Source organism: Saccharopolyspora sp. NPDC002578 (genome assembly GCF_053592695.1).
The window spans coordinates 1-56,117 of sequence record NZ_JBSFWJ010000042.1; the positions used below are offsets into that span (position 1 = coordinate 1).

Below are 56,117 nucleotides of genomic sequence, written 5' to 3' on the forward strand. Positions count from 1 at the left end.
GGTGGCGGAACCTCAGTGGCTTCCTCGCTGCGGGATCTTTTTCCCAAGTGGCTCCGCCACGAGGGAAAAAGCTGTCCTCGCGAGGAAGCCACTGAGAACCCGCGGGTTGTCACCTTTGTGACGTGGGCTATGCGCTGACGCGCATACAAGCACGGCCTTCGGCCGCAAGGCAGGCTTGCTTCGACCGCCCAAGGCACGGCTTCGCCGCTGGGCGCGGTTTTCGGCTGCGGGCGAGCGTGGTTCGTCTGGTCTTGGCGGGGCTCCGCCGAAGGGTCTGGCCTGCTCGGGATCGGCAGGGAGCTTTGGTGCGCAGGCCGTTGGGGGCCTTCGGTGGAGCTTGGGTGGTGGGTTTGGCCGGTGGGGCTGTTCGGGGTAATAGGCTGCGGCTTATGGAGGTGTTCCATCTGCGGTACTTCGCCGCCGTCGCCGAGAACCTGAGCTTCTCCAAGGCTGCGCGCCAGCTGCACATGGCGGTGTCGCCGCTGAGCAGGCGGGTGCGCGACCTGGAACGCGAGCTCGGAGTGCGGTTGTTCGACCGCGACTCGCACAGCGTGAACCTCACCCCGGCCGGCTCCGCGCTGCTGCCGCTGGCCACCGACGTGCTGAACCGCTTCGACGACCTCCCCGGCAGGCTGCGCCAGCAGGTGGACACCCGGCAGCGCGTGGTCCACGTGGGCGTGCCGCCGGGCCTGCACCCGACGGTGCGGGAACGGCTGCGGGAGTTCGACCGCACCGCGGGCTGCGAGGTGCGGCGCTGGCCCGGCGGCAGCCAGGACCTGCTCGACCAGGTGCGCCGCCGCGAACTGGAACTCGCGCTGGTGCACCTGCCCGCGCACGCCGAAGGCGTGGAATCCAGCGAGGTGCTGCGGGAACCGCTGGGCGCGGTGTTGCCCGCCGCCGAGTTCGCCGACCGGGAATCGGTGTCGCTGTCCGAGCTGACCGGGCACGTCTACGCCCGGCCGGGCTCCGGCCTGTCGCCGACCTACTTCGACCAGCTGGAGGTCCGGCTGGCCGCCGCGGGCGTGCACCGGCGCACGACGCTGAGCACGCGGGACTACTCGGGCATCGGCGAATTCGTCGCCAACGGCGGCGCGTTCGGCATCTCGATGCTGGATCCGCGCAACCAGATGGGCCGCCCGTCGGAGCACGACCGGGTCGTGCTGCTGCCGTTCGCCGACTTCGACCCGGTGCTCGTGACCGGCCTGATCTGGCGCACCGACCGGGCGGAGCCGGGCGCGGACCTCGCCGACTTGATCTCCGAAGCGCGCCACGCGCTGTCCTGACCTGCGATGACGACCGCGTGACCGCTGCGGTCACGCCCATGTTCGCCGATCGGGCGCACCGATCGATTGCCGCCGCCGGAAACCCCCTCGTAACGTCGTTAGCGAAGCAAAAGGATTCGCGCGAGGAGGAACTCCGCAGCCATGACAGCTCCCGCAGGCCCTGCCCCCGGCACCCCCGACGCAGGCCGGACGGGCCCCTTGGCGGGCGTCCGCGTCATCGACATGGCCACCGTCGTGATGGGGCCCTACGCGGCCCAGATCCTCGGTGACCTCGGCGCGGACGTGATCAAGATCGAGTCGCCGAAGGACACCGTCCGCAACGGCACGCTGCACCGCACCCCCGGCATGACGCCGTTGAACCTCAACGTCAACCGCAACAAGCGCAGCGTGGCGCTGAACCTCAAGGACGAAGCCGACCACGCGAAGGCGCTGCAGCTCATCGGCGGCGCCGACATCCTGATCACGAACATGCGCATCGGCGCCCTGCGCCGGCTCGGCATGGACCACCAGAGCCTCGCCGAGACCTTCCCGCACCTGATCTACGCGCACGCGCAGGGCTTCCGGCCGGATTCCGACCGGGCGGACCTCGCCGCCTACGACGAGACGGTGCAGGCCGCCTCGGGACTGCTCGACCTGGCCGATCGCGCCGGGGACATCGGCGCGCCCGTGGTGCTGCCGAGCATCTTCGCGGACAAGGTCGCGGCGCTCACCATCGCCTACACCGCGCTCGCCGCGCTGCACCACCAGCGCGCCACCGGGCAGGGCCAGCTGGTGGAGGTGCCGATGGCCGACACCATGCTCGCGTTCAACCTGGTCGAACACCTCCAAGGCGCCGCGTTCGAGCCGCCGATGGGCCCGACCGGCTTCGCCCCGTCGCTCACGAAGGGACACCGGGCCCGCCCGACCAAGGACGGCCTCGCGATGATCATCCCGTACAGCCCGCAGAACTGCCGCGACCTGTTCCACGCCGCCGGCCGTCCCGACCTGGCGGAGGACCCGCGGGTCAACGGCGAGATCCTGGACGCCCTCCGCGACGGCGAGGCGATCGCCGAGATGATCGAGTCGGTCACGCCGAACCTGACCACCGCCGAGTGGATCGACGTGTGCACCAAGCACAGCATCCCCGTCGGCCCGGTGCTGAAGCTCGACGAGGCCGCCGACGACGACTACGTCCGCGAAGGCCACCTGCTCGACCTCACCGAGCACCCCACCGAGGGCGCCTACCGGATGGTCGGGGTGCCGGTGAACTTCTCCGCCACCCCCGCCTCGATCCGCGGCCACGCCCCGCTGCCCGGCCAGCACACCGACGAGGTGCTCCGCGAACTCGGCGTCGCCTGAGCGCTTTCCCGCCGCTCACCGCGAAATCCGCATCCAGAACATCGAGGAGACGTGTCGTGAATCGCGAACAGATCCTGCGCAGCCCCACCACCCCGCTCACCGCGCCCGCGTTCGCCGCGGCGGTGCCCCGGTTCACCGACCGCGAGTACCTCAACATCGTGTACCGGACCGACCCGGAGGCGTTGCGGGCGGTCGTGCCGGAGCCGCTGGAGGTCGACGAGCCGCTGGTGCGGTTCGAGATCATGAAGATGGGCGAGGTGACCTCGTTCGGCCCGTACGTGGAGGCGGGCCAGGCGATCCCGGTGCGGCTCGGCGCGGAACGCGGCGAGTACCTGCACGCCATGTACCTGGACAACTTCCCCGCCACCGCGGCCGGCCGGGAGGCGAGCGCCTACCCGAAGGTGCTGGGCTCGCCCGCGCTGTTCGCCGACCACGGTGCGCTGGTCGGCACCCTCGACTACGGCTCGCAGCGGGTGGCGACCGCGACGATGGGCTACAAGCACCACCCGCTGGACCCGGCCGAGGCGCGGGCGGAGATCACCGTTCCCTCGTTCATGCTCAAGATCGTCCCTGGGTATCGCGGGGCCCCCCGGGTGTGCGAGCTGGTGCGGGCGCAGATCACCGACATCGCGGTGAAGGAGGCCCACACCGGCCCGGCGCGGCTCCAGCTGTTCGAGCACGTGCTGGCGCCGCTGGCCGACCTCCCGGTGCGCGAGGTCGTCTCCGCCAGCCACATCGTCACCGACCTCACGCTGGGCGCGGCGACCCCGGTTCACGACTACCTCGCCGAATGAAGGAGACATCCCCGATGACGTACGACGATCCGCGGTGGGCGACGGTGGCGGTGGTCGGCGCGGGCACCATCGGCCTGTCCTGGGCGGCGCTGTTCGCGGCCCACGGCCTGCGGGTGCGGCTGACCGACCCGCGCGACGACCTCGCGCAGGTGCTCACCGAAGCGATTCCAGCTCTGTCGGCCGGAATTCCCGGCACCGCGCCCGCCGACCTGCTGAGCCGGATCGAGGTCGCCCCCTCCCTGCCCGAGGCCGTCCGCGACGTCGACCTCGTGCAGGAGAACGGCCCGGAACGGCTCGGGTTCAAGCAGGAGCTGTTCGCGGAGATCGCCGCGCACGCACCGCGGGAGGCGGTGCTGGCCTCGTCGAGCTCCGGCATCGTGGCCTCCGACATCGCCGAGGACCTGCCCGACGAGGTCGCGGCCCGGATGCTGATCGCGCACCCGTTCAACCCGCCGCACGTGGTGCCGCTGGTCGAGGTCGTTCCCGGCGCGCGCACCGCCGAGCCGGTCGTGACCGGCGCGCTGGAGTTCTACCAGGAGATCGGCAAGACCCCCGTGCGACTGCGCAAGGAAGTGGACGGCTTCGTCGCGAACCGCCTGCAGAGCGCCATCATGCGGGAGGCCATCAGCCTCGTGCTCGACGGCGTGGTCAGCGCGTCCGAACTGGACACCGTGATGAAGGCGTCGCTCGGTGGCCGCTACGCCACCATCGGCCCGTTCGAGAGCTTCCACCTCGGCGGCGGGCCCGGCGGCATCCGGCACATGATGCGCCACCTCGGCGTCGGCATGGCCGAACGCTGGAAGGAACTCGGCGACCCCGCGCTCACCCCCGCCGCGATCGACGAGCTCACGACGCAGACCGAGTCCGCCTACGGCTCCGGCGCGGACGCCTACGTCGAGCGCACGCGGTCCCGCGACCGCAGGCACAACGCCCTCCGCGCGGCCCTGGACTCCGAGGACGACTCGCCCCACGGCCGCCACCACCGGAACTGACCGGCCGGGAATTCCCGGCCACCACGCAGAAAGCGAGGCCACCATGGCCAAGAAGGTCAACACCGACCCGGACTTCTTCGGCTACGCCGGACTGCTCAGCGACTCCGAGCGCGCGGAGCTCGCCGACATCCGCGACTACCTGCAGCGCGAGATCGCCCCGCTGGCGAATCCGGCCTGGGACAAGGCGGAATTCCCGTTCGAGGCGATCGAGAAGTTCGCGAAGCTGCGGCTGGCCGGCTACCAGTACCCCGAGTACGGCGACGGCGTGCAGCGCAGCGAGCTGTTCGCCGGGTTCCTGAGCATCGAGCTCAACCGCATCGACCCGTCGCTGGCGGTGTTCTCCGGTGTCCACACCGGACTCGCGATGGGCAGCATCCTCGGCGGCGGCGATCAGGAGCAGCGGGACCGCTGGCTGCCGGACATGGTCGCCATGAACAAGATCGGCGCGTTCGCGCTCACCGAACCCGAGGGCGGTTCCGACGTGGCGGGCGGCATGCGCACCACCGCGCGCCGCGAAGGCGACGAGTGGGTGCTCAACGGGGCCAAGCGCTGGATCGGCAACGGGACCTTCGCCGACCTGATCGTCGTGTGGGCCCGCGACGAGGCCGACGACCAGGTGAAGGGATTCGTGGTCGGCAAGGACACGCCCGGCGTCACCGCCACCAAGATCGAAGGCAAGATCGCGCTGCGCAGCGTGCAGAACGCCGACATCGTCTTCGACCAGGCGCGGATCCCGGAATCCGACCGGCTGCAGAACATCAACAGCTTCCGCGACACCGCGAAGGTCCTCGCCCGCACCCGCGGCGGCGTGGCCTGGCAGGCGCTGGGCGTGGCGATGCGCGCCTACGAGCTCGCCCGCGAGTACGCGGTGAACCGCGAGCAGTTCGGCAAGCCCATCGGCGGGTTCCAGATGATCCAGGACCTGCTGGTGAAGATGCTCGGCAACATCACCGCCATGTTCGGGATGGTGGTGCGCCTCAACCAGCTCACCGCCGCGGGCGAGGCCGGCGCCGACCAGGCCGCGCTCGCCAAGGCCTTCACCACCACCCGCATGCGCGAGGTCGTCGCGTGGGCGCGGGAGCTGTTCGGCGGCAACGGGATCGTACTCGACTACGACGTGGCGAAGTTCTTCGCCGACGCCGAAGCCGTCTACTCCTTCGAGGGCAGCCGCGAGATGAACACCCTCATCGTCGGCAAGTCCATCACGGGACTGAGCGCCTTCGCGTGAGCTTTCGCCTGAGAGCAACGCGGAAAGCGGGCGCGGGACACCGCGCCCGCTTTCAGCCGATCGTCAGCCCTTGGCCGAAATGCGACCCGAGAACGAGCTGCAACTCAGCGCCGTGCTGCCCTCGTAATTGCAGGCGCGGTAGTTGATCCACCCGGATTCCGGAATCGACAGGTTCCAATCCAGGCACTTGCCGTTCCCGACGTTCGCGTGCTTCGTCTTCAACCCGGACTTGTCGCTGCGGTAGTAGCGCGCGACCGGGTGATGCCCGTCCGCCGCCCGATCGCAGATGTAGAGGTGCTCGCCGGTCGGGTTGAAGCAGACCAGCGCACCGCCCGAAGCCACCGGGTAGTAGCAGGTGGCCTGCACGGAAGCGCCGTCCTCCGACTGCACCTCCACGGTGGCCGTCGGCGCGTTCAGCGGCATTCCATCCGAATTCGTGCTCGCTTGAGCCACGCCTCCGGTCCCCATTGCCAACGCGAGCGCACCGAGCCACACCATCATTCGCCGTTTCATCCGAAACCCCCATGTTTCGAACCGAGGACCGGACTCGTCGCCGATCCTGGAATCGTCCCTCGATCAGGACGGACCAGACATTACCCAGCGGTTCCGGGGGAAATTCCGAACAATTCCGAAGATACCCGGATCGCCGCAGCAGGATCCCACCTGCGGCGCAATTCCGGGAACACCGCCGCACCTCTGCTCACCCAGTGCCATCGGCGCCGAGCACCGGCGCCGCCGTCAGGGTGATCTCCCGGCGCCGTCCCGATCACCTGCTAACGCCGTCGGCCGCCCGAACGACAACACTCGCGCCCACCGGCGGCTCCTCCGCCGTTCGGTGCGATTTTCCCGCTGCGCACGCGGAACCTCGTCAGGACGTGTACTTGTGCACCGGCCTCGATTCGAGCCCGACCTGGTGAATGATGTGTATCGTCCTGCCGACCGGGTCTCCCGTGTCGGCGTCGAAGTGGAACCGGTCACCCGCGCCGTCGATGTCGTTGCGCTCGCTGGTCAAGCTCACCAACGCCGTCCTGACCTCGGCCGGGCCGATCTCGGTCTCGTTGAGCAGGGCCTTCTGCGCCGCGTCGACAACGGCGGTCATCGCGTCGAACTCCATGATCGCCCAGCCGTTGGCGAGATCGCGCGAGCCGATCCTCTCCAGCTGCCGGAAACCGTCGAAGTTGACCTTGTAATCCTCGGCGTACTCGTTGAACCTCGCGTCGCCCAAGGCCTTCGGGTCGGCCAACGCCGCGTACACCACCTCCACGTGCCCCGGCAGCTCCGTCTCGTTCAGCTTCGCCGCGTCGGACCCCGTCACCACGGTGATCGTCTTCCCGCAGTGTTCGACGCGGAGCTTCTCGACGAACGCGTCCAGCAGCGAGGCACGTCCCGCGTAGAGCACCGTGTCCGGAGTGCCCGGACTGCACAGCTCGGCCACGATCTCGTTGAACTGGTTGGTCGTGCCGTTGATGCCCGGCGTGCCGTCGAAGGACCGCTGCACCCCTGCCGCGAGCTCAGCGGAGAACACCTCGGCGAAGTCGTCCCGCAACCCGGTGGTGTAGAAGTCGTTGAAATTCTGATCCCGCACCAGCATGTACTCGCGCGGCCGCTTGACCAGGAACTCGTGCAGCGCCAAGGCTTCGGTGCGGTTGCTGGGGCTCACCCGGTACAACCCCCTGATCGGCCCGTCCTCGGGCCGCACCGCCCCGGTCATGTTGAGGCCGTCCGCGGTGAGCACCGCGCCGACCATCGGGATCTGGTGGTCCGCCAGCCGGTGCGCGGCGCTGATCGTCTCCCCGACGCTGACGCCCATGCCCGTCACGGCGACCAGCGGCCGCTCGTCGTCGGTCATGCCGATCAACTCGTCCACCACCTCCTCCCAGTCCTGCTCGTCGCTGCCCTCGTCGGCCACCACGAGCCGGAACAACGGGTAGGCGCCCTCGACGGAGTTGGCCTGCCGCTGCGCCAGATACGCGCCGATGATCTTCGAACGGGCCTGGTCGAGGGACACGCTGCCCCGATCACCACCCGGCTCGGGAACCGGGGTGAGCACCGCGACCGTGACGACCTTCCTGTCCAGGCCCGCGATCCGGTCGTTCTCCCGCTCGATCTTCTCCTCGACGTCGCGCAGCCCGTGGTGCAGGCTCGCCGAACCGTCGCTGACACCGACGCACTCGTCGTCGACCCCGCGCCACATGCCCGCGGAGCAACCGCTCAGCCACCACGCGGCCCCGACCCACGCCCCGGTCAGCAGCAGCACGACGACGATCAGCGCACCGGCGTTGCGCAGCACCCGCAGCCGCCTGTCCCGCGCGGCCCGCTTGGCGTACTGCGGCGGGTGGAAATCGAACCTCGTCGGTGTGTTCACTGCCCCTCCTCCGAGCACCTACCGGTACTTGTCCGCTTCCGCGCGCAGCACGGCGAGCCCGTCACCGGCGTACGGTGCGATGTCGTCGAGATCAGCGGCGATCTCACCGTCCAGGTCGCGGTGCCGGGCGTCGCGGAACGGATCGGCGACCGTCCACAGCGCGACGACCAGCCGAGCCAGCGGCGCCACCGGCAGGTCGCGCGGCGGCGCCCAGCGCGTCAGCTCGCGCACCCGCTCGACCGGGGCGAGCGCGTGGCCACCGGCGTCCGGTGCCGCGCAGACCTCCCGCAGCAGCACCAGCCAGGCGCGGGCGGGAACCTCGTCGAGCAGGTCCGCGAGCTTCCTGGTGACGAACTCGACCTCGCCGAGCGCCAGCGCGTGGTGCAGCTCCCCCGCCCGGTCCTGGTCCTGCTCGCACCGGCGCCGCAACCATCCGTGCACCGAGGCCCAATCGGCGCGGTCGTGCTCGGTCCGGGCGGCGAGCCGCCGCAGCAGCAGCCTGCGCAGCACCGGGATCATGGTGCGCGCGCCCGCGTCGTCGACGCGGCTCCACACCGTCCCGTCGAAGACGGCGGAGTTGCGATCGCCCGTGCCCAGCAGCAGCGGGCGGTAGCGGGCCAGCCGCAGCGCCTGGTCGATGTTGCGGGCCGCCGAGCAGGTCACCAGGTCCTCCACCACGTTCGGCGCGACGTCGACCAGGAACGTGGCCACCATGCCGTCCGCCACCCGGAGCACGCCGTCGCCCGGCACGGCCGCGTCGAGCACGGCGTCGAGGCTCACCGGGTCCAGCCGGTGCTCGGCTATCGCGTCCAGCAACATCCGGGTCGCGCCCGGGTGACCGTGGGCGAACCCGTGCACCATCGCGCTGATGCGGCGGTTGTCGCTCAACCGCGGCCCGAGCGCCGAAACGAGGGTGTCGACCGCTTCCGGACTCAGATCGTCGAGCCGCACCAGGTACGGACCGGCGCGGTGGCGGCCGGAACCGCGCTGGGCGTAGTCCTCGTAGCCCGCGTTCTCGATCGCCACGGGGTCCTCGCCGGCGGCCGACAGCCGCCGCACCAGCGCGCTCCTGCTGCTGGTCGCGACCACGGTCAGCGGATCCGGATCGTCGACGGCCAGCTGACCCCGCTGCCGGTGCGCGACCTCCAGCCCGGAGACCAGTTCGAGCCCCGCGTCGACGTCGTCGAGCAGCACCGCGCAGTTGAGGGTGCGCCGATCGGCCTGCCTGCCGCGCCGGAAGCCGTCGCGCAGGTCCGCCAGGAACGCCGCCCACAGCACCTCGCCGACTTCCTGGCTCCCGTCGGGCGACTGCGCCTTGTGGTTGAGCTCCACCAGCACGTCGATCGGGTCGCGGGCGAGCCCCTTGTCCTGGTGCCCGAACCACTTCCGGGCGTCCCCGCGATCCCGCCGACCGCGCAGCACCGCGTTGATCCCGCCGACGACCAAGCCGGGCAGGTGCTGGCCCAAGGTGACGACTCCCGGCACGTTGCTCAAGGCGGGCACCGTGGCGAGCACTCCGGACGCGAGCGTGGCGAGGAACTGCGGCGGGTCGCTGATCTTCAGGTAGGCGGCCAGCTCGTCCTCGACCTGCCTGCGGGCGAGCGTCCAGCGGGCGACGTTCAGCGTCGCGCCGAGGGCCAGCTGGCCGGTGATGAGCCGCGGGAACTCCAGCGTCCCGTAGCCCGGGCACGGCCTGCTGAGCTGGAAGGCCAGCGCCGCCAACACCTCCTGCGGCGAACTCGGGCCGAGCCGCGCGCAGTCCAGCCGGGCGAACGGCACGTTCTGCTCCAGACCGGCGGCGAGCTCGTCGAGCAGCGCGGTCTTCCCGCTGCCGGGTGGACCGGTGAACGTGAGCATCGGAACCGGCCTGCTCACCGGAACTCCGTCGTGCTCCGGGCGCCGCATGAATTCTCGGACCAGCAGCAGCTCCCGGCTCCGGCCGAAGAGAACCGGCTCCGGATCCGACGACGCCTGAGCATTCCGCACCACTGCCATCCCCCGATCAGCGATGGAGAACTCCGCTCGGCTCGGTGACCCCAACCGTTCCGATGGAGCGAGAATGGGAAGAGCATGACCGACCGATCGCCGCGGTCGACATCGCTTCCCGGGAAAGGAGGTACCGCCGAAACGACGACCTCGATCAGACCGGACGACCGAATCCTACGGGAAAAAGCGCCGCACGAACCCGCAGCAGCGCACGATTCGGATTCCGCGCACGCGTCCGCGCCGCCGATCCGCGAACAAGATCGGAACAATGTCCGGCTCGAAATCCCCGTTCTGGCAACGGCGGTTTCCGATGCGTTCTTTCCCGCCGTTCGGCGCCCGCGATTCAGAACGGCGCGAGAGGACCGTTCAGCTCCGCACGTCGTAGCGCAGGTGCACGGTGCCGTCCTCGAACCGGTACTGCGCCCGCAGGTCCAGGCCCGCCCCGAATCCGGCCGGGAACGCCCGCAGACCGCCGCCGACCAGCACGGGCTTGACGAACAACTGGCACTCGTCGACCAGCCCGTCCCGGAACGCCGCAGCCGCCAGCCCCGGCCCGCCGATCGCGAGATCCGCCGCGGAAGTCGCCTTCAACCGCCGGACCTCCGCCGGGTCGAACTCGCGCTCCAGCCGAGTCCGGGCATCGGACACCGAATCCAGCGTTCCGGAGAACACCACCTTGTCGGCCGCGCGCCAGATCCCCGCGAAATCACGCATCGCCCGCGGCTGGTCCGCCAACGACAACGTGTCCCACACGATCATCTCCGCGTAGGTCCGGCGCCCCAGCAGGTAGGTCCCGATCTCGCGCTCCAGGTCGTTCAGGAACGCGTGCACCGGCTCGCTCGGCGCGGCCCAGTCGTAACCGCCGTGCTCGTCCGCGACGCAGCCGTCCAGCGACATGAGGGCCGAGTAGATCAACTTACCCATGCGGGCCTCCCCGTTCCTGCCGACCGCACCCGGGATAGGGACGGACGTCCGATACCGGGCCGTCTTCCCGGAGTGACGAGGCTCGTGCTCCGACGAGCACCTGCCCCGCGGATTCCGCGGCCCGCCCGACGAGCCGGGCCGCGTCACCTCGGAGACGGACCCTGCCATTTTTTTGACGGCCCGATGCCCCGCGGCCACCGGGCGCGGAGCACCATCCGCGCGATTCCGCCTCCGGCGGGAATATCGGCTCGGGAAAACGGTTGGACAGTGTCACCTGTCATCCAACCAGAATCCCCTGGAGCGCGGATGCCCGCGGAGACACCGGAGAACGTGCACCGTCCGAAGAAGCTGAGCGAGCAGGAACGCGAGCAGTTCCTCGCACAACCCCACGTCGGCGTGCTGAGCGTCGTCAGCGACGACGACCGCCCGCCCTCGACGCTGCCCACTTGGTACGCCTACCGCCCGGGCGGGAACATCGCCGTCGCCCTCCGCCGGGGCAAGCGGAAATCACGGCTCATCGCACGAGCGGGCGTGCTCTCCTTCTCCGTCCAGCAGCCGGTGCTGCCGTACAAGTACGTCACCGTCGAGGGGACGGTCGTCAAGCAGCAACGGCCGTCCAGGGAGGAACTCGTCCGCATCGGCAGCCGCTACCTCCCGGCGGACGCGATCGATGCCTGGGCGGACTGGGAACTCTCCGGCGGCAATCCCGCGGGCGAACCCGAGTACGTAGAGATCCGGCCGGACCGGTGGCTGACCGCCGACTTCTCCCCCGCTACTTGATCCCCGCGGCGTCCATGCCGCGCAGTTCCTTCTTCAGGTCGTGGATCTCATCGCGCAGCCGCGCCGCGAGTTCGAACTGGAGCTCGCGGGCCGCGTTCATCATCTGGTCGTTGAGCTGCTGCACCAGGTCCGCCAGTTCCGCGCGCGGCATCGAGCTCGTGTCCCGGCCCTCCAGCACTCCGGAGGAAGCGACCGCCTCACCGCTGGGCTTCTTGCCGCGCGAGGAGTTGCGCCCGGAACCGCCCACCGACACCGCTTCCTCGGTGTCCTCGGACTCGGTGTAGACCCGGTCCAGGATGTCGGCGATCTTCTTGCGCAGCGGCTGCGGATCGATGCCGCGCTCGGTGTTGTACGCGATCTGCTTGGCCCGGCGACGGTTCGTCTCGTCGATCGCGTGCTGCATCGAATCGGTGATCCGATCCGCGTACATGTGCACCTGCCCGGACACGTTGCGCGCCGCGCGGCCGATCGTCTGCACCAGGCTCGTGCCCGAACGCAGGAACCCCTCCTTGTCGGCGTCCAGGATCGACACCAGCGAGACCTCCGGCAGGTCCAAGCCCTCCCGCAGCAGGTTGATGCCGACCAGCACGTCGAACTCACCGAGGCGCAGCTGCCGCAGCAGCTCCACCCGGCGCAGCGTGTCCACCTCGGAGTGCAGGTACCGCACCCGCACCCCGAGCTCCAGGAAGTAGTCGGTGAGGTCCTCGGCCATCTTCTTCGTCAGCGTCGTCACCAGCACCCGCTCGTCGCGCTCCGCGCGCTCGCGGATCTCGCCGACCAGGTCGTCGATCTGGCCCTCCGTCGGCTTCACCACGACCTCCGGGTCGACCAGGCCCGTCGGGCGGATGACCTGCTCGACGAACTCACCGCCGGCCTGCCCCATCTCGTACGGGCCGGGCGTCGCCGACAGGTACACGGTCTGCCCGATCCGGTCCGCGAACTCCTCCCAGGTCAGCGGCCGGTTGTCCATCGCGCTCGGCAACCGGAACCCGTGCTCCACCAGGGTGCGCTTGCGGGACGTGTCGCCCTCGTACATGCCGCCGACCTGCGGGACGGTCTGGTGCGACTCGTCGATGACCAGCAGGAAGTCGTCCGGGAAGTAGTCCAGCAGCGTCGCGGGCGCCGAACCCGCCTCGCGGCCGTCGATGTGCCGCGAGTAGTTCTCGATGCCGGAGCAGAACCCGACCTGGCGCATCATCTCCACGTCGTACTGGGTCCGCATCCGAAGCCGCTGCGCCTCCAGCAGCTTGTTCTGCTTCTCCATCTTCGCCAGCTGCTCTTCGAGCTCCGCCTCGATGCCGCGGATGGCCTTCTCCATTCGCTCCGGGCCCGCGACGTAGTGCGTGGCGGGGAAGATCCGCACGCTGTCGACCTCGCGGACGATCTCCCCGGTCAGCGGGTGCAGGTAGTAGAGTCGTTCGATCTCGTCGCCGAACAGCTCGATGCGCACGGCCAGCTCCTCGTAGGCCGGGATCACCTCGACGGTGTCCCCGCGCACCCGGAACGTGCCTCGGGCGAAGGCGATGTCGTTGCGCGTGTACTGGATGTCCACCAGCGCGCGCAGCAGCATGTCCCGGTCGACCTCGCCGCCCACGTCGAGCTGCACCGAGCGGTCCAGGTACGACTGCGGCGTGCCCAGGCCGTAGATGCACGACACCGAGGACACGACCACGCAGTCCCGCCTGCTCAGCAGGTTCGAAGTCGCCGAGTGCCGCAGCCGCTCCACGTCCTCGTTGATCGAGGAGTCCTTCTCGATGTAGGTGTCGGTCTGCGGGACGTAGGCCTCGGGTTGGTAGTAGTCGTAGTAGCTGACGAAGTACTCGACCGCGTTGTCCGGGAAGAACTCGCGCATCTCGTTGGCCATCTGCGCGGCGAGGGTCTTGTTCGGCTCCAGCACCAGCGTGGGGCGCTGCAAGCGCTCGATGAGCCACGCGGTCGTCGCCGACTTGCCGGTGCCCGTCGCGCCCAGCAGCACCACGTTGGCCTCGTTGGCCTTGATCCGGCGCTCCAGGTCGTCGATCGCCGCCGGCTGGTCGCCGGACGGGTCGTAGTCGCTGACCATGCGGAAGCGGCCACCGGTGCGCGGGATGTCGCTGACCGGCCGGAAGGTGGTGTCGGCCGGGGTCGGGTACTCAGTCGCGAAAGCCACGTCCCCGAGGGTACGAGCCTCCACCGACAACGTGCCCCGGCCCGGCGCAGGACGGACTCGACGCGGCCGTCCGGACACGCTGCGTGTCCGCGACGGGTCCATTGCGGACCGATCGGGCCCTCATCGGCCCTGCCGTTCACGACCCCCTCCGACCTACAGTGGCGTCGTGACCACGCAACGCGAGATCGCCGAGCGCCTCGGACTGCCCGTGCACCCGCCCAAGGTCGAGATCTTCGACCTGGACGCGAAGACCAACACCGATCCCAAGGGCATCGTGCGACAGGTCGGCGAATACCGGCTGGAACCGTTCGGGCTCTACCTGCGCCGCGCGATGCCGGGGCATCCGAAACTGCGGTCCCTGGAATCGTGGCTGCTGCCCGATCACGATCTGCGCATCACGCGCTGGAAGCTGCACCCCGGCCATTCCGACGACTGGGACTTCTACGTCGACATCGCGCGGATCGACCCCGGCCCCGCCCGGTGGCGGTCGGTCGATCACTACCTGGACGTCCTGGTCACCGACTGCGTGCGCACCGAGCTGCTCGACGTCGACGAGTTCACGCAGGCCGTGCAGGCGGAACTGCTCGACGAGGAGACGGCGGAACGCGCGATGCGGTCGGCCTGCACCGCGCTGGACGGGCTCGCCAGGAACGGCTACCGGCTCGACGGCTGGCTGCGCGAACTGGGCATCGAACTGTCCTGGCCCGGACAATCCGCTCACGATCCCGCAGGACGATCTTCCCTTGTACCGCCGAAGCGGTGATGCCTCGGGCACCGCTCGAATCGATATCCGGACAGCACGGGAAAGTTACGTTAAAAAACGGTACTGACGATCACTTGCCCCCGAAACAGCGCTACGGTCTGGAGTCGTGGGCACCGTTATCACACCTCAGCTGGTGGACACCGTCGACTTGTTCGCTGCGCAGCGTTCGCATTCTTCCGGTGCGGTAGTGCCCTTGGACCGCTGCCAGGTGGAACGCTGGGGCCTGTCCATCGAATGCTCCACGCCGGAGGACCCCACCCACGAAGGCGAGGTCACCTGGCTGATGCCGGACCTCGGGCTGCGGCTCACCCGGCGCAGGTCCCGCCGCAGGCACTCCCGGCGGGAACCCAGCAGCCTCACCGTGGTGCACATCGAACGCGACACCCGATCGTGGACCACCACCGACCTGCTGCTCGGTTTGCAGGTGCCCGATCACGGCTCCGCCCGGATCGTGCAGGCCGAGGAGTTCGCCACCGCCATCTCCGCCGGCATCATCCGGCTCAGCGAAGCCGACTACGCGCTGCGGACCGTGCACCGCACCTTCGAAGAGCTCTCCCAGCACCGCGACATCAACCAGTGGCTCGCCTACCGCGGCATCTTCGAACTCTGGTGAACCGCGGCGCCCCGCGGACCGGACGCCTCTAGCACCGGACCGCGGGCGACCTCCTGAATCGCGCGCTCAGGCCTGCTCGGGCGCCCACCCCGTGCGGTCGGCCCACTCCCGCGCCCGCGGCAGCGCCGCGAGGAACCAGGGCTCCTTCGCCTCCGCGTACCGCTCGTGGTCGGGATCGGAGCCGTAGCGCTGCGCCAGCTCCCGCTTCACCGCGGCGTACTCGGCACGGGCGTCCGCATCGGCGCGCAACCAGTCGCGAAACAGCAGCGCCACCCGCCACCCCGGCGAGTCCAGCACCCGCACGTGCAGGTTCACGTAACGACCGGGATCCGCCGCGGTGTGGAAGCGCTTGAGCCACCCCGCCGGGTCGGGATCGATGACGTCGTGCACGTTGTCGTGCTGAATCCCGTGGTACGCCGGGAAACCGGCCTCACCCAAAGCGGCGGCCACCGCGTCCCCGTCGTCCATCGACCGCACCGCGAGCTGCAGGTCGATGACGTCCTTCGCGGGCAGCCCCGGCACCGAGGTCGAACCGACGTGGTCGACTCGAAGCCCCTTCTCCCCCGCCGCCGCCAGCACCCTGGCGCTCAGCCGCCGCGCCGTTCGCGGCCACCCCGGATCCGGTTCGACGATCCGCGGCGCGTGCTTCGGCGCCCGTCGTCCCGCCCGCACGTTCACCTCGAACGGGACCAGCCGCTGCGACCACAACCGGTCCACCTCGGCGATCAGGTCCTCGACCGCGCCGGTGTTGTCCAGCCACACGTCCGCCGCCTCGCGGCGCTGCTCGTCGGTGGCCTGCGACCGGATCCGCGCCCGCGCGTCCTCGGCGTCCAGGCCGCGGCCGGTGAGCCGCCGGACCCGCTCGTCCTCCGGCGCGTCCACGATGAGCACCAGGTGGTAGTTCGGCGCGTAGTCGTTCTCCACCAGCAGCGGGACGTCGTGCACCACGATCGCGTCCGCCGGGGCCTGCGCCATGCGCTGCGCGGTCAACGCGCCGATCTTCGGATGCGTGATCGCGTTCAGGTCGGCCCGCGCCCGGTCGTCGCCGAACACGGTGCGCGCCATCGCCGGGCGGTCCAGCGCGCCCTCGGCGGTGAGGATCTCCGGACCGAACCGCTCTGCGAGCTCGGCCAGCCCGGCGCTGCCCGGCTGCACGACCTCGCGGGCCAGGACGTCCGCGTCGATGAGCACCGCGCCCAGCTCCGCCAGGCGCGCGGCCACCGTCGACTTGCCCGATCCGATCCCACCGCTGAGCCCCACGCGCAACATGCGGCCATCTTGCCAGGCCTGGAACGCACGACGGCCCCGCACCTGCGAACAGGTGCGGGGCCGTGCGCGGCTATCCGTGCCGGATCAGACCGGGACGGTCAACCCTGCGTTCACGCTCCGCCGGAGAGCTTCTCCCGCAGCGCGGCCAGCTGTGCGTCGCTGGCCAGCGAGCCCGCGTCTTCCTGCTGCTCGGACGAACCGGAGGAGGAGTAGTTCCCACCTCCACCGCCCTGGGACTCGGAGGTGGCACCGGCGGCACCCGCGGCAGCGGCTTCGGCGTCGGCCTCGGCGGCCTTCGCGACCTGCTTCATGTGCTGCTCGTAGCGGGACAGCGCGTCGGCGTACTGGCGCTCCCACTCCTCGCGCTGGGTGTCGTAGCCTTCCTGCCACTCCTGGGTCTCCGGGTCGAAGCCCTCGGGGTAGATGTAGTCGCCGTTGTTGTCGTACTCGGCGGCCATACCGTACTGAGTGGGGTCGAACTCGGAGTCCGGCGTGAAGCCCTCGTTGGCCTGCTTCAGCGACAGCGAGATCCGGCGACGCTCGAGGTCGATGTCGATGACCTTGATCATCACGTCGTCGCCGACCTGAACGACCTGCTCCGGGATCTCCACGTGGCGCTCGGCCAGCTCGGAGATGTGCACCAGGCCCTCGATGCCCTCGTCGACGCGGACGAACGCACCGAACGGCACCAGCTTGGTGACCTTGCCCGGCACGATCTGGCCGATCGCGTGGGTGCGGGCGAACTGACGCCACGGGTCTTCCTGCGTCGCCTTCAGCGACAGCGAGACGCGCTCGCGGTCCATCTCGACGTTGAGGACCTCGACCGTGACCTCCTGGCCGACCTCGACGACCTCGCTCGGGTGGTCGATGTGCTTCCAGGACAGCTCGGAGACGTGCACCAGGCCGTCGACACCACCGAGGTCCACGAACGCACCGAAGTTGACGATCGAGGACACGACACCCTTGCGGACCTGGCCGTTCTGCAGCTGGTTGAGGAACTCGCTGCGGACCTCGGACTGGGTCTGCTCCAGCCAGGCGCGACGGGACAGCACCACGTTGTTGCGGTTCTTGTCCAGCTCGATGATCTTCGCTTCGAGCTCGCGGCCGACGTAGGGCTGCAGGTCGCGGACACGGCGCATCTCGACCAGCGACGCGGGCAGGAAGCCGCGCAGGCCGATGTCGAGGATGAGGCCGCCCTTGACGACCTCGATGACGGTGCCCTTGACGGGCTCGTCCTTGTCCTTGAGCTCCTCGATGGTGCCCCAGGCGCGCTCGTACTGGGCGCGCTTCTTGGACAGGATCAGCCGGCCTTCCTTGTCCTCCTTCTGGAGGACGAGGGCCTCGACGAAGTCGCCGACGGTGACGACCTCAGCCGGGTCGACATCGTGCTTGATGGACAGCTCCCGGGACGGGATGACGCCCTCGGTCTTGTAACCGATGTCAAGCAGCACCTCGTCACGATCGACCTTGACGATGGTGCCCTCAACGATGTCGCCGTCGTTGAAGTACTTGATGGTTAGGTCGACGGCGGCGAGGAAGTCCTCCTCCGTCCCGACGTCGTTGACCGCGACCTGCGGCTTGGTGGCGGTGGTCGGAACGGTGGTGGTGTCGGTGGACATCAGGTGGGTTGCTCCGGTACGGATAGTTTGTCGGTTGCCTACGGTTCTCCCCCGCCTCGGCCGGCGTCGGACGGCCGGACCGAAGTCCCGGCGCGCATCCGCGCACGACCCGCTGGGGGTTGCACCTTGGATCTTAGCCTCCGGGACCGACACCTCTGCGAGCGGAACCCGGCGTAACAGGTCCGGACCAGCGACGTACGACTCCCGGTTCCCGGTCCGACGGTCTCCCGTCGGCGATCCCCGGCCGGCGCGGCCGCTCCGCGTCTACCGACCCGGCGAAGCCGCACCACTGTCGAACGCTGGCCCCCCCCCATCGCTAATCCCGATCGGGGCACGGCAACCGGTCGGGCGGCTCGGCTCCGGCGTCGGCGGTCGGCACAGCCGACCGGCGGAGCCGGTCCCGGGCGTCTTTCCCCAGCCAGAATGCACGGACACGTTAAGACCCACGGCGCGGGCGGTATCGTACGCGTTCGCGCGATCGCGGAGCAAACCACTTACCGGCGCAACACCGAACCACAGGACTTCTCATGTCGCACGACCACTCGGCGCCCACCGAAATTTCACCCGATTCGGCGACAGGAGACGAGCTGGACGGCGGTTCCGCGCACGTCTCCGCGGAGCGCGCGCTAGGCACGACGGGTGTGAGCAAGCGCACTGCGGGCGCCGTGGAATCCCGGCAGGCGAGCCGGTTGTGGTGGGACGCCGACGCCGACGACTACCAGGCCGAGCACGGCGACTTCCTGGGCGTCAGCGACTTCGTCTGGTGCCCGGAGCGGGTCCGCGAGGCCGACGTCCGGCTGCTCGGCGACGTGGCGGGCAAGCGGGTGCTGGAGGTCGGGTCCGGTTCGGCGTCGTGCTCGCGGTGGCTGGCCGCGCAGGGCGCGGAGCCGGTGGCCCTGGACATCTCCGCCGGGATGCTGCGCCACGCCGCCGAAGGCGCGGCGGCGAGCGGCATCGAGGTGCCGCTGGTGCAGGCCAGCGCGGACACCTTGCCGTTCGCGGCGAACAGCTTCGACCTGGCCTGCTCGGCGTTCGGCGGGGTGCCGTTCGTGGCCGACTCCGGCGCCGTCTTCCAGGAGGTCGCGCGCGTGCTGCGGCCGGGCGGGCGCTGGGTGTTCGCGGTGACTCACCCGATGCGGTGGATCTTCCCGGACGACCCCGGACCAGGCGGGCTCACGGTCGCGCAGTCGTACTTCGACCGGTCGCCGTACGTGGAGATCAACGCGTTCGGCGAGGCGACCTACGTGGAGCACCACCGGACGCTGGGCGACTACGTCCGCCAGCTCACGGCGGCGGGAATGCGGCTGGTGGACCTGATCGAGCCGGAGTGGCCCGAAGGCGCCGACCACACCTGGGGCCAGTGGAGCCGGCTGCGCGGCAGGCTGTTCCCCGGTACGTCGATCTTCTGCTGCACGCTGGACTGATCTCCCCGGCTCCAGCGCCGCCGCCCGGCCGAATCCGACGCGGAGATCACCTCGTTGCTGCCAGAATCCGGGGCGCCGGGTGGCGCGGAGAGGGGTTCAGCGGACATGGGTGACGCGCAGGAACTGATGGACCGGCAGTGCGCGCGGTTCGCCGAACTGGACCCGGACCTGCCGGATCGCTACCTGCTGCCGAAGGGCGATCCGCTGATGGCCCGCCTCCCCGGCGGCGGGGCCGCCGCCGGGCTGGTGGTGCACAACCGCGTTCCGCGCGGCTCCACCCAGAGCCTGTGGCAGGCCACCGACACCTTCGAGCTGTTCCCGCTGCTCGGCGACCGGCCGCAGGAGGGCATGGACGCGCTGCTGGGCGAGTGGCGGCGCCTGCTCGCGGAGCAAGGGGCGTCCGCGACGGATTCGTCGTGCGTGGTGACCTGGCCGAGCCGGGACGCCCGAGCGACGCGCGCGCTGCTGGACCACGGTTTCGTCCCGCTCTCATGCCTGGCGATCCGCCCGCCGGGACCGCCTCCCGACGAAGATACGAAACTGTCTGGTACCGTAAAAGTGCGCCGCGCCGAACCGGCCGATCTGGACTCCGTGGTCGAGCTCGCACTCGCCGAGCACGCCTACGCCGCCCTGGTCGGCGCATCGGTGCACCGCCCTGGGGCAGCCGAGCTCAAACGCACCGCAGCACGGCTCCGGCTCGCCGCGGGCAGCGGCCCCGGAGGTGATCCGGTGTGGCTGGCCGAGCAGGACGGCACACCGATCGCGCTCGCCGAATGCGGCTGGGTCGACCCGGACCGCCAAGCAGGCGGCCACCGGCTCCGATCCGGGCGGTGGGCTTACGTGAACTGCGTGTCGGTGCACGAGCAGGCCCGCGGCGGCGGCGTCGGACGGCAGCTGATGTCCACCGCGCACGACGAGTTCGCCCGTGCCGGCGTCGTCGGCAGCTTCCTGTACTACAACCCGCCCAACCCGCTGTCGTCGGTGTTCTGGCCCCGCCAGGGCTACCGGCCGCTGTGGACGATGTGGGAGGTGCGCCCGGCAACGGCGCTGCGCTGATCTCCCACGTGAAGGAGTCGAGACGACGCGTGGAGATCGTCGCTGACGCAGTCGAGGTCAACGGAGCGCACAGCACCCTGCTCGCCCCCACCTCGCTGCACGTGAGCAGCGGAGACCTGCTGGTGGTGACCGGAGAACCGAACTCCGGGCACACCGCGCTGGCCCTCGCCCTGTCCGGCCGGCTCAAGCCCGGCGGCGGCCGCGTCCTGATCGACGGGGCCGACGACCCGAAGGCGCTGCGGCGCCGGGTCGCGATCGTCGACGGCCCCGACATCACCGAACCCGAACCGAGCGTGCCGGTGCGCACGATGGTCGCCGAGGCCCTGAGCATCGCCGGACGCCGCTCCGGACGCTCCGCCGTGCGCGCCTGGCTCACCGACCACGACCTCGCCGAGCACGCCGGGACCCGCGTGGAGAACCTCCCCGCTGCGGAACGGACCCGGCTGCTGGTCGACCTGGCGTGCGCGACGAGGACGACCGAAGCGCTGGTGCTCGACACCCCCGACCGGCACGGCGGCGACCCGCACGTCTGGTACCGGCTGGCCCGCCGGGAATGTCGCAGGGAGCGCGCGGTGATCGTGCTGTGCTCCCCGCATTCCGCCGACCGGCTCGCCGTCCCCCATGCCCGAGTGGGCGCGGACAACCGCGCCGAAGAAGGTGCCCGATGACCACGTTCCGCCTGGCCCTGACCGAACTGCGCAGGCTGACCTCCGGCAAGCTCCCCCGGCTCGCCCTGGTGGCGATCACCCTCGTGCCGCTGCTCTACGGCGCGATGTACCTCTACGCCAACTGGGACCCGTACAACCGGCTCGGCTCGGTGCCCGCCGCCGTCGTGGTCGACGACGAAGGAGCGACCCGCGACGACGGCAGCAGGCTCGACGCCGGGGACAAGGTCTACGACGAGCTGGAGGACTCCGGTTCGTTCGACTGGGAGCGCACCGGCGCCCAGGACGCCGAGCAGGGCGTCGCCCAGGGCAAGTACACGTTCGCGCTGGTCGTGCCGAAGGACTTCTCGGCCGCGCTGATGTCGCCGGGCGACTTCGAACCCAGGCAGGCGCAGCTGCGGCTGGTCACCAACGACACGAACAACTACTTGATCTCCACCATCGCCGACAAGGTCGCGGGCGAGGTCCGCAAGGCCGTCGCCGCCGACGCCGGCACCGAAGCCGCCGACCAGTTGCTGATGGGCTTCGGCACGGTGCACGAGAAGACGATCCAGGCCGCCGACGGAGCGGGCGAGCTCGCCGACGGCGCGGGCAGGCTGCGGGACGGCATCAGCACCGCCGAGGACGGCACCGGTCAGCTCTCCTCGGGCGCCCACCAGCTGCTCGACGGGCAGCAGGCGCTGCTGGACGGCTCCGGCAGGCTCGTGGACGGCACGGGGCGGCTCAGCTCCGGCGCCGAGCAGCTCAGCGGCGGCCTGCAGCAGCTGCAGGAACGCACCGCACCGCTGCCGGAGCAGTCGGCGAAGCTCGCGGACGGGGCCGAGCAGGTCGCGCAGGGCAACGAGAAGCTCGCCGACACCGCGGGCAGGCTCGGCGACGTCTCCCAGGGGGTCGTCGACGACCTGGAGCAGACCAAGACCCGCATCGCCGACCGGCTGCGCGCCACCGGGGCCGACGAGGCGACGGTGCAGAAGGTGCTCGACGGGCTGGACGAGCTCAACCAGCCCCTCACCGACGCCAACGACAAGGTGCAGGGCCAGGTCGGCCAGGTCGACGCGCTCGCCGACGGAGCCCGCCAGGTCGCCGACGGCAACCGCAAGCTCGCCGACTCGACACCCGCGCTGACCAGCGCCATCGGCCAGCTCAACGACGGCGCCGGGACGCTCGCCAACGGTGCCGGTGAACTGGACTCGGGTGCCCGGCAGCTGCACCAGGGGGAGCAGCAAGCCGTCACCGGCACCACGAAGCTCGTCGACGGCGCCGATCGGCTCGCCGACGGATCGCACCGGCTCGCGGACGGTTCGGGCCAGCTCGTCGACGGGTCGCACACCTTGGCCGACGAGCTCGGCAAGGGCGCCCAGGACATCCCGAACCTCGACGACGCCACCCGGGAGAACACCGCCCGGACCATCGGCGACCCGGTCGCCGTGAACAACGACGCGCAGGTCAAGGCCGCCACCTACGGCGCGGGCCTGGCCCCGTTCTTCATGGGCCTGGCGCTGTGGATCGGCGGGTTCGTGCTGTTCCTGATCATGCGTCCGCTGTCGCAGCGAGCGCTGGCCTCGGGCGTGGCGGCCTGGAAGGTGGCGCTCGGCGGCTGGCTCCCGGCCGCGCTGGTGGGCATCGCGCAGGCGGTGCTGCTGTTCCTCGTGGTCGTGTTCGGCGTGGGCGTGCACCCGGCGCACCCGTGGCTGACGCTCGGGTTCCTGGTGCTCACCTCGTTCGCGTTCACGTCCGTGGTGCACGCGCTGAACGCGGCGTTCGGGCCGAAGGGCAAGTTCATCGCGCTGATCGTGCTGGTGCTGCAGCTGGTCACCGCGGGCGGCACGTTCCCGTGGCAGACCATTCCGGCACCGCTGCACCCGCTGCACCAGGTGCTGCCGCTGAGCTACGTCGTGACCGCGCTGCGGCACCTGCTCTACGGCGGGCCCGGCCTGGAGGCGGCGGGCACCTCCGCGCTGGTGCTGCTCGCCTATCTGGTGGCCGGGCTGATGCTGAGCACCATCGCCGCGTGGCGGCAGCGGGTGTGGACCCCGGGCAGGCTCAAGCCCGAATTGGCATTGTGACCTGGGGATGAGGCGAATCGGGGCCGTCGAGCGCGCTGCTCGACGGCCCCGTTCTCGTTCCGTCCACGTCGCGGGAGCTTCGGTCCCGCCTGGCGGATCACTCCGCGCTGGTGGTGGCCTCGGCCTCTTCGTCGTATCGAGCGACCTCGATCAGGTTGCCGTCGGGGTCGCGCAGGTACAGCGAGGTGATCGGGCCGAAGGTGCCGGTGCGGCCCACCGGACCTTCCTCGATGCGGACGTCGTTGGACCGCAGGTGCTCCTGCACCTCGCTGATGGGCTGTTCGGTGACGAAGCACAGGTTGGCCGAGCCCGGCACCGGGTGCGTCGCGGTGGGCTCCACGAGCTCGCTCGCGGCGTGCAGCTTGATGGTCTGCTGCCCGAAGCTCACGGCCCGGCGGTCACCGGGGAAGGTCACCGTGCGCATCCCGAGGATGCGCTCGTAGAACTCAGCCGCCCGATCGACATCGGCCACGGTGAGCACCAAGTGGTCCACTCTGTCGATGTTGATCATTTTCCTCCTCCGGGAGCTCCGTCCCGGGTCCGCCGTGCGCGCCGCGCGCCGGCTCGTCGGCATCCGCTGTTCCGCGAAGTAGGCAGGCTATCCCGGCTATCACCCGAAAGGTCCAACTGGGGCCCGACTCGTTCACGTTCCGGTCATCTCAGTGGTTGAGACAGCCGCGCCGCCGCGAAATGATCTCATCGTGATCAAGCCGCAATCTCCGCAGCTCGGAGACCACGCACTCGGCATATGCCGACACCCGGCGACCGCGCGGTCACCCCGCCGCACGCGATCCTCCGCACACACAGCGTGCGGTCCCTTCAGTGTGCGGCGGAGTCCCAGGAACGGCCCGCTCCCACCGAGACCTCCAGCGGCACGTCCAGCGGGTACGCCGAGCCCATCTGCTCCCGCACGATCCGCTCGACCTCGGCACGCTCCCCGTCGACCAGCTCGATGATCAGTTCGTCGTGCACCTGCAGCAGGATCCGAGACCGCAGCCCCGCCTCCCGCAGCGCCTGGTGCGCGCCGAGCATCGCGACCTTGATGATGTCGGCCGCGCTGCCCTGGATCGGCGCGTTGAGCGCCATCCGCTCCGCCATCTCGCGGCGCTGCCGGTTGTCGCTGAGCAGGTCGGGCAGGTAGCGGCGGCGACCGAGGATCGTCGAGGTGTAGCCGTCCTCGCGCGCCTTCGACACCACCTCGTGCAGGTAGTCCCGCACCCGCCCGAAGCGGGCGAAGTAAGCGTCCATCTGCGCCTTGGCGTCCTCAGCGGAGATCCGCAGCTGCTGGGCCAGGCCGAACGCGGAGAGCCCGTAGGCCAGGCCGTAGGACATGGCCTTCACCCGGCGCCGCAGTTCCTGGTCCACCTGGTCGATCGGCACGCCGAACGCCTGGGACGCCACGAAGTTGTGCAGGTCCTCCCCGGAGCGGAACGCCTCGATCAAGCCCTCGTCGCCGGACAGGTGGGCCATGATCCGCATCTCGATCTGGCTGTAGTCGGCGGTCAGCAGCTCGGAGTAACCGGAGCCGACGACGAACACCTCCCGGATCCGGCGGCCTTCCTCGGTCCGGATCGGGATGTTCTGCAGGTTCGGGTCGGTCGAGGACAACCGGCCGGTGGCCGCGATGGTCTGGTTCAGCGTGGTGTGGATCCGCCCGTCGTCGGCGACGGACTTCACGAGCCCTTCGACGGTCGTCTTGAGCCGGGTCGCGTCGCGGTGCTCCAGCAGGTGCTGCAGGAAGGGGTGCTCGGTCTTCTCGTACAGCCCCTGCAGCGCGTCCGCGTCGGTGGTGTAGCCGGTCTTGGTGCGCTTCGTCTTCGGCATGCCCAGTTCCTCGAACAGCACCACCTGCAGCTGCTTCGGCGAACCGAGGTTGATCTCCTTGCCGATGACCTCGTAGGCGTCCTGCGCGGCCTGCTTGACGCGGCCCGCGAAGTGCGCGCCGAGCTCGTCGAGCAGGTCGGAGTCCACGGCGATGCCCGCGGCCTCCAGCTCGTCGATCACCGCGAGCAGCGGCAGTTCGAGGTCGGTGAGCAGGCCGCGGCTGTCGATGCGGTCCAGTTCCGCGTCGAGCGCGTCGGCGAGCTCGCCCACCGCTCGGGCCTTGACGAGTTCCGCATTGGCGGCGTCGGCCTTGTCCTGCTCCTCGTCGGCGAGCAGGGACAGCTGCCCGTCACCGCTGTCCTGCTCGGCGCGCAGCTCCCGCTGCAGGTAGCGCACCACCAGGTCGGGCAGGTCGAACGAGCGCTGCCCCGGCCGCACCAGGTAGGCGGCGAGCGCGGTGTCGCTGGTCAGCCCCGCCAGCGCCCAGCCGCGACCGCGCAGGGCGTGCAGCGGGCCCTTGACGTCGTGCGCGGCCTTCGGCAGCGCCGGGTCCGCCAGCCACTCCCCCAGCGCCTTGTCGTCTTCGGGGGTCAGCTCGGTCGCGTCGGCGTAGGTGCCCGCGCCGTCCGCGTTCACCAGGGCGATCCCCTGCAGATCACCCGCACCGGTCGTCCAGGTCCCGCTGAACGCCAACCCGATCCGCCGCCCGTCCCGGGCGTGCCGGTCCAGCCAGCCCGCGAGCTCACCCGGCGCGACCGCGCCACCGGTGACCTCGAAGCCCTCTTCCACTTCGGGTTCCGCCGCGGACAGCGTCGAGAACAGCCGTTCCCGCAGCACCCGGAACTCCAGGTCGTCGAACAGCTTGTGCACCGCGTCCCGGTCCCACTGGGCCATCGCCAGGTCGTCCGGGGTGACCCCCAGCGGCACGTCGTGCTCGAGCTGGGTGAGCTCGCGGTTGAGCTGCACCGAGGCCAGGTTCGCCCGCAGCGCCTCACCGGCCTTGCCCTTGACCTCGTCGGCGCGGTCGATGAGCCCCGCCAGCGAGCCGAACTGCTGGATCCACTTGGTGACGGTCTTCTCCCCGACACCGGGGATCTTCGGCAGGTTGTCCGACGGGTCGCCGCGCAGCGCCGCGAAGTCCGGGTACTGCTCGGGCGAGAGGCCGTACTTGTCCTCGACCGCCTGCGGCGTGAACCGGGTGAGCTCGGAGACGCCCTTCGTCGGGTACAGCACGGTGACCTTGTCGGTGACCAGCTGCAACGCGTCCCGGTCCCCGGTACAGATCGCCACGGAGAAGCCTTCACCGGTGGCCTGCGTGGTGAGCGTCGCGATGACGTCGTCGGCCTCGTAGTTGTCCTTGCTCAGCACCGGCACCGACAGCGCCCCGAGCACGTCCTGGATCAAGCTCACCTGGCCCTTGAACTCGTCCGGGCTGGCGCTGCGGTTGGCCTTGTACTCGGTGAACTTTTCGCTGCGGAACGTCTTGCGGGACACGTCGAACGCGACCGCGAAATGGGTGGGCTGCTCATCGCGCAGCAGGTTGATCAGCATCGAGGTGAAGCCGTAGACCGCGTTGGTGTGCTGGCCCGTGCCGGTTTGGAAGTTCTCCTTCGGCAGGGCGTAGAACGCTCGATAGGCCATGGAATGGCCGTCGATCAACAGCAGACGTCGGTCTTCGGAAGCCATCACGTCGCGGGAGTCTAGGCTGACCCACCGACAGCGCGTGCGGCGAGGCACGAGGAGGGGTGGACCGTGACGGCGACCGAGAACGAGCAGCCCGTGAACGATGCGATGGCCAAGGTCCTGAACCCGGATCCGGACCAGTTGCAGCACCGGATGGGCATCGAATACGTCGAATGGTCACCCGAACGTGTGGTCGCGACGATGCCGGTCGAGGGCAACAAGCAGCCCTACGGACTGCTGCACGGGGGCGCGAACGCGGTGCTGGCCGAATCGGTCGGCTCGATCGCCTCGGCGCTGCACGCGGGAGAGGGCCGGATCGCGGTGGGGCTGGAACTGTCCTGCACGCATCACCGCTCGGCCACGGAAGGCGTCGTCACCGGTGTCGCGCTGCCCCTGCACCGGGGCCGCAGCACCGCGACGTACGAGATCGTCGTCACCGATGAGCAGGGCAGGCGCACCTGCACGGCACGCCTGACCTGCGTCATCCGCGATCAGCCGAAGGGCTGATCACTCCAAGTTCTCGAGCACCGCCTGGGCCACGGCCTTCATCGTGGTCCGGCGGTCCATCGCGGTCCGCTGCAGCCAGCGGAACGACTCGGGCTCGGAGAGGTTGTGCTTGCTCATGAGCAGGCCCTTGGCGCGTTCGATCGTCTTGCGCGCCTCCAGCCGCTCGCTGAGGTCCGCGACTTCCGCCTCCAACGCCTGCACCTCGGTGAACCGGGACACCGCGAGTTCCACGGCCGGCACCAGGTCGCGCTTCGCGAACGGCTTGACCAGGTAGGCCATCGCCCCCGCGTCCCGCGCACGTTCCACCAGGTCGCGCTGGCTGAAAGCGGTGAGGATCACCACGGGCGCGATGCGCTCGCCCGCGATGTTCGAAGCGGCTTCGATGCCGTCCATCTTCGGCATCTTGATGTCCAGGATCACCAGGTCGGGCCGCAGCTCCTCGGCCAGCCGCACGGCTTCTTGCCCGTCCCCGGCCTCACCGACGACCTGGTATCCCTCTTCTTTGAGCATCTCAACCAGATCGAGCCTGATCAACGCCTCGTCCTCGGCCACGAGTACGCGACGTTCGACGGGCTTGGCCTCGCCTGGGTCCTCGGCAGCCGGCGTGGTCACCGGGTCCTCCTGGGGTAGTTCTGACACGGTCCAGTGCGTTCAGCACCGGGAAATTCCAGCTTACCGGCCACCCCCGCGCGCTGAGATGACCAGGGAGGGTGACCATCCTGACACCGATTTCCACCACGTGACACCCGTGCTACCAGCAGGGTTCGCCCCCGCACCCACCACGCCAACCCCCCACCTGCGCACGGTGATCACCACTCCCGTAAGCTGGCCGTGCTCAGCCCCCGTAGCCCAATCGGCAGAGGCGGCGGACTCAAAATCCGTACAGTGTCAGTTCGACTCTGACCGGGGGCACCACCGCTCACCAGCGGAAACAACCGAAGACTGGATCATGATTTGATCCCGCTGGGTGCGGCCTTGGGTGCGAGTATGCTCAAGGCCATGACTGCTGCGCGCTCAGAGTCCCGCGAGCGCGGCCGGATCGAGGAGCGAGCTACTGGCTTCCGGGTGGTCGTGTACGCGGGCGTTGATCCGGTCACCGGCAAACGGGTCTACCTACGCGAGACGATCAAGGGCACCACCGACGCCGCGCGCAAGCGCGCCGAGAAGGCCCTGACGAAGTTGCTCAACCAGGTCAACGAGCAGAACTCAGCACCCTCGACCGTCGCGCTCTCCTACGCACTGAGCGAGTGGCTACGCGCCAGCGAACTGGAAGAGAGCACGCGCCACACGTACGAGGGCTATATCCGGCGCACCATCCTCCCCGCCCTCGGCGAGACGGCGGTCAACAAGATCAGCGCGCGGATGCTGGAAAGCTTCTACAGCGAACTGCGGCGCTGCCGCGCCCGCTGCGACGGCACGCCGCAGATCGAGAAGCACGCCCGCGACGGCGAGCACGAATGCGCTTCGTCCGGCTGCAAGCCGCACGTGTGCAAGCCGATGGGCAACTCCACGGTCCGGCAGATCCACGCCATCCTCAGCGGCACGCTGGACGCCGCCCAGCGCTGGGACTGGATCAACTCCAACCCCGCTCGCATCGCGCGGAAGCCGAAGCAGAAGCGTCCCGAACCCGATCCGCCGACTCCCGCCGAGGCCGCACGGCTCTCGGAGCGGGCGTTCGAGATGGACGACGACTGGGGGACGCTCGTGTGGCTCGCCATGACTACCGGGATGCGCCGAGGCGAACTCGCCGGACTCCGCTTCTCCCGGATCGACCTGGACGAAGAGGTGATCGACCTCCGCCGGAGCTGGGTCCGCGGAATCGAGAAGGGGACCAAGACCCACCAGAACCGCCGCATCGCCCTCGACTCCGAAACCGTCGTCCTACTCAAGGAACACAAAGCGCGGGTGCGGAACCGCGTCGAACAGATCGGAGCCACCTTCGCCGAGGACCTGTTCGTCTTCGGCGGCAGCAAGACCCCCGATCACTTCGAGCCGTACTCCCCCAACGCCATCACCCAGCGGTACAAGGACATGACCGCCCGGCTCGGCATCGACACCCACCTGCACGCCTTGCGCCACTACTCCGCCACAGAGCTACTCACCGCCGGAGTCGACCTACCCACCGTCTCCGGCCGCCTCGGCCACGGAGGCGGAGGCGCTACCACACTCCGGGTTTACGCTGCATGGGTAGCAGCCTCCGACCGGAAGGCAGCCGAGATCCTCGGAAGCCGTATGCCTAAGCGGAAAACCTCAGAATAAGACTGATTCAGGGAAAAGCGATTTTTCAAAGAACTTGGCGCCTTCAGGATTCCCCTTTCCGAAGTTGCATTTAGGAAAACTAGCGGGACACAACGGACACCGACTTACCTTTTTTATTTGGGGTAAAGTACATCAATCCCGGCATAGCCAAAGCAACTAGCAACAAAGGCCAATTATCCAATATTTCACTTGGCGCGAAAATTATGCCGACGATCACGCACGGGATAGATATCGCAGCCGCATGGTGGACATGAAACTTCGCATGCTCTTGCTCGGACCTTGTCCTGCGCTTGGTCTGGTTTTCTTTTGCCCAGTGCTCGACTGCGCCACACAGCCACGGACGCCCAAGGACCCTTGCATCCGACGAGCCGAGCTCCACTCGCAGACTAGATGATCGAATAACAAGCTTAACAATATCAGCTTGCCAGAGAGTATCCAGATGTTCTGGATCTTCCACGCGTACTACCTGAATACCAAGGTGATCACGATGTGCTTGCAGCTCCACATCTTCACTGCCAGCCTTATATAGGAAATCGAGCAGTCCCCTCACGCTCTCTGGCGTCACGAGAACTCGCCCAAGCGGACGACTTGCAATTTCATATTCTTCTGATACTAAGCCAGCCCATCGAATGGTCATGCTTTCAATCCCTTCGTCACGAAAGCCACGACGGCAGCGATAACAAATCCAACAATAGTGACGAAGATGGTCCTTCGATGCCGCGCACGCTCTTCCTGATCTTTACGAAACTCTTCCCATGTTGCTGGAATTACAGTCGCGCAGGAAAAGGACATAGGGCCAAAGTATGCAATCAAGTGCATTAGCAGTACCGTGCCCAATACGAGTGACAACAATAGAGCCTGTTTGAAATGAAAGTCGCCCGGAGCGGTCAGCGCCGGAATTAGGAACAGCATGGCAAGTGGGCTAAATATCAGAGAAGTACGGAAAAGTTGTCGGCGACCTATCGCCCTTCGGGATTTTGGCCAGATTCGCCTACGTCTCGGCTCTGCCCAGATTTTGCGGATATGTTCGCAGTTTCGCGGAGAACCCGTTACGTACGCTTTTGTGTCACCGAGTAAAACTTGAACCGACGTTGCCCGCACCCTGATTCGAGCGAGGCTCTCGTCGGGGAGCGACCGCATGTCATCCGGATCGTCAAACTCGCCCCCATCAAATTCTGCGACCACTTTCGAATCAGAAAGGTTCTCCATTAGCTCGAAGAGGGCTCGAAGGTCGTCAATGGTTACCAGCAGACGAGGTAGATCTACCTGGGCCAGCTTGCCACTGGAGGCGGAAGTCAAGTCACGCTCTGGAACCGACATGACTCCATAGGGTAACAACAGCTCATTTGGGGTGTGCACCCGGCTGCTGATTCTGCCCGTAGGCTGCTCATGTGACCACTGAGCGCGGGGCATGGCGGGTGCACGGGGAGCGGACGATCTACGACAACCGGTATGTCCGGTTGGGGCTGGTGGATGTCGAGCCGCCGGATGGGCGGCGGTTTGAGCACCACGTGGTGCACTTGGATCGGGTTGCGGTGGCCTTGATCGTCAACAGCTGGGACGAAGTACTAATGCTGTGGCGGTACCGGTTCGCCACGGATGAGTGGGGCTACGAGCTGCTGGGCGGCCTCGTGGACGGAGATGAGGAGTCGACCGCGACGGCGTTGCGTGAGGCCAGCGAGGAGAGTGGCTGGGAACCGATAGGAGCCCCTGAACACCTGGTGAGCTTCGAGCCCATCCCGGGGATGGTCACCTCTCAGTTCGACGTCTACTTGTGGCGCGGGGCAAGGCTTATCGGCGAGCCGACCGATGAAGAAGAGGCGGGGACGGTCGAGTGGGTTCCGTTGCAGCGCGTCATCGAGTTGACACGTGAACGGAAGCTTCTCGGGTCCGGAACGTTGGTCGCGCTGCTGTACTACCTGGCCTCACGAGGAGCCGGGAAGGATCAGGGCGCTGAGTCGGCGTAGCTGGCGGTCTGACTTGATCTGCGAGGCGAGGCGCCGCGCTTGGCGAGAGTGTTCGAGCGCGGCGTCTCGTTCGCCTGCTGCGGCGTAGGCGAACGCGAGATCCACCAGAATTCCCGTGCGGGCGCGCGTGAACGCCTCGGGCAAGCGCGGGAGCGCATCGGTGAGCTGGTCGATCGCTTCGGCCTCGCCGAGTTTGCTCAGCGCATTGCCGCGCCAGCGGTCCAGGTGTGATCCGCCGAGGAACAGGAACGGCAACGCTGGATCGACCGGTTCGGCGGGCAAGAGCTGGTCGGCTTGATCGAACGCCCGAAGTGCGTCGTCTCGCTGCCCGACTGCCGAGAGCCCTTCGCCGTGCGCAGCCGCCAACCACGCTCGAAGCAACGCGGGGGCTGCGTCTCCGGCCACTTCACGAGCTACGGCGAGCTGTTCAGCCGCCGCTTCGGTCTCGCCAATGTCGATGAGCACGAACGCCTGCTCGGCGGTGGCGTGCGCGAGCAGCGGCAGCGACATCGCTTCTCGCGCGGCGGTTTTCGCGCGCTCGTAGTGCTCCCACGCCTGCCCGTGCGCGCTGCGGTCGAGGGCTTCCCACCCGGCCAATGTGGACGCTTCGGTGAGCACGCCCGCAAGCGCTTCGCGGTGCCCGCTCAGCGTGCTGTGTCCGAGCAGATTGCTCACCTGGTCGATGTCGCCCCGGAGCCGGTCGAGCATCGTGACGCCGCCGAAGCGTCGATCGATCTGCCGGGCATGGTCCACCTGGAGACGGAAGCTCTCCAGCAGTTCCTGATCAACCCGGCGGGCGACCGCGATGCGGGCGCGTAGTTCGGCGACGTCTTGGTCATCCGGCTCGGACGGGAACCCCAACTCCTCGTCGGTGCGGCCGTAGATCTCGCGGAACAGCCGCCGGTAGGGCTCGCTGACGGACTCGTGCCCGTTCTCCCAGCGGGAGAGCTTCGTTTTCAGGCTCGTCGGCGACATGACCGACACATCTAGCCGTTTCGCGAGTCGGTCGAGCATCCGAATCACGTCGTCGGCCGAGTAGTCGAGCTGCCTGCGAACCACTTGCAAGCGGGTTTTCGGTGTCATCGCATCATCCCCCGATATGCGATCTGACCTGCGTGGTTAATTGCGGTTAATGGGCTGGTGGTTAACCGCAGCCATCTGTGAAAACGCGCTCGACTGCCGTTTCTTGGAGTCATGGACAGCGCACATGGAACGGCCCACCGGGGCAGGCCGGTTGATCGCCGGAGCGGTCGGCTAGCCGCCCGACCCGCCGCCACGTCCGGTCTCCGCGGTGAGCCGCGAGTTCATCTCGTCGAGCGTGTCGGTGATCCGGCGGAGCTGGTGCTCGATGGCCGACAGCCGGCCGGGCACGTCGTCATCGGCAATGGTCAGCGGGTCGCCGACCTCGGGCGGAGTGCGCCGGTCGAGCACGGCCGAGAGGTGTTCGGCGTGCCAGCCCAACGCCAGCGACAGCGCTTCGAGCGTTCGCGCGCTCCGCCGCCGCTGCACGGTGTTGTGCTGCAACTCGCGCACGATCGCCTGCGACACGTGCGAGCGCTCCGCCAACTCGCGCTGCCGCATACCGAGTTCGCTCACGCGCTGGTCAATCGCATGAGCGACCGCAGTCCAGTCCTCCGACACGTATTCCTCCGCGCTCCGCCTCAGCGCCGACATTAGCGCGAACTCTTTTCGACACAGCAACCCCACGCGAGGAACGAGGCACTTCGCGTCTTTTATGCGCTGATATTGGCTTTTCATTCCGCCGAAATGCGCGCATTTCCTCGTTCTCAGGAGACACAAACATGGAAAAGAACTTCGAGAACGCCGGGAGACCGACGTTCTACACGGTTCGGGAAGCGGCGCGGATCATGCGCTGCAACCCCTCGACCCTGTACCGCGCCATCCGGGAGGACTCGTTCCCGGCCGTGCGGGTCCGCACCCGCTATGTGGTCCCGAGTGCCGCCGTGGACCGGCTCGCCGCCGAGGCGAGCGAGTCGGGCGGTCGCGTGGACGTGGCGGAGATGGCCGCCGAGCGCCGGACCGCTCGCGACGTGGCGCGGCTGAACGGGGGTGCGTCGTGGTGAACCCCGAAGAGACCGAACGGCTCGCGCGGATGGACCTGCTGCGGTCGCTGCCGCTGGACGTGCTCACCGACGTGGTCACGGACAACGGCCGGTGCCTGTGGGAGCTCACTGAAGGCGACCCGCCGGAGCCGACCGGCGCCGAGCCCGATCGGGAGTTGGCGGCGCGGCTGTGCGCGGATTGCCCGGTTCGTGACGAGTGCTTGGAGCTGGAGTTCCGTTCCGCCGGAGCGGAGACGGTCGGCGTGTGGGGCGCGCTGTCCGAAGAGGACCGCCGCGCGCTCTACCCGATGTGGCGGGCACGCCGTGAAGCCGAGCGGGGTGAGTGGGAATGACGCTGCAACTCACCCCGGTGCAAGTCCTGGCGGTGGTCGGTGCGCTGCTCGTCCTGATCGGCGTGTGGCGTGCGAGCGCCCGCGCGTCCCGCAAGGCCGCCGAGACCGCGCGGACCGGGGCGCGGCTGGTGTCGCTGACCGGGCGGGTGGTCGCGACGGCGGGCGTGATCGTGCTCGGGCAGTGGCTCGTGATCACGCAAGGCGGCAGCAGCGCGCCGCTGTTCACGGTGCTGGGCATTCCGGCGGCGTTGGCGGCGTACACGCTCACCAAGGCGCTCACGGTCACCACGTCGGAGCCTCCGCACCACCGGAGCCGGAAGCGATGAGCGGGCGGACATCGCGGGACGGGCGGCACTCGCCGCCCGTCCCCTCCGGGGCCGAGCCGGTCGAGCAGGTGCGGCGGCAGGTGGACCGGTTGTGCTGGACGGGAATCCTGCTGGGGCTCGCGTTCACCATGACCAACGTCCAGAGCTTCGCTGCCGGGAACGCGGCCGTGTGGTCGCTGCGGTGGTCGGCGGCGTGGCTGCTCGATCCGATGGTGTCGCTGGTGCTGCTGGCGATTCTGCGGGCCGAGCAAGTCACCGCCCGGTACGGCGTGCACACCGGCGGATGGGTGCGCGGGGCGAAGTGGTTCACGCTCGCCGCGACCTACGTCATGAACACCTGGGAGGCGTTCGCGGACGCCTCAGCCGCGATGGTGGTGCTGCATTCCGTGCCGCCGCTGGTGGTGTTCGTGGCCGCCGAGGCGGTAACCGACCTGCGCGACAAGCTCGGAGAAGTCGCCGCGCTCTCCGCAGCACCACCGCGACCGGCCACGGCGCCCGAGCGAACCGAGCGGAAAGCCGCGCAGCCTCCGCGCCGGACCTCCGCCGACGAGTACCTGTACCGGGCGCGGCAGGCGTGGCAGCCCGACGTGACCGTGACTCCCGCGTGGATTCGCGAAGTCACCGGCTGCTCACGCGGGCTGTCCTCACGGTTGGCCGCCGCGCTCGCTGAGGAAGTGAACACCGAACGGGGCGAGCCATGAACGACGACGCATTTCGAAGCTCCGTGAACGGGGTGGAGCGAGCCGTGTTCGACGCTGAAATCGTGGACGACCAACCACGCCGTGAACGCACACGCTGGTTCGCGCGGTGGTGGCAGCGTTCGCCGCGCGTGCCCGCATCGCTGAAGTCGTGGCCGCTGTTGCGGCAAGCACTCATCGACGCCGCCGCAGCGGTGGCCCGCTCACCGTGGCGGTTCTTGCGGGCCGTCGTCCGAGGCGTGCTGTTCGCGGTGCGCCGGTGGCGGCGGTGGGTGCGGGTGCACGACTACCGCGAGGCCGCCGAGCAGTCCGAGAAGCTGGCCGACAAGTTCTTGGAAATCCGGTCGCTGACACTGTTCCGCTGGAAGGTGACCGGAGCCGTCGCCTTCAGCGTCATCGGTGCGGGCACGGTATTGGGAGTCCTGTTCGGACAAACGGCGCTGTGGGCATCGCTCGCACTGGTCGCTCTGGTGGCAGCCGTGACGGGACGTCGCAAGGAAGGTGCGGCGGGGCGCAAGCGCGTCATCGCCGGTCCGCGTTCGTTCGCGTGGACGATGGATCCGCAAGTCCTCATCGACGCGTTCCGGGCCGCGAAGCTGATCGGCAAGGACGACACCGTGCACCTGGTGGAGCGCGCAGTTCGCTCCGGGCGGGGATGGGCGATGACCGTGGACCTGCCCGCCACTCGCAAGGCCGCCGACGTGATCAAGCAGCGCGAAGCGCTCGCCTCCGCGCTCGCGGTCGACGAGGTGCAGCTCGTCGCCGAGCGGGTACGGGGCAGGCGTGGCCACGCCGGGCGGGTGTTTCTGTGGGTAGCCGACGACGATCCGTACTCCGGTCCGCCGCTGCCGTGCCCACTGCTGTCGGTGGATTCCTGGGATGCCTGGCGAGCGGTGCCGTTCGGGCGCGACGCGCGGAACCGGCGGATCGACCTGCCGTTGGTGTGGACCTCGCTGCTCGTGGGCGCGATCCCGCGCCAGGGCAAGACATTCGCCGCCCGGCTCGCCACCGCCGGCCTGGTCCTCGACCCGCACGCACGGCTCTACGTCTTCGACGGCAAGGGAGGAAACGACTGGGACGCCGCCGAAGCCGTCGCGCACCGCTTCGTGCGCGGCGACGACGACCAGCACGCCGAAGCGGTGCGCGACCACCTCACCGAGCTGGTCGGCGAAGTGCAGCAGCGCTACACCCGCATGTCCACACTGGACGACGAACTGTGCCCGGAATCGAAGATCACTCCTGCCATCTCGCGGGACGCCGACCTCGGGATGCCCATCACGGGCGTGATCCTGGACGAAGTACAGGTCTTCTTGGACAACCCGAAGCGCCAAGACGTCGGCGAGGTGAAGACGACGCTCGGCGCGCACATCGCCGATCTACTGGCCTACCTCGCGCGGAAAGGACCGGCGGTCGGCGTGGTGGTCATCCTGGCCACACAGCGGCCTGACTCCGCCACCATCCCATCCCGGCTGCGCGCCGTACTCGGCTCGCGGTTCGCGCTGCGGGTGATGGACTGGCGCGACTCCAACATCGTGCTCGGCGACCAGATGAACACCCGCGGCTACGACGCCTCCACCCTGCTACCAAGCCACAAAGGAGTGGGGATCCTGCGGCCGGACGGTGAAGCCGACGTCAGCGAGGACGTGCTCGCGATGACCGTGCGGACCTACTACCTGCCCAACCCCGAATGGCGCACCCTCTGCCAGCGAGGCCGAAAGCTGCGCGAAGCAGCGGGCACCCTCACCGGGCACGCGGCGGGCGAGACAAGTGCAGGAAGGATCGATCCGTCCACAGTGGCAACCGCAGTCGGCGCGACCGCGCCGGAGCCGACCACGCTGCCCGAACCGCTCGGCGCCGTGCTCGACCACCTCGGCGACGACCTGGAAGCACGCGAGTTCGTCTCCACCGCCGAACTCACCGACGCACTCGACCTGGAACCGACCGCGTTCGGACGACGCATGGGCGAACTCGGCTGTCAGCCGCGCCGAGGCCGCCTCACCGACGAGACCGGCACCGCGCGGCAGGTACGCGGCTACTACACCGCCGAACTCCGGGCCGTCATCGAACACCACCGGTCCGAGGATGTCCCGTAGCCGTCACACACCCGTCCCGGACGGGACAGCCCGTCACACCGAGCGGGACAGGTTTCCGACTCCGATGACGTGCGGAGACGATGAAAGTGACGGGTGGGACGGGTCTCGTTGACCCGGCCCACCCGTCACTATTCGCGGCCCTGCACGCCGAATCGGGTCGCCTCTGTGGAACCCGTCCCGGTGTCTAGAAGCGGCGCAGCGCGTCCCGCACCGCCCGCAGCACAGCGAGCGACGGACGCCCGGACTCCTCGACCTCGTCCGGCTCAGGCTCCGCCTGCGGGAACGGCGTGAGAAAGATGATCGTCGGAAGGTCGGCGTTCAAGTCGCCACACCACGCCGTGACGTAGCCGCCGCGCTCGCGAGAGTGCTGACCGCCGGACATGATCAGCGGCTCGGCTGGTCGAGCACCGTGCACCGATCCGCCCGCGCCCGCAGCATCCCCGCGAGAGCCTCCATCGCCTCAGCAAGGTCTCGGTGCTCGTCGCCATCGAACCGGTCCTCGGGAATCCGGTGCGCGGCGTCGTCGATCGCCCATTGCGCCCGCCGCAGCAACACCGCGATCGCAGCAGTGTCAGCGGCGCTCATGCGTCTCCACCTCCTGAAGACGCGCAGTCAGGTGCGCGAGGAAGGTCTTCGCCCCGCCCCCGGCGAGCCCGAGCAGGACTCCGCACGGCTTACCGGGCAGCACCAGGCACACCATGCCGTCCTCGTTCACGTACGAGTCGATCGGCGAGTCCGAGCGCACCACCGACACGACGTAGTCGGAACCGTCCAGTCCGCAACCGGCGCGATGGCGACCTGTTCGCAACTCCACGGGCGAACACCTCCACGGCTGGGATCACGGCCGGAGCCGACGTTCGGGGTCGTCGACCCCGGCCGTGACCGGGCGCCCGGCGGTGACGGGTGAGAGGCGGAGCGCCACCACCGGGCGGTTCTGGTGACCGCAGGTACACGGTCCATGTCAGACTGAAACCAGCTTCACAAACAGCCGACATCAGCGGAACGACCCGAACACGACATACGGACGACTTCCGCTTCGGGGACGGGAGGACCACCGGTGCGCCCTTACCGCACGCTGCTCGAACAGAAAATCCGAGAACGCCGCATGACTTTGGAGGAGTTCTGCACCTACGCCGAGAACTTCGCCCGCGAACACGGAGAACCAGGAACCCTCAGCCTCCGCCACCTCCAACGCCTCGTGGCAGGCAAAGGGCCGAAAGGCCAGCCGCTCGGACCCATCCGCCCGGCGACCGCACGCCTGCTGGAACGCATCTTCGAGGTCGGCAGCAATAATCTTCTGTCCCCACCCGCACAAGTCTTCGCGACACGTGATGACGATGCCGCTGAACTCCGTGAACGAATCCAGAAAGCACGCCGCATCGACGAAGGAATCTTGAAAGGCCTTCGCAGTCAACTTGACTCGATACGACGCATGGACCGCCAGTTTGGGGCGATAGTCACACACAACGAACTCTTGGCAAAGATATCCCACATTCGCGACTTCCTTACCTACAGCCTAACTGGGAACATTCGCCGAGAACTAGCAATACTTGCCTCAGAAATGCACGCCCTTGCCGGATGGCAATCGCTAGACATGGGACACTGTTCAACTTCTTGGTATCACTACGAACAAGCAAAATCCGCCGCCCTAGAAACCGAAAATATCACTTACTACGCTCACGCTACCGCCGAACAGGCTTTTACATTAATTGACCTTGGCGAAGCAACCACGGCAGTCGATTTGCTCGATTCCACCCGTCAAAAAGTGGAACGCTCCTGCCCTCGACTCCTGCGCGCTTGGCTTGCAGCTTCGCACGGCGAGACGTTGGCAGCAAATAGTCAACATGACGAAGCACTGGACCTCTTCGACGAATCCGCCCGACTTCTTCCTGTCGAGCACGCCGAACCTATAGGACCATACATAGTACTTGACGAAACCCACCTAGCACGTTGGCGCGGACACGCTGCATCCCACTCAGACCACATTGGATCAATCAGCATCTCAAAAAGGGCACTTCGCCGTCTAGATCCAACATTTGCACGCGCAGAAACCTCCCTCCGCGTTGATCTAGCTACCGCATTTGCGGCACTAGACAGGTCGAGCGAATCCATCAATCAGATCCGACGTGCTCGCGATATAGCCCAAAGGATCGGCTCTGCTCGGCAGCTGAAAAGAATCACCTCGATCGAAGCCAAAGCGCGCCGAAGCTAGAGCGCTCACAAATTGCCAAAACTCCAACAACCTCATCCGCCCACTTTGGCCTGCAAGAAGCCTATAAGCTTGTCCATTTGACCGGTCGACGAATAATAAGCGAGAACAGTTATCACAGCGACCGCCGCGATAACCCTTGAATGTCTAGCAAGTGCGTCGTCAATCATGAGCAAGAAACGACTCATCCGAGACGACCGAGCATGTTCTACCTGCTCAATTTCTATTGTGAGGACCTTGGGTAGTCTCTTGCAGGTGGCCACTAGGTCGTCGTTCATGGCCAGAGTGGTCGCCGCCGAGAGCAATACATCGACTCTGCCGTCATGCTTGCGAATCCTTGTAGCTTCACTTCGAAGCTCCAGGGATAGCGCAGAGTAGAGCCTTGAGATTTCATCATACTGAATCTTTGCATATCTCCCCCTTATCCGAGGAAGACATTTTTCAAGAGCATCGGCAACAACGAACAAGTGTTGATGTTTGACATTTCTCCATCTCGCCAGGCGAAACCCTTCGCCGTGGCCGGACGGCATCGTGTTTTTAAAGAGCATCCCCGAAAGGCAGATCGTTATCAACTTTCGATGCAAGTTCCGGCGATCCGAAACTCGCATCACCACCCACATCAAAAGCCCCGGCGCCGCAACACTGAAAATCCCAGAAAACATCAAATACTGATACTCCGCAGAATCCTCGTCGAGCAGGTCGAGATGATCGCCAATCCGACATATTACTGCTATATATGCCTGAGCAGCAGTCACGATGACAATTTCGGAATTGGTTTGATGCAATGCAGCCAATCGAATGGCGTCTGCTTTCTTTTTTGGCGTTTCTCCATCCACCCAGGAAGTCCAAGCATGACAAATGTCCGCATTTTCGCGCGCAGTTCGCGGGTTTACTTTAAAGATGATCGCGAACACCAAGAAAGCTGAGCCAAAAGCAGGCATAGAGATCAGGATTGCCGCACCCTGTCCGCCCATTTTATCGGCAAAACTAGATATCAATAAAGCAATGGGTGCACATACTGCCACTAAAGACAGTGGAACTAAAATGAAGTGTCGCCACCAAGCTCCTACCCGCAGAGAGTATCGCGACAGCTCGCCTGCCAGCAAAGCAGATAAGGTCATGTTCGATATAAAAAATACGACCATCCACGGGATAGCTTCGCCGAACAGATTGGTAATTTCATTGCTCACCTAGAAAAAATACAGTAGATGAAACAACATGTACCGAGTAGCTGGATCTCTCACACTGATGGAGCAGCCGTGCTGGCCAACGATCGTTCTAGAGGCCCCTGGGTGCGAGTCTGGGTGCGAGCCTCGGCCCGCGATGCCCGCAGAGCGACGTCTATGCCACCGATCCGCGCCCGTTGCCGCAGGACAGAACCAGAGCGACAGCACTCGGCCGACTCAAAATCCGTACAGTGTCAGTTCGACTCTGACCGGGGGCACCAGCTTTCACCAGCGGAAACAAGCGAAGATCTGGATCATGGTTTGGTCCGCTGGGTGCGACGTTCTCAGGATCTACCGAATCGCCCTGGCGCCTTGCGAGCCAACAGACCAAAGAGATCTACGGCCAGCCTGCCACCGTCGCCGCAGGACAACGCAGCGCCGCCCTTGGAGAGCCGTCATCCTCGGCAGAGATCCTTTCCGTTAGATAAGCGGCTCTTTTTACGGAATCGCAATTCGCAACGCCGCCTATCACAGCTGGACATATCACGCAAGTGGACTGCCGCGTAGCCGCTAGGTGGCGATTTTATTTCCTCGGCAAGTGGCTCCTGACGTGCCGAACCGGCCTCTGCGCCCCGTAGGACTCGGACAGCAGCAGCGCTCGCGAGAAATTACAACACAGAAGACGAGAACTGTGATACTCGTTAAGCATGCCAGCAAAGAAGACTTGGAAGCCGTTGGAGCGTATTGGTCCACCCAGGACTTCGTATGGAACCAAGGCAGACTAATCCCTGAAGTCGAAAAAATATTCAAAGAGACCCACCCAAGAAATGCCGAGCCCACCGAAGAAGAAGTAAAGTCATGGAGCGAAAGCGCTTTCTGGCTCTCCTCGGTTCTCTACAACCTCGGACTCGGCAAGATCTGGTTGTTTATCGAGTACCTCGTCGATCCCAGCATGAACCCTATCGACGTAGTTCTTGCTGGATACCACCCAGACGGACGGTTCAGTTTCGCTGTGATCGAACTGAAGCAGTGGAGCAGCATCGGGCGCCCAAATTTCGATACACCGAAAGGATTGTGGTGCCGAGACGAAAGTACTGGGCGACCGACTCGGGCGGATTCGGCCAGATCGGCTGCGTGCATACCGCCCAGGGACTCGAATATGAATGGGGTGGCGTAATCATTGGACCAGATCTCACCTGGGATGAGACAAAGTGGAAGATTCATCGTGAACATGTGTTGAACAAAGCCAACAAGATTCGTTCTGATGAAGATCTTCTGCGCGCGATCCGAAATGCTTATGGCGTCCTCCTGACTCGATCGATACGTGGCACCGTTATCTATTCTGTTGATCCGGCGACCAGAAAGCTCTTTGCCGAACTCGGCCTCCAGCGGGTGTGAGAGCACGGAACTCACCGACGTTTTTCGGCTCTCGACGCGCGTGACAGCCTGACCAGTAACGGGTGCCCCGCGTAAATAGCGGACCAGCCCCGTCCCCGACGGGGCTGGCTCGAATTCGATCTACACCTAGGATTCATGCCGAAGGTGCGACACAGACAACAGCCATCCCATCTCAACGAACTTTACTGGTTGAGTCTAGCGCCCTGTTTGATCCGTCGATGTCCACCAACCGGGCAACCAAGGTCGTCCTCGCCGATTCCGACGGAAGGGCCTCGCTAAACTTAAGTCCGTCCAGAATATTTTCTCAATATCGGGTGGCAACCAGCGGGCTGTGGTCACGGCAGCAGCGACTCCAAAAACGAGCCGCATCGGCCCGCCGACCGCTGCGCAGGGCGTGACCGATCGTCGGTACGGCTGCCCGGATCGCTGCTGCGGACCCGGCGCGGCGTCAGCGCAGGGGTCTGCGGGCGACTCCGGCCCAGATCGAGGATTGTGCCGGTTCTGAGAACTTCAGCTTCCGGGAGTGGTTCGGGCTGTAGTCCTCGGGGTGCCACCCCCAGGTCCAGGCCATTCCGGGGTCCATCAGCTCGAAATCGCCGAACAGGTCGCGGATCTCATCGCGGGTCCGCCAGATCACCGGGCTCGACGACGCGTCGTACATGCGCTTGATCCCGGCGAGGTTCTCCTCCATGCCGGGGGGTAATCCGTCGTCGGTCAGGTGCGAGATCGCCAGGTACGAGCCCGGTGACAGCAATTCGCGGTAGCGCTTCATCACGGTCGGTGAGATGTCGACGCCGTCCGGGCCGGGTTGCTGCACGTGCAGGACCGCGATCAGCAGGACGGCGATGGGCTCGTCCATGTCCAGCACGCCGGTTTCGATGGCGCGCTGCCACAACTTGTTGGGGTTGCGGAAATCGGCGTTGATGGCCGCGTGGCGGTCCGGGTCGCCGTGCTTCTCCAGCAGCATCTGCGAGTGCGCCACGGCGACCGGTTCGTTGTCGACGTAGACGACCCGCGAGTCGAGATCGAGCTCGTCGGCGATGGAGTGCGTGTTGCCCATGGTCGGCACGCCCGAGCCGATGTCGATGAACTGCCGGACTCCGTGGGCGACCAGGCGGCGCACCGCTCGGTGCAGGAACAGCCGGTTGCTGATGGCGATCGGGCGCAGCACCGGGTACTCGTCGAGCACGCTCTGCCCGAAGCCCCGGTCGATGGCCCAGTTGGCCTTGCCGCCGAGGTAGAAGTCGTAGACGCGCGCGACGCTGGGCTTGCTCAGATCGACGCTCTGCGGAGGGAACGGGTCCTCATCCATCTTGCTCATTCGCATGATCCTTCTATCCCGGCCGGGCGATCGGCAACACATCGTAGCTTTGTGATCATCCTCGGTGAACGGCGCACGCGGGTCGCGGGCTCGACCTGGTCAGAGGACCTCCGGGGAGCGGTGGAGGGCACGTCCCGAGGGACGTGCCCTTCTCCTCGCTTGCACGGTCAGGTGTCACCCGTTGATGTGGCTCCCTCCGGCGACGTCCACCGCGGAGGGGTCTCGCGCCGGCGTTCCTCGGTGCGCGCCGGGTCAGCGAGCGCAGATCGAGTGGAGCGCTTCGTCCAGGGCCGCGCGGTGGATCTGGTCGAGGTCGGCCGACTCGGTCGCTACCGCTCGGTCCAGGGTCGGGGCGCAGTCCGGGGCCTCCCGCAGGGGTTCCGCCGCTTCGAGGGCGGTGATGATCTCAGTGCCGATGCGGTCGAGTTCGGGACGGATCGTGGTGAGGTCCGGCTTCTCCGACGGCCGCAGGGCGGGTTGCTCAGCCCACTGGCGCAGCAGGTCGTTCTGCACCTGGGTGCTCGCGGCGATCTGGTCCTGGAAGACCTGCGCGGCCCACTCGGGGTCCACTCCGGCGCGGGCGGCATCGGCACGGGCTCCGTCGATGACGACGGCTTCGCGGGCCGGGTCGGTGACGGCCTTGCCGGTGCCGAACTTCGAGGCGGCGACCTGGTCGGAGAGCACCGCCCGCTCCTCTGCCAGCCGCACGAGGTCGGTGATGCCGTCCGCACCCGCCACCGGCTGCGCGGCCGCGGGTTCCGCCGGTGCCCCGCACCCCGCCAGCAGCAGCGCGGCGACGAACACGGCGGCAGGGGTGATCTCGACTCGCTTCACGTTCTTCCTCCTCGGGGAACCACGACGATCCGCGGTGCACACGAGCGTGCCGTGATCATCGTCCTCCCCGTCCGCTCCCGGCGCCACGATCGATCCCGGTCGGGACAACCCTCGCCGCCGGACGGACCACGGACCGCACCCATCGACTCCTGGCGGATGCGGCCCGCGGCGGCCGGGCGTCACGCGGGCAGCAGCGGCCAGACCGTGATCGTGCTCTTGAGCTCGGCCCGCTCCGGCCATTGCGCGGCGACGTACTGCGGATCGATGCTGTCGGCCGTCGGCAGGGCGAACAGGGCCGCCGTGGGCACCTGCGCGGTGGGTTCGGCGTTCGGGTCCTGGGTGATCCTCGCCCGGCCCGGCGAGTCCGCGGTGATGCGGACCTCGGGCGAGTGCTCGCCGGGATTGTCGATGTCGACGGGCAGCTGGTCGCTGATGAAGTGGAACGACATCGCGTGCGGGTAGCCCTGCAGCACGCAGTCGGTGGCCGGGTCGGCGGCGGTGAAGTCGAGGGCGAACTCCTCGGGCGAGACCTGGTCGACGGTGACCCGGAGGTCGTCCGGGCCGCACCAGTCGTCCTCGGCGGCGACGGCCGCGCCGGTGCCGACGACCGCGGTGGCGGCGACGGTGGCGGTCACGGCCAGGAAAGCGGCGCTGCGACGGATGTTCATGCGTGTCCTCCTCGGGACGAACCTTCTCGATCACCCGGTGGACGCCGATGCGGACCGCGCGGATGCCGTCGCGTCGGGCTCGTCACGTCGGAGCAACCTGGGAGGCTTAGGAACGTCCGCAATGCGACCTGATCCGGCTGGTGCGCGCCGTGACGAAGGCGGCCCGGCGAAGTCAACCGGGCCCCGGGAAGACGCTGCCGCAGCCGGGAAACCTCATCGCCCCGCGTCGCGGTAGGTGGTGCCGGTGAGGTTGGGGGCGGTGCCGTCGTAGAGGCCGGTGGGGCTGGTTTCGGTGGAGAGCGTGAACCAGGAGTAGCGCTCCACGAACGGGAGTCCTTCGAGCATCTCGGTGGAGTTGCGGACGAAGTCGGCCTGCTCCTGCTCGCTCGGGTAGCGCGGCTGCCCGCCGGAGAAGTCGATGAGCGCGTATTCGGTGAGCCAGACCGGTTTCCCGTAGCGGTCGTGGACGGCTTGGACGTAGCTGCGCAGGTGTTCGGTCGCCTCCGGGGAGAAGTCCGCGCCGTACCAGTGCAGCGGGATGAAGTCGACCTGCAGACCTCGTTCGGCGGCCCCCTGCATGAACCGGTCGAGCCAGCCACCGTCCAGGTCGGCGCCGGTGGCGACGCCGGGGGCGCTCAGGCGCATCCCGGTCTCCTGCAGCTGCGGCCACAGGTCGAGGGCCTGCTCGACGGTCATGTCGGCCTGTTCGGCCATGTCGGGTTCGTTGAACGCCAGCAGGGTGGAGCCGGAGGCCTTCGCCGCGTCGAGGGACTGCTGGTTCACCTCGTCGGCGCCCCAGATCATCGGGACGAACTCGGTGCCTTCGGGCGCGGGGACGTCCTGGTCGTCGGCGGACCAGTCGTAGAACCAGCTCACCCCGACGTCGCCCAGCGCTTCGTCGACGCCGGCGACGTCGTTGACGCTGACGCCCTTCTTGGCGGCGTCCTCGGCCGCGGAGGTCGCGGGAACCAGCAGCAGGGTCACGACCGCCGCCAGCGCGGGCAGCAGCGATTTCCGGGTGAACATCAGATCCCCTCGTGGAAGGTCACGGTGAAGCCGTCGCAGGACGGGCAGTTGCGCATGACGTCGTTGCCGGGTTCCTGGTCGTGCTTGGACCACGCGTACGCCCGGGGGCAGTGCTCCTGCACCGCGTCGCTGTAGGGCGTCCGCTCGTCCCGGCTGGGGTTGGTGCACAGCTGCGGCTGCCCGTCCGCGCCGTCGGTGAGGTTCTCCGGCGGGCAGTGCTCCAGGAGCGGTTCGGAGCAGCCGACCTGTTCGCACTGGCCGGAGTCGGGCGGCGGTTCGGCGCCGGTGGGTTCGATCGTGATCGGCAGGGCCACCGCGTTGACGTAGCTGACGTTGTACCAGGGCGCCCCGGCATCGTTCGGGTCGAAGTTGAACTCGGCCAGGCCGGTCGGCTGCTCGCCCGTGGTGCAAGTGCCGGGTTCGGTCCCGCAGTCCCCCACGGCGCAGTGGAACGATTCGCCGGGCTCGCCGGAGCAGTCCTGGCGCGCGAAGAACTTGCCGCGCCAGTACTGCGGTTCGCCGGACTCCGGGACGGTGATCGTCGCCGATTCGCCGTCGGCCAGCACCGGCAGGTCGGTGAGCTGCTGCGAGCCGTCCGCGTTCACGTTGGCGCCGATCCACAGCGTCTCGCCGGAGCGGTTGGCGAACGTGATCGTGCGGTCGGCGGCCGACGTTCCCTGGGCCGTCGCCGCTCCTGCGCCGAACAGCAGCAGGAGTGCGACCGCGAGCAAGGACGCTGTTTTCCGCATGAGCCCTCTCGGAGTGGTCCGGGGATTTCGACCTCATCGTAGGACGCGCACGACCCGTCGATTCGCCTGAAGTTTTCCCGTATTTCGCGGCGACGACGACGTCGGAATTCATCCTTGCGGCGGTTTCGGCGAATGCGGACGCCGGTTTTCACCTTGGTCGCGGCGGGGTTTCCCGGGACTTCGCGCAACCACGTCCTCGGCGATCATGAGACGTTAGGATCGCGGCCATGTGGTCGTTGCCGTGGGCCGATGTGCTGGTGGGCGGGCAGGGGCGGTCATGGCGGACCGTTCCGCAGGAGCGATCGGTGCTCGTGGTGGTGCACACGGTGACCGCGGCGACCCGGCTGTTCGACGTGCTCGGGCTCTGGTCCGGCGATCACCGCGTGCAGACCGCCTTCACCTGCACTCGAACCAGTGCTTTCACCAGCGGGACGGAAGAATTCCTGCGGGAGCGGGGAATTGAGCCGATCCCGTGGGAACAGGCGGTGGAACGCGAATTCGACCTCGCCGTCGCCGCCAGCTACGGCGGCCCGCTGCACGCGCTCCGCGCACCGTTGATCATTCTTCCGCACGGAATGGGGTACAACAAGTTCGCGCCCGGCGACCGGCATCGGGAATCCGCTCGCAACCCCGTTTTCGGCCTCTCCGAATCCACCTTGGTGCACGACGGCCGTCTCGTTCCGTCCGTCGCGGTCCTGTCCCACGCCGAGCAGCGGGATCGGCTGCGGGAGTACTGCCCGGAAGCGCTCGACGTCGCGCTGATCGCCGGTGACCCGTGCTTCGACCGGATGCTGGCGAGCCGTCCGCTGCGCGAGACCTACCGGCAGCGGTTCGGCGCCGGCCCGGACCGGCGCGTCGTCGTGGTCTCCTCCACGTGGGGCGGGGAATCGCTGCTCGCCCGCTGCCCGTCGCTCGTCGCCCGGCTCGCCCGGCGCCTGCCGCTCGACGAGTACCGGATCGTCGTGGCGCTGCACCCGAACATCTGGTCCGCGCACACGCCGTGGCAGGTCCGCGGCTGGACCGACGAGTGGACGCGCGCCGGTGCCACCGTCCTGCCACCGCACGAGGGGTGGCGCGCGGCGCTGGTCGCCGCGGACGTCACCATCGGCGACCACGGCTCGGTCACCTTCTACTCGGCGGCGCTCGGCGTGCCGGTGCTGCTGGCCTCCGCTCCGGTGGAGGCCGTCGACGCCGTCTCCCCGATCGCCCGCTTCCTGCGCGCCGCGCCGCGGCTCGATCCGGACGGTGATCTGCCCGCCCAGCTAGAGTCGGCGATCTCCGCGCACGCGCCGGAGCGCTACGACTCCATCGTCGAGCACACCACCTCGGTCCCGGGCGAATCGGCGCGGCTGCTGCGATCCACCGTGTACGAGCGGCTCAAGCTCGACGAGCCGCTCTTCGAGGCCGAGACCACCGCCGTGCCCGTCCCGCCCGCGGCTCCGGCCGGGCCGAGCAGCCAAGTCGTCCATCTCGAAGTCCACCGGCACCGAGCCGTGGCGACGCGGCTGCCCGCCGAATCGCTGCGGGAGGCGCAGCGGCTGCCCGCCGACGCGGTGCTCGTCGCCACCACCTCCGAACCGACCCGCCGCTGGCTGGAGTGGGCCGAGATCCTGCTGCACGACGATCGCTGCGCCGATCCGCGGCAGTGGATCCGCGCCACGCTCGCCCGGCTGCCGACCGCGACGCTCGCGGTGACGCGCGACGAGGCGGGGCGCTGGGTGGTGGGCGGTCGCGACACGCCCCTCGTTCGCTTCACCGGCCCGGACGATCTCGGCCCGGTGTTCGCCGCCTTCGTGCACCACCGGATCGCATCGGCGGAGCAGAGCCTGCCCCCGTCGGTGACCTCCCGGCTCGGCAGGCGGGTCGCCTCCGCGCGGGTGGAGGTGGACTGAGCGCGGCGGCTCAGCCGCGCCGCTGCTCGGCGAGGACCTGTTCGGCCTGGTCGAGGAATCCCCAGGTGCGGTAGATCGACGCGGCGCGCTCGAAGTGCTCGCGCGCCTCGTCCGGGGCATCGGCGGCGACGGCGCGAGCGCCGAGCGCGTGGTGGATCTGGGCGATCTCGAAGTGGCGGTTCTCGCCGGTCATGTGCCGCAGCGCCGCGTGCAGATCGGCCTGCGCCTGCTCCGGGTGGCCCAGCTCCACCGCCCGGATTCCGCGCCACAGCAACGACTTGTGCTCGTTGTGCACGTCCGGTTCGGGCAGCGACCGGAACCCCTCGACGGCTTCGCCGAGCAGTGCCACGGCCGCGTCCGGGTGCTCCACCGAACCGAGGTGCATCTTCGCCAGGGACGTGCGGCGCTGGTCGTCGATCTCCGCGGCCAGTACGAGGTTGTGCCGCAGGAGTTCCCGCGACGCGTCCCGGTCGCCCTGCTCCCGGCGGGCGATGCCGAGCGATTCGACCGCCGTGGCCGCCAGTTCCGGGAGGTCCTGCTCGCGCGCGATCCGCTCGGCGCGGGCGAACAGTTCCGCGGCCTTGTCCCGTTCGCCGCGGTGCCGGAAGGCGAAACCCCGTTGCACGAGCGCGAGTCCGGCCGCGAACGGGTGCCCGTGGTCGTCGGCGACGGCGACGGCGTGCTCGTTGACGGCGTCCATGTCGTCGAGGTGCTTGGCCCGCTCGTGGAACGGCCACAGCGCCACCGCCAACCGGCACACCTCGGCGTCGCCGTCGTCGTGCAGCAGCCCGGCGACCGCGCGGAGGTTGGCGCGTTCGGCCTCCAGCCACGCCTCCGGTTCGGACACCGACCCGGTCAGATCCAAGTCCGGCCAGAGCCGTTCCAGCCAGCCGCGTTGCGGCATCACCGCGTTGCCCGCCGGAACGGCCGTGTCCACGTAGAACCGCAGGAACCGCGCTCGCACTGCGGGATCGGTGCCGAGCCGGCGCGCGTGGGCGCGCACCAGCCCGTCCACGAAGAACCGGCCCCGCGCGCCTTCCTGCACCAGACGTGCGTCCACCAGCCGGTCCAGGCCGTCGCGGACGTCGTCCTCGCTCGCTCCCAGCGCCGCGACGAACGCGGGCACGCCGACATCACCGGAGCCCGGGTGCAGGCCGAAGGCCGCGTAGAGCAGCCTGGTCTGCTCGTCGAGCCGGTCGACGGCGGTGTTGAGCACGGCGGTCACCGACAGGGACTCGTCGCGGGACAGCACGGCCAGGCGCCGGTCCTCGCGAGCCAGTTCCCGCACGAGCCGGTCGACGGAGCGCTGCGGCCGGTCCGCCAGCAGCGCTCCCGCCACGCACAGCGCCAGCGTGGACCCCTCGCACCGCTCCACGAGCGCGTCGACGTTCTCCGGTTCCGCTTCCGGTCGCGGGTCGTCGGCGGGCAGGATCCGCTTCAGCAGCAGCCGCGCGGATTCCGGGCTCAGCGGATCGAGCTCGACGTACGCCGCTTTCTCCCGCTGCCGCAACGCACCCAGCGGACCGGCCTCGGTGACCAGGACGACCGAGCGGCCCTCCCCCGGCAGGAACCAGCGGACCTGCGCGGCGGTGACCGCGTCGTCGACGACGACCACGACGTTCTTACCGGTGCTCCAGGAGCGGAAGAAGTTGGACCGGCCCTGCACCGTCGCGGGGATCTCCGACGCGGTGTAGCCGACGGCGATGAGGAAGTCGCGCAGCGCTTCGCTCTCCGCGCCGGATTCGCCGTCGGTTCCGGACAACCGCGCGTAGAACCGGCCCGCGAACTCGCCACCGTGGTCGGCGACCCAGCGGAACGCCGTCTCGCTCTTGCCGCCGCCGAGCGGGCCGCGGACCACGACGACCCGAGGTGCCGCGTCGCCGGATATCGCGAAGCGGACGGCTTCGGTGATCGCCCGGAGCTGGCGCTCGTTGTTGGTGTAGGACCGGGTCGGCTGCGGCACCTGCCTGGGCGGGTGCTCGGCGGGCCGGGACGGGGCGTAGAAGTGGATGCCGCCCTCGACGTGCCCGGCCTGCGCGACCGCGTGGGCCGATCCGTCGAAGCTGTTGCCGGTCACCGTCGATCCCCCTGGCGTCCGAAGATCACCGGGGCCACCCTAGCGCGAGGTGACCGTCCGCGACCACGACATCACCGAACCCGCCCCGCCGGTGCCGGCACGTCCGTCGAACCGGTCCGCGTTCGGCGGCGGCGTCGGGCCACCGAGGCTGGACGGCGTCGAGCGCGAAGTGGTTCTCTCGACGCGAGAACCGTCCGGACCGCACGGGGAGGGCTCATGACCCACCGGCCGGAATCGCCGTCGAGCGCCGTACCCGGGCACCTCACGCAGGAGCGGCTGGAGATCCGGCTCCGGATCATCTCGGACGAACTGCCGGGCAAGACCTCATGACCACGACGGAGGTAGCAGGATGACCCGCGACGCGGTGATCGTCGAACCGGTCCGCACGCCGGTGGGGCGCTACGGCGGGGTGTTCTCCCGGATTCCGGCGGCGGAACTCGCCTCGACCGCGATCCGGGCGGTCCTGGACCGCAGCGGGGTGCCCGCCGAGCAGGTCGACGACGTCCTGTTCGGCCAGTGCTATCCGAACGGGGAGGCTCCGGCGATCGGCCGCGTCGCCGCGCTCAACGCGGGACTTCCCGTCGAGGTGCCCGGCATGCAGGTCGATCGCCGCTGCGGATCGGGATTGCAGGCCGTGCTCGACGCGGCGATGCGGGTGCAGACCGGGGTCGCCGACGTCGTGCTCGCGGGCGGCGCGGAGAGCATGAGCCTGGTCGAGTTCTACTCCGACCAGATGCGCTGGGGCGTGCGCGGCGGCGGGATCGAACTGCACGACCGGCTCGTCCGGGCCCGGCTCACCGCCGGAGGCGAGCACCACCCGGTGCCGGGCGGGATGCTCGAAACGGCCGAGAACCTGCGCCGGGAGCACACGATCCCGCGCGCGGAGCAGGACCGGCTGGCCCTGCGGTCGCACCGGCGGGCCGTGGCCGCGATCGACGACGGCCGCTTCGCCGAGGAGATCGTGCCGGTCACCGTCCCCGGCAAGCGCGGACAGGGCGACGCCCTCGTCGACCGCGACGAGCATCCCCGCGCCGACGCGTCGGAAGAATCCCTGGCAGCGCTGCGGCCGGTGCTGCGCGCGCAGGACCCCGAGGCCACCGTCACCGCGGGCAACGCCAGCGGGCAGAACGACGGCGCCGCCGCGTGCCTGGTGATGAGCCGCGCGAAGGCCGACGAGCTCGGGCTCACGCCGATGGCGCGGCTGGTGTCGTGGGGCGTGGCCGGGGTCGCGCCGCGCACGATGGGCATCGGGCCGGTGCCCGCCACCGCGAAGGCGCTGGCGCGGGCGGGGCTGGCGCTCGCCGACCTGGACCTGATCGAGCTCAACGAGGCGTTCGCGGCGCAAGTGCTCGCCTGCACCCGCGAATGGGAGTTCGGCGACGGCGACTTCGACCGCCTCAACGTCAACGGTTCCGGTATCTCCCTCGGCCACCCGGTGGGCGCGACCGGGGTGCGGCTCCTGACGACGCTGCTGCACGAGATGCGCCGCCGCGAGAGCCGCTACGGCTTGGAGACCATGTGCATCGGCGGCGGCCAGGGCCTGGCCGCGATCTTCGAGCGGATCTCATGAGCCCGCTGGAGGGCGTGCGGATCGTCGAGTGCGCGAGCTTCGTCGCCGGGCCCTCGGCCTGCCTCGCGCTCGGCCAGCTCGGCGCGGACGTGATCAAGGTCGATCCGCTCGGCGGAGCCGCCGACCAGCACCGCTGGCCGCTGGCCCCGAGCGGGCGCAGCCTCTACTGGACCGCGCTGAACAAGGGCAAGCGGTCGCTGGCGGTGGACCTGCGCTCGGACGAGGGCAAGGAGCTCGTGACCGCGCTGATCACCGCGCCCGGCCCGGAATCCGGCGTGCTCGTGAACAACAGCGTCGGTCGCCGGTGGCTCGCGCACGAGGTGCTGACCGCCCGGCGCCCCGACCTGATCCACCTGCGGGTGCAAGGACATCCCGACGGCAGACCCGCCGTGGACTACACGGTCAACGCCGAAGTGGGCGTGCCCGGCATCACCGGCGACGAGCAGGGTGCGGCGCCGGTCAACCACGTGCTGCCCGCCTGGGACCTGATCACCGGCATGACGGCGGCGACCGGGGTGCTGGCCGCGCTGCGCGAGCGCGCGGCGACCGGCCGCGGCTCCTGCGTCGAACTGGCGCTGGCGGACGTCGCCACGGCCGGGGTCGCCAACCTCGGCTGGCTCGCCGAAGCGGAGCTGCGCGGCGGCGACCGGCCCCGCCACGGCAACCACGTCTACGGCAGCTTCGGCGTGGACTTCGAGACCGCCGACCACCAGCGCGTCATGGTCGTCGCGCTCACCGGGGGCCAGTGGACGGCGCTGCAGGAGGCGACCGGCACGACGGACGTGTTCGCGGCCCTGTCGGAACCGCTCGGCGCGGACCTCGACCAGGAGGCCGACCGCTACCGGCTGCGCGAGACCATCGCCGCGATCCTGCGGCCCTGGTTCGCGGCGCGGACCTTGGCGCAGGTCCGGGAGCGCTTCGACGCCGGGCGGGTGCTGTGGAGCCGCTACCGGGGCATGGCCGACGTCGTCGCCGAACACCGCGCGTCCACAGCGGAAACGGTGCTGACCTCCGTCGACCAGCCCGAGATCGGGCCGTCGGTCGCCGCGCGCTCCCCGCTGCGGTGGGGCGGCGAGTACGACGGCGCCTCCCCCGCGCCGCGCTTGGGCGAGCACACCGACGACGTGCTCACCGAAGTGCTCGGCTTGAGCCCGGCGGAACTGGGCGGGCTGCACGACCGCGGCGTCATCGCGGGAACCGGCTGACCGACGTCGCGGTCCTACATCGTGAACGGTGTGAAAAAAGAGGGCGCAAAATCTTGATCGGTTCCAGACTGCCGATCAGAATGCTGCACGTGCCCAGGACGACCGCGGACTTCGAGCGGATGCTGCGCGAGGCGGATCTGCGCGTGACCCGCCCGCGCACCGCCGTGCTGACCGCGGTGCACGAACACCCCCACGCCGGCACCGATTCCATCCTCGAAGCGGTGCGCGAACGGCTCCCGAAGGTCTCGCACCAAGCCGTCTACGACGTGCTGCGCGCACTGACGGGAGCGGGGCTGCTGCGCCGGATCCAGCCGATGGGTTCGGTGGCCCGCTACGAGGCGCGCGTCGGCGACAACCACCACCACGTGGTGTGCCGATCGTGCGGAGTGATCGCCGACGTCGACTGCGCGACGGGCGCGGCTCCCTGCTTGAGCGCCTCCGATGGTCACGGCTTCGCCATCGACGAAGCCGAAGTCATCTACTGGGGAACCTGTCCCACCTGCACTACCTCTGATCCCGAACAACGCACTGATCCCGAAAGGACTCCCGGTGACCGACAGCCCTGACACCGAGACCGGTGGTTGCCCCGTCGCGCACGGCGGCCGCATCCCCCACCCCACCCAGGGGAACGGCAACGACACTTGGTGGCCGAACCGGCTGAACCTGAAGCTGCTGGCGAAGAATCCCGCGGTCGCCGACCCGCTGGGCGAGGACTTCGACTACGCCGCCGAGTTCAAGACCCTGGACCTGCCCGCGGTGAAGCGCGACGTCCTCGACGTCCTCACCACCTCGCAGGACTGGTGGCCCGCCGACTTCGGGCACTACGGCCCGCTGATGATCCGGATGGCGTGGCACAGCGCCGGCACCTACCGGGTCAGCGACGGCCGCGGCGGCGCCGGATCCGGGCAGCAGCGGTTCGCGCCGCTCAACAGCTGGCCGGACAACGTCAGCCTGGACAAGGCCCGCCGCCTGCTGTGGCCGGTCAAGCAGAAGTACGGCCGCAAGCTGTCCTGGGCGGACCTGCTGGTGCTCGCGGGCAACGTGGCGCTGGAGTCGATGGGCTTCGAGACCTTCGGCTTCGCCGGTGGCCGCGTCGACGGCTGGGAACCCGAGGACGACGTGTACTGGGGCTCCGAGACGACCTGGCTCGGCAGCGACCAGCGCATCTCCGGCGGTGAGCAGCGCAATCTGGAGCAGCCGCTGGGCGCGACCCACATGGGCCTGATCTACGTCAACCCGGAAGGCCCGGAGGGCAAGCCGGACCCGGTGGCCGCCGCGCGCGACATCCGCGAGACGTTCGGCCGGATGGCGATGAACGACGAGGAGACCGTCGCCCTCATCGCCGGCGGGCACACCTTCGGCAAGACCCACGGTGCCGCCCCGGACTCCAACCTCGGCCCGAACCCGGAGGCCGCGCCGCTGGAAGCGCAGGGCCTCGGCTGGTCCAACGCCCACGGCACCGGCAAGGGCGCCGACACCATCACCAGCGGCCTGGAGGTCACCTGGACCTCCACGCCGACGCAGTGGGGCAACGGCTTCTTCGAGAACCTCTTCGGCTACGAGTGGGAGCTCTACCAGGGCCCCGGCGGCGGCTGGCAGTGGAAGCCGAAGGACGGTGCCGGTGACGGCACGGTGCCCGACGCCCACGACTCGGCGAACAAGATCGCGCCGAACATGCTCACCACCGACCTGTCGCTCAAGCTCGACCCGATCTACGAGCCGATCTCGCGGCGGTTCTGGGAGAACCCGGCGGAGTTCGCGGACGCGTTCGCCCGCGCCTGGTTCAAGCTGACCCACCGCGACATGGGCCCCGTCGACCGCTACGTCGGCCCCGAGGTCCCGTCCGAAGAGCTGATCTGGCAGGACCCGATCCCCAAGCCGGACCACGAGCTCATCGGCGACGCCGAGATCGCGGCGCTGAAGGCGGACATCGCCGCCTCCGGGCTCACCGTGCGCCAGCTCGTCTCCACGGCGTGGGCCTCGGCGTCCACGTTCCGCGGCAGCGACAAGCGCGGCGGCGCCAACGGTGGCCGCATCCGCCTCGAACCGCAGCGCAGCTGGGAGGTCAACGAGCCGGAGGCGCTCGCGACCGTCATCACCGCGCTGGAGGGCATTCAGGAGTCGTTCAACGCCGGGTCCGGCGCCAAGAAGGTCTCTTTCGCCGACCTGGTCGTGCTGGCAGGCGGCGTCGGTGTCGAGCGGGCCGCGAAGGCCGCCGGATTCGACATCGCGGTCCCGTTCACGCCGGGCCGCGGCGACGCCACCGCCGAGCAGACCGACGCCGAGTCGTTCTCGCACCTCGAACCGGCCACCGACGGGTTCCGCAACTACGCGGGCAAGGGCTCGACGCTGCCCGCCGAGTACCAGCTCATCGACCGGGCGAACCTGCTCACCCTGAGCACGCCGGAGCTGACCGTCCTCGTCGGCGGCCTGCGGGTGCTCGACGTGAACCACGAGCAGTCGCAGCAGGGCGTGCTCACCGACCGGCCGGGCACGCTCACGAACGACTTCTTCGTCAACCTGCTCGACCTGGGCACGACGTGGAAGCCCGCCGACGAGTCCTCGACGACGTTCGAAGGCACCGACGGCTCCGGCAAGGCCATCACCGGCAGCCGCGTCGACCTGGTGTTCGGCTCGAACTCCGAGCTGCGGGCCGTCGCCGAGGTCTACGCCGCCGCCGACGCCCAGGAGAAGTTCGTCGGCGACTTCGTCAAGGCCTGGACCAAGGTCATGAACCTGGACCGGTTCGATGTTGCCTGAATCTGGGCTCGGGTTGCTCTGGTAGTCGGGTAGCGGAACCTCAGCGGGCTTCTCGCTGCGGGATCTTTTTCCCAAGTGGCTCCGCCACGAGGGAAAAAGCCGTCCTAGGGTGGCGGCAGCGGACGACCCGATGCGCGAAGAGCGTCTGGTGCGAT

General features: G+C 68.5%; 51 protein-coding genes and 2 tRNA genes. 29 read left to right on the forward strand and 24 right to left on the reverse strand.

Annotation, left to right across the window (positions count from 1 at the left end):
* The first annotated feature begins 389 nt into the window (after positions 1 to 389).
* The 5 genes from ACWD38_RS19665 (at position 390) to ACWD38_RS19685 (ending at position 5,635) form a co-directional block, all read left to right on the forward strand.
* A complete protein-coding gene (locus tag ACWD38_RS19665) occupies positions 390 to 1,283 on the forward strand; it encodes a LysR family transcriptional regulator (RefSeq protein ID WP_184480756.1) in 894 nt (297 codons plus the stop codon).
* A 141-nt stretch (positions 1,284 to 1,424) separates the two neighbouring features.
* A complete protein-coding gene (locus tag ACWD38_RS19670; RefSeq protein WP_450124621.1) occupies positions 1,425 to 2,621 on the forward strand; it encodes a CaiB/BaiF CoA transferase family protein in 1,197 nt (398 codons plus the stop codon).
* Positions 2,622 to 2,677: 56 nt separating this feature from the next.
* A complete protein-coding gene (locus ACWD38_RS19675) occupies positions 2,678 to 3,415 on the forward strand; it encodes an acetoacetate decarboxylase (RefSeq protein ID WP_450124622.1) in 738 nt (245 codons plus the stop codon).
* A 14-nt stretch (positions 3,416 to 3,429) separates the two neighbouring features.
* Positions 3,430 to 4,407, forward strand: a complete 978-nt coding sequence (locus tag ACWD38_RS19680) for a 3-hydroxyacyl-CoA dehydrogenase NAD-binding domain-containing protein (RefSeq protein ID WP_184480762.1) — start codon at positions 3,430 to 3,432, stop codon at positions 4,405 to 4,407.
* 43 nt (positions 4,408 to 4,450) lie between these two features.
* Positions 4,451 to 5,635: an acyl-CoA dehydrogenase family protein gene (locus ACWD38_RS19685; protein WP_184480764.1), complete on the forward strand. Its 1,185-nt coding sequence runs from the start codon at positions 4,451 to 4,453 to the stop codon at positions 5,633 to 5,635.
* A gap of 63 nt (positions 5,636 to 5,698) precedes the next feature.
* Here ACWD38_RS19685 and ACWD38_RS19690 read toward each other — a convergent pair whose 3' ends face one another.
* From ACWD38_RS19690 to ACWD38_RS19705, 4 genes are all read right to left on the reverse strand, one after another.
* Entirely contained in the window at positions 5,699 to 6,058 is a 360-nt protein-coding gene (locus tag ACWD38_RS19690) for a hypothetical protein (protein WP_450124623.1), read from the reverse strand.
* A gap of 445 nt (positions 6,059 to 6,503) precedes the next feature.
* Positions 6,504 to 8,000 (reverse strand): ABC transporter substrate-binding protein, encoded by a 1,497-nt coding sequence (locus ACWD38_RS19695; protein WP_450124624.1) that lies wholly within the window; start codon positions 7,998 to 8,000, stop codon positions 6,504 to 6,506.
* A gap of 18 nt (positions 8,001 to 8,018) precedes the next feature.
* Positions 8,019 to 9,986: an AAA family ATPase gene (locus ACWD38_RS19700; RefSeq protein ID WP_450124625.1), complete on the reverse strand. Its 1,968-nt coding sequence runs from the start codon at positions 9,984 to 9,986 to the stop codon at positions 8,019 to 8,021.
* 366 nt (positions 9,987 to 10,352) lie between these two features.
* A complete protein-coding gene (locus ACWD38_RS19705; RefSeq protein WP_450124626.1) occupies positions 10,353 to 10,910 on the reverse strand; it encodes a dihydrofolate reductase family protein in 558 nt (185 codons plus the stop codon).
* A gap of 306 nt (positions 10,911 to 11,216) precedes the next feature.
* Between ACWD38_RS19705 and ACWD38_RS19710 the strand changes: the two genes are divergently transcribed.
* A complete protein-coding gene (locus ACWD38_RS19710) occupies positions 11,217 to 11,690 on the forward strand; it encodes a pyridoxamine 5'-phosphate oxidase family protein (RefSeq protein ID WP_184480772.1) in 474 nt (157 codons plus the stop codon).
* On the opposite strand, the gene uvrB is transcribed toward ACWD38_RS19710, so the two are convergent.
* Positions 11,683 to 13,839, reverse strand: a complete 2,157-nt coding sequence (gene uvrB / locus ACWD38_RS19715) for an excinuclease ABC subunit UvrB (protein WP_184480774.1) — start codon at positions 13,837 to 13,839, stop codon at positions 11,683 to 11,685. The genes ACWD38_RS19710 and uvrB overlap by 8 nt on opposite strands.
* 166 nt (positions 13,840 to 14,005) lie before the next feature.
* Between uvrB and ACWD38_RS19720 the strand changes: the two genes are divergently transcribed.
* On the forward strand, positions 14,006 to 14,602 hold the full coding sequence (locus ACWD38_RS19720; protein WP_450124627.1) for a DUF402 domain-containing protein: 597 nt from the start codon (positions 14,006 to 14,008) through the stop codon (positions 14,600 to 14,602).
* Positions 14,603 to 14,789: 187 nt separating this feature from the next.
* Complete coding sequence (locus tag ACWD38_RS19725) at positions 14,790 to 15,215, forward strand: hypothetical protein (RefSeq protein ID WP_343071497.1); 426 nt, start codon at positions 14,790 to 14,792, stop codon at positions 15,213 to 15,215.
* Between the two features lie 66 nt (positions 15,216 to 15,281).
* On the opposite strand, the gene coaE is transcribed toward ACWD38_RS19725, so the two are convergent.
* Together coaE and rpsA are read right to left on the reverse strand one after the other, a co-directional pair.
* Positions 15,282 to 16,484 (reverse strand): dephospho-CoA kinase, encoded by a 1,203-nt coding sequence (gene coaE / locus ACWD38_RS19730; RefSeq protein WP_184480778.1) that lies wholly within the window; start codon positions 16,482 to 16,484, stop codon positions 15,282 to 15,284.
* Between the two features lie 110 nt (positions 16,485 to 16,594).
* Positions 16,595 to 18,103 carry a 30S ribosomal protein S1 gene (gene rpsA / locus ACWD38_RS19735; RefSeq protein WP_184480780.1) on the reverse strand — a complete coding sequence of 503 codons (1,509 nt, stop codon included), beginning with the start codon at positions 18,101 to 18,103 and terminating at the stop codon, positions 16,595 to 16,597.
* 527 nt (positions 18,104 to 18,630) lie between these two features.
* On the opposite strand from rpsA, the gene ACWD38_RS19740 reads away from it, so the two are divergent.
* The 4 genes from ACWD38_RS19740 to ACWD38_RS19755 all read left to right on the forward strand — a co-directional run bounded on the left by ACWD38_RS19740 (position 18,631) and on the right by ACWD38_RS19755 (position 23,314).
* Positions 18,631 to 19,527 (forward strand): class I SAM-dependent methyltransferase, encoded by an 897-nt coding sequence (locus ACWD38_RS19740; RefSeq protein WP_450124628.1) that lies wholly within the window; start codon positions 18,631 to 18,633, stop codon positions 19,525 to 19,527.
* A 105-nt stretch (positions 19,528 to 19,632) separates the two neighbouring features.
* Positions 19,633 to 20,583: an N-acetyltransferase family protein gene (locus ACWD38_RS19745; protein WP_450124629.1), complete on the forward strand. Its 951-nt coding sequence runs from the start codon at positions 19,633 to 19,635 to the stop codon at positions 20,581 to 20,583.
* Between the two features lie 29 nt (positions 20,584 to 20,612).
* Positions 20,613 to 21,251 carry an ATP-binding cassette domain-containing protein gene (locus ACWD38_RS19750; RefSeq protein ID WP_450124630.1) on the forward strand — a complete coding sequence of 213 codons (639 nt, stop codon included), beginning with the start codon at positions 20,613 to 20,615 and terminating at the stop codon, positions 21,249 to 21,251.
* Positions 21,248 to 23,314 (forward strand): YhgE/Pip family protein, encoded by a 2,067-nt coding sequence (locus ACWD38_RS19755; protein ID WP_450124631.1) that lies wholly within the window; start codon positions 21,248 to 21,250, stop codon positions 23,312 to 23,314. Before ACWD38_RS19750 ends, ACWD38_RS19755 begins: the two co-directional genes overlap by 4 nt.
* 97 nt (positions 23,315 to 23,411) lie before the next feature.
* Here ACWD38_RS19755 and ACWD38_RS19760 read toward each other — a convergent pair whose 3' ends face one another.
* Together ACWD38_RS19760 and polA are read right to left on the reverse strand one after the other, a co-directional pair.
* Complete coding sequence (locus ACWD38_RS19760; RefSeq protein ID WP_184480790.1) at positions 23,412 to 23,825, reverse strand: VOC family protein; 414 nt, start codon at positions 23,823 to 23,825, stop codon at positions 23,412 to 23,414.
* Between the two features lie 308 nt (positions 23,826 to 24,133).
* Positions 24,134 to 26,824, reverse strand: a complete 2,691-nt coding sequence (polA, locus tag ACWD38_RS19765; RefSeq protein WP_450124657.1) for a DNA polymerase I — start codon at positions 26,822 to 26,824, stop codon at positions 24,134 to 24,136.
* A 150-nt stretch (positions 26,825 to 26,974) separates the two neighbouring features.
* On the opposite strand from polA, the gene ACWD38_RS19770 reads away from it, so the two are divergent.
* Positions 26,975 to 27,328, forward strand: a complete 354-nt coding sequence (locus ACWD38_RS19770; RefSeq protein ID WP_425503612.1) for a PaaI family thioesterase — start codon at positions 26,975 to 26,977, stop codon at positions 27,326 to 27,328.
* Here the strand turns inward: ACWD38_RS19770 and ACWD38_RS19775 are convergent, their stop codons facing one another.
* On the reverse strand, positions 27,329 to 27,940 hold the full coding sequence (locus tag ACWD38_RS19775; protein WP_184480794.1) for an ANTAR domain-containing response regulator: 612 nt from the start codon (positions 27,938 to 27,940) through the stop codon (positions 27,329 to 27,331). It lies immediately after the preceding gene.
* A 226-nt stretch (positions 27,941 to 28,166) separates the two neighbouring features.
* Here ACWD38_RS19775 and ACWD38_RS19780 point away from each other — a divergent pair.
* Together ACWD38_RS19780 and ACWD38_RS19785 are read left to right on the forward strand one after the other, a co-directional pair.
* Positions 28,167 to 28,243: transfer RNA gene (locus ACWD38_RS19780), tRNA-Leu, on the forward strand.
* 84 nt (positions 28,244 to 28,327) lie between these two features.
* A complete protein-coding gene (locus ACWD38_RS19785) occupies positions 28,328 to 29,587 on the forward strand; it encodes a tyrosine-type recombinase/integrase (protein WP_450124632.1) in 1,260 nt (419 codons plus the stop codon).
* Between the two features lie 79 nt (positions 29,588 to 29,666).
* On the opposite strand, the gene ACWD38_RS19790 is transcribed toward ACWD38_RS19785, so the two are convergent.
* Together ACWD38_RS19790 and ACWD38_RS19795 are read right to left on the reverse strand one after the other, a co-directional pair.
* The gene (locus tag ACWD38_RS19790) at positions 29,667 to 30,224 is read right to left on the reverse strand and encodes a hypothetical protein (RefSeq protein ID WP_450124633.1); all 558 of its coding nucleotides are present in this window, start codon (positions 30,222 to 30,224) and stop codon (positions 29,667 to 29,669) included.
* A complete protein-coding gene (locus ACWD38_RS19795; RefSeq protein ID WP_450124634.1) occupies positions 30,221 to 30,907 on the reverse strand; it encodes a hypothetical protein in 687 nt (228 codons plus the stop codon). The genes ACWD38_RS19790 and ACWD38_RS19795 overlap by 4 nt, the downstream gene beginning before the upstream one ends.
* Positions 30,908 to 30,978: 71 nt before the next feature.
* On the opposite strand from ACWD38_RS19795, the gene ACWD38_RS19800 reads away from it, so the two are divergent.
* Complete coding sequence (locus ACWD38_RS19800) at positions 30,979 to 31,554, forward strand: NUDIX hydrolase (protein WP_450124635.1); 576 nt, start codon at positions 30,979 to 30,981, stop codon at positions 31,552 to 31,554.
* Here ACWD38_RS19800 and ACWD38_RS19805 read toward each other — a convergent pair.
* Together ACWD38_RS19805 and ACWD38_RS19810 are read right to left on the reverse strand one after the other, a co-directional pair.
* Entirely contained in the window at positions 31,513 to 32,637 is a 1,125-nt protein-coding gene (locus ACWD38_RS19805; protein ID WP_450124636.1) for a tetratricopeptide repeat protein, read from the reverse strand. The genes ACWD38_RS19800 and ACWD38_RS19805 overlap by 42 nt on opposite strands.
* A 171-nt stretch (positions 32,638 to 32,808) precedes the next feature.
* Positions 32,809 to 33,195, reverse strand: coding sequence for an XRE family transcriptional regulator (locus tag ACWD38_RS19810; protein ID WP_450124658.1), 387 nt, complete (start codon positions 33,193 to 33,195; stop codon positions 32,809 to 32,811).
* Between the two features lie 161 nt (positions 33,196 to 33,356).
* Between ACWD38_RS19810 and ACWD38_RS19815 the strand changes: the two genes are divergently transcribed.
* The 5 genes from ACWD38_RS19815 to ACWD38_RS19835 are packed head-to-tail and all read left to right on the forward strand — an operon-like array spanning position 33,357 to position 37,087.
* The gene (locus ACWD38_RS19815; RefSeq protein WP_450124637.1) at positions 33,357 to 33,638 is read left to right on the forward strand and encodes a helix-turn-helix domain-containing protein; all 282 of its coding nucleotides are present in this window, start codon (positions 33,357 to 33,359) and stop codon (positions 33,636 to 33,638) included.
* A complete protein-coding gene (locus tag ACWD38_RS19820) occupies positions 33,635 to 33,970 on the forward strand; it encodes a WhiB family transcriptional regulator (RefSeq protein ID WP_450124638.1) in 336 nt (111 codons plus the stop codon). The genes ACWD38_RS19815 and ACWD38_RS19820 overlap by 4 nt, the downstream gene beginning before the upstream one ends.
* Positions 33,967 to 34,296, forward strand: a complete 330-nt coding sequence (locus ACWD38_RS19825; RefSeq protein ID WP_450124639.1) for a hypothetical protein — start codon at positions 33,967 to 33,969, stop codon at positions 34,294 to 34,296. The genes ACWD38_RS19820 and ACWD38_RS19825 overlap by 4 nt, the downstream gene beginning before the upstream one ends.
* A complete protein-coding gene (locus ACWD38_RS19830) occupies positions 34,293 to 34,997 on the forward strand; it encodes a hypothetical protein (protein WP_450124640.1) in 705 nt (234 codons plus the stop codon). The genes ACWD38_RS19825 and ACWD38_RS19830 overlap by 4 nt, the downstream gene beginning before the upstream one ends.
* The gene (locus ACWD38_RS19835; protein ID WP_450124641.1) at positions 34,994 to 37,087 is read left to right on the forward strand and encodes a cell division protein FtsK; all 2,094 of its coding nucleotides are present in this window, start codon (positions 34,994 to 34,996) and stop codon (positions 37,085 to 37,087) included. The genes ACWD38_RS19830 and ACWD38_RS19835 overlap by 4 nt, the downstream gene beginning before the upstream one ends.
* A gap of 184 nt (positions 37,088 to 37,271) precedes the next feature.
* Here ACWD38_RS19835 and ACWD38_RS19840 read toward each other — a convergent pair whose 3' ends face one another.
* The 3 genes from ACWD38_RS19840 to ACWD38_RS19850 all read right to left on the reverse strand — a co-directional run bounded on the left by ACWD38_RS19840 (position 37,272) and on the right by ACWD38_RS19850 (position 37,901).
* Positions 37,272 to 37,409, reverse strand: a complete 138-nt coding sequence (locus tag ACWD38_RS19840) for a hypothetical protein (RefSeq protein ID WP_450124642.1) — start codon at positions 37,407 to 37,409, stop codon at positions 37,272 to 37,274.
* A 62-nt stretch (positions 37,410 to 37,471) separates the two neighbouring features.
* Complete coding sequence (locus ACWD38_RS19845) at positions 37,472 to 37,672, reverse strand: hypothetical protein (protein ID WP_450124643.1); 201 nt, start codon at positions 37,670 to 37,672, stop codon at positions 37,472 to 37,474.
* Positions 37,659 to 37,901, reverse strand: coding sequence for a hypothetical protein (locus tag ACWD38_RS19850; protein WP_450124644.1), 243 nt, complete (start codon positions 37,899 to 37,901; stop codon positions 37,659 to 37,661). The genes ACWD38_RS19845 and ACWD38_RS19850 overlap by 14 nt, the downstream gene beginning before the upstream one ends.
* Positions 37,902 to 38,144: 243 nt before the next feature.
* Here ACWD38_RS19850 and ACWD38_RS19855 point away from each other — a divergent pair, with 243 nt between their 5' ends.
* A complete protein-coding gene (locus ACWD38_RS19855; protein ID WP_450124645.1) occupies positions 38,145 to 39,299 on the forward strand; it encodes a hypothetical protein in 1,155 nt (384 codons plus the stop codon).
* A 32-nt stretch (positions 39,300 to 39,331) separates the two neighbouring features.
* Here the strand turns inward: ACWD38_RS19855 and ACWD38_RS19860 are convergent, their stop codons facing one another.
* Entirely contained in the window at positions 39,332 to 40,486 is a 1,155-nt protein-coding gene (locus ACWD38_RS19860) for a hypothetical protein (protein ID WP_450124646.1), read from the reverse strand.
* A 166-nt stretch (positions 40,487 to 40,652) separates the two neighbouring features.
* Here ACWD38_RS19860 and ACWD38_RS19865 point away from each other — a divergent pair.
* Positions 40,653 to 40,743: transfer RNA gene (locus ACWD38_RS19865), tRNA-Leu, on the forward strand.
* A gap of 796 nt (positions 40,744 to 41,539) precedes the next feature.
* Positions 41,540 to 41,860, forward strand: a complete 321-nt coding sequence (locus tag ACWD38_RS19870) for a DNA/RNA helicase domain-containing protein (RefSeq protein WP_450124647.1) — start codon at positions 41,540 to 41,542, stop codon at positions 41,858 to 41,860.
* 448 nt (positions 41,861 to 42,308) lie between these two features.
* Here the strand turns inward: ACWD38_RS19870 and ACWD38_RS19875 are convergent, their stop codons facing one another.
* The 5 genes from ACWD38_RS19875 to ACWD38_RS19895 all read right to left on the reverse strand — a co-directional run bounded on the left by ACWD38_RS19875 (position 42,309) and on the right by ACWD38_RS19895 (position 46,458).
* Complete coding sequence (locus tag ACWD38_RS19875) at positions 42,309 to 43,181, reverse strand: SAM-dependent methyltransferase (protein WP_450124648.1); 873 nt, start codon at positions 43,179 to 43,181, stop codon at positions 42,309 to 42,311.
* Positions 43,182 to 43,433: 252 nt separating this feature from the next.
* Positions 43,434 to 44,015: a chorismate mutase gene (locus ACWD38_RS19880; protein WP_450124649.1), complete on the reverse strand. Its 582-nt coding sequence runs from the start codon at positions 44,013 to 44,015 to the stop codon at positions 43,434 to 43,436.
* A 179-nt stretch (positions 44,016 to 44,194) separates the two neighbouring features.
* Positions 44,195 to 44,683 carry a hypothetical protein gene (locus ACWD38_RS19885; protein ID WP_450124650.1) on the reverse strand — a complete coding sequence of 163 codons (489 nt, stop codon included), beginning with the start codon at positions 44,681 to 44,683 and terminating at the stop codon, positions 44,195 to 44,197.
* A gap of 213 nt (positions 44,684 to 44,896) precedes the next feature.
* Entirely contained in the window at positions 44,897 to 45,709 is an 813-nt protein-coding gene (locus ACWD38_RS19890; RefSeq protein WP_450124651.1) for a glycoside hydrolase family protein, read from the reverse strand.
* Entirely contained in the window at positions 45,709 to 46,458 is a 750-nt protein-coding gene (locus ACWD38_RS19895; RefSeq protein ID WP_450124652.1) for a thaumatin family protein, read from the reverse strand. Before ACWD38_RS19895 ends, ACWD38_RS19890 begins: the two co-directional genes overlap by 1 nt.
* A gap of 227 nt (positions 46,459 to 46,685) precedes the next feature.
* Here ACWD38_RS19895 and ACWD38_RS19900 point away from each other — a divergent pair, with 227 nt between their 5' ends.
* A complete protein-coding gene (locus tag ACWD38_RS19900; protein WP_450124653.1) occupies positions 46,686 to 48,350 on the forward strand; it encodes a hypothetical protein in 1,665 nt (554 codons plus the stop codon).
* 10 nt (positions 48,351 to 48,360) lie between these two features.
* Here ACWD38_RS19900 and ACWD38_RS19905 read toward each other — a convergent pair whose 3' ends face one another.
* Positions 48,361 to 50,427: a hypothetical protein gene (locus ACWD38_RS19905; RefSeq protein WP_450124654.1), complete on the reverse strand. Its 2,067-nt coding sequence runs from the start codon at positions 50,425 to 50,427 to the stop codon at positions 48,361 to 48,363.
* A 349-nt stretch (positions 50,428 to 50,776) separates the two neighbouring features.
* Here ACWD38_RS19905 and ACWD38_RS19910 point away from each other — a divergent pair, with 349 nt between their 5' ends.
* From ACWD38_RS19910 to katG, 4 genes are all read left to right on the forward strand, one after another.
* On the forward strand, positions 50,777 to 51,997 hold the full coding sequence (locus ACWD38_RS19910; protein ID WP_184480814.1) for an acetyl-CoA C-acetyltransferase: 1,221 nt from the start codon (positions 50,777 to 50,779) through the stop codon (positions 51,995 to 51,997).
* Positions 51,994 to 53,202 (forward strand): CoA transferase, encoded by a 1,209-nt coding sequence (locus ACWD38_RS19915; protein WP_450124655.1) that lies wholly within the window; start codon positions 51,994 to 51,996, stop codon positions 53,200 to 53,202. Before ACWD38_RS19910 ends, ACWD38_RS19915 begins: the two co-directional genes overlap by 4 nt.
* 119 nt (positions 53,203 to 53,321) lie before the next feature.
* A complete protein-coding gene (locus ACWD38_RS19920) occupies positions 53,322 to 53,768 on the forward strand; it encodes a Fur family transcriptional regulator (protein WP_450124659.1) in 447 nt (148 codons plus the stop codon).
* Positions 53,752 to 55,962: a catalase/peroxidase HPI gene (gene katG / locus ACWD38_RS19925; protein ID WP_450124656.1), complete on the forward strand. Its 2,211-nt coding sequence runs from the start codon at positions 53,752 to 53,754 to the stop codon at positions 55,960 to 55,962. The genes ACWD38_RS19920 and katG overlap by 17 nt, the downstream gene beginning before the upstream one ends.
* Positions 55,963 to 56,117 lie beyond the last annotated feature (155 nt).

Coding starts and splice junctions, on each gene's coding strand:
- ACWD38_RS19665 (WP_184480756.1), top strand. CDS start 390: ATGGAGGTGTTCCATCTGCGGTACTTCGCCGCCGTCGCCGAGAACCTG.
- ACWD38_RS19670 (WP_450124621.1), top strand. CDS start 1,425: ATGACAGCTCCCGCAGGCCCTGCCCCCGGCACCCCCGACGCAGGCCGG.
- ACWD38_RS19680 (WP_184480762.1), top strand. CDS start 3,430: ATGACGTACGACGATCCGCGGTGGGCGACGGTGGCGGTGGTCGGCGCG.
- ACWD38_RS19685 (WP_184480764.1), top strand. CDS start 4,451: ATGGCCAAGAAGGTCAACACCGACCCGGACTTCTTCGGCTACGCCGGA.
- ACWD38_RS19690 (WP_450124623.1), bottom strand. CDS start 6,058: ATGCCGCTGAACGCGCCGACGGCCACCGTGGAGGTGCAGTCGGAGGAC.
- ACWD38_RS19705 (WP_450124626.1), bottom strand. CDS start 10,910: ATGGGTAAGTTGATCTACTCGGCCCTCATGTCGCTGGACGGCTGCGTC.
- ACWD38_RS19710 (WP_184480772.1), top strand. CDS start 11,217: ATGCCCGCGGAGACACCGGAGAACGTGCACCGTCCGAAGAAGCTGAGC.
- coaE (WP_184480778.1), bottom strand. CDS start 16,484: ATGTTGCGCGTGGGGCTCAGCGGTGGGATCGGATCGGGCAAGTCGACG.
- rpsA (WP_184480780.1), bottom strand. CDS start 18,103: ATGTCCACCGACACCACCACCGTTCCGACCACCGCCACCAAGCCGCAG.
- ACWD38_RS19740 (WP_450124628.1), top strand. CDS start 18,631: ATGTCGCACGACCACTCGGCGCCCACCGAAATTTCACCCGATTCGGCG.
- ACWD38_RS19745 (WP_450124629.1), top strand. CDS start 19,633: ATGGGTGACGCGCAGGAACTGATGGACCGGCAGTGCGCGCGGTTCGCC.
- ACWD38_RS19755 (WP_450124631.1), top strand. CDS start 21,248: ATGACCACGTTCCGCCTGGCCCTGACCGAACTGCGCAGGCTGACCTCC.
- ACWD38_RS19760 (WP_184480790.1), bottom strand. CDS start 23,825: ATGATCAACATCGACAGAGTGGACCACTTGGTGCTCACCGTGGCCGAT.
- polA (WP_450124657.1), bottom strand. CDS start 26,824: ATGGCTTCCGAAGACCGACGTCTGCTGTTGATCGACGGCCATTCCATG.
- ACWD38_RS19770 (WP_425503612.1), top strand. CDS start 26,975: ATGGGCATCGAATACGTCGAATGGTCACCCGAACGTGTGGTCGCGACG.
- ACWD38_RS19785 (WP_450124632.1), top strand. CDS start 28,328: ATGACTGCTGCGCGCTCAGAGTCCCGCGAGCGCGGCCGGATCGAGGAG.
- ACWD38_RS19790 (WP_450124633.1), bottom strand. CDS start 30,224: ATGACCATTCGATGGGCTGGCTTAGTATCAGAAGAATATGAAATTGCA.
- ACWD38_RS19795 (WP_450124634.1), bottom strand. CDS start 30,907: ATGTCGGTTCCAGAGCGTGACTTGACTTCCGCCTCCAGTGGCAAGCTG.
- ACWD38_RS19805 (WP_450124636.1), bottom strand. CDS start 32,637: ATGACACCGAAAACCCGCTTGCAAGTGGTTCGCAGGCAGCTCGACTAC.
- ACWD38_RS19815 (WP_450124637.1), top strand. CDS start 33,357: ATGGAAAAGAACTTCGAGAACGCCGGGAGACCGACGTTCTACACGGTT.
- ACWD38_RS19825 (WP_450124639.1), top strand. CDS start 33,967: ATGACGCTGCAACTCACCCCGGTGCAAGTCCTGGCGGTGGTCGGTGCG.
- ACWD38_RS19830 (WP_450124640.1), top strand. CDS start 34,293: ATGAGCGGGCGGACATCGCGGGACGGGCGGCACTCGCCGCCCGTCCCC.
- ACWD38_RS19835 (WP_450124641.1), top strand. CDS start 34,994: ATGAACGACGACGCATTTCGAAGCTCCGTGAACGGGGTGGAGCGAGCC.
- ACWD38_RS19845 (WP_450124643.1), bottom strand. CDS start 37,672: ATGAGCGCCGCTGACACTGCTGCGATCGCGGTGTTGCTGCGGCGGGCG.
- ACWD38_RS19875 (WP_450124648.1), bottom strand. CDS start 43,181: ATGAGCAAGATGGATGAGGACCCGTTCCCTCCGCAGAGCGTCGATCTG.
- ACWD38_RS19885 (WP_450124650.1), bottom strand. CDS start 44,683: ATGAACATCCGTCGCAGCGCCGCTTTCCTGGCCGTGACCGCCACCGTC.
- ACWD38_RS19890 (WP_450124651.1), bottom strand. CDS start 45,709: ATGTTCACCCGGAAATCGCTGCTGCCCGCGCTGGCGGCGGTCGTGACC.
- ACWD38_RS19895 (WP_450124652.1), bottom strand. CDS start 46,458: ATGCGGAAAACAGCGTCCTTGCTCGCGGTCGCACTCCTGCTGCTGTTC.
- ACWD38_RS19900 (WP_450124653.1), top strand. CDS start 46,686: ATGTGGTCGTTGCCGTGGGCCGATGTGCTGGTGGGCGGGCAGGGGCGG.
- ACWD38_RS19910 (WP_184480814.1), top strand. CDS start 50,777: ATGACCCGCGACGCGGTGATCGTCGAACCGGTCCGCACGCCGGTGGGG.
- ACWD38_RS19915 (WP_450124655.1), top strand. CDS start 51,994: ATGAGCCCGCTGGAGGGCGTGCGGATCGTCGAGTGCGCGAGCTTCGTC.
- ACWD38_RS19920 (WP_450124659.1), top strand. CDS start 53,322: ATGCTGCGCGAGGCGGATCTGCGCGTGACCCGCCCGCGCACCGCCGTG.